This window comes from Flavobacterium sp. Arc2 (assembly GCF_041431385.1).
Lineage (GTDB): Bacteria > Bacteroidota > Bacteroidia > Flavobacteriales > Flavobacteriaceae > Flavobacterium.
Genome location: NZ_JASMRH010000016.1, coordinates 1 through 57,671, shown reverse-complemented (window position 1 = coordinate 57,671; position 57,671 = coordinate 1). Strand labels below are relative to the sequence as shown.

Below are 57,671 nucleotides of genomic sequence, written 5' to 3'. Positions count from 1 at the left end.
TTTACATACTTTACTATAGATTGTGGATACCGATAGATTTAAAAGTTTTGATGCCTCTTGAATGTTTAGAAGTTCTTCCTTATTTTCTTCTACATTAGAAATTCTTACAATAAGTTTTTCTAAATACTCCAATTTATCATGAATCTTGTTCATCATTACAGGTATTTGGTCAAAAGTAAATGGCTTCATGGCGATCTGTTATTTAAATCTTCATGTAAAAGTATTTAATACGAACACTGGAGATAATACATGTCCTTTAAAGGGGGAGTTTGGCTTTTAATTTCTAACTATTACTGATTGTAAGGCAATAGAAAATAATTATTCATTTTGGAAAATGTTGTTTAGCCCCATCCAATTTAGTAGCGCTGCTGTACGAATAAATGTAGATTTTTTTTGTAGAGGATTTGAGCGTTTACCCTGTAAATATTTAGGATTAAATATCTATATTATTTATGCTGCAATTTTCAGTGATATTGATCACCCAATTCTGATTTAAAGAGATGATTTAGTTTTATTTAATATTGTAATTCAGATATTTATAAAATTTTATGGATTCCATTCCTTATTTTATCACAGCTGTTTTTTATCAATACACCTACCTTTTTTTACGGAAATAGCACCTACCTGATCCTATTTTTTGCTCTTAATTTGTAGTTGTAAATAAATTGCTAATTGTAGAATAAATAATAATGTTAAATCAAAAAAAAAGTCTTTATAAAATTTTAAATGTTATGTATAAAGAAAAACCATCTCTTGTGATTTTGCCGCGGGTATGGGATTAGCTTCGGGGGCTTGAAACAAGTAGATGCGTTTACACCAGAAGGCGATACCACTATTGATTTTTCAATGTATGATGCACTTCAAGATGGCTTTGGAAAATTTGTATTTATAATACGTAGAAGTTTTGAAAAAGAATTTAAGGAAATTTTCAATAAAAAACTTTAAGGGAAGGCAGAGTAGGGTTCGAACCTAATCGGCTGAACCCTTACTTATGCTGCATTTCTATAAATTTATAACCTAATGTGCCACAATGTTGCCATAAGAACTGAATCAATTCTTTTAATGGGCTAATCATCTTGTTATAAGATGATTGCCTTGATTTTGATGAACGAAAATAATTCATGTTTAGTTAAAGTCAAATATAGCTAAATTTAGAATAAAATTGTAGTAGTTTAATGAAATTATTTTTGATTCTTACCAAGAATATTATTCAATCTTGTGAGGGTATACTTTAACGCAGTAGTAAAGATAATCTTTAAATATTTAAGCACTTTTAGAAATCTAAAGGGGCTATTCAATTACGCAAATGTTATTTAAAAAGAAGGTAGCAAATTTATACTCGATTGCAGTTTATAATATCAAGATGATCTTGATATACTTAACTTGATTCCATTACGGTCTCGCGATCACTTGCTAATGCAAGAAATAGGGTTGTTGAATTATTATAAAAAAGGATTATTCTTCAATTATCCCATCCAGTGGAGTGGATGGGAGCACAGTCGAACACCTTGTTCCTATTTTAACTTTTCTAGATAGATCTAAAATAAACTTATAAGCATTGATTTTTAAATTTTCTAATTTTTTAAAATTAATAAAACAGTACTGTTTTGATCGCTATTTACTTAAGAATACGTGGAAAGTTTTTATGGTAAAAGAATGCTTAGACAAAATAAAATTAAAGAGAAATAAGTAATCCTTAACCCAATAGTCTACACCATTTTTAAATAAAAACAGTTGTAATTATTATTAAAAGTTAAGATAGTGGATACAGGTAAATTTGTTGTCGCTTTACATGGATCTCCACTATGATTTTTATGTGTAACAGAAACAGAGTTCACAGTGATATATGTAAATTGCTTATTATAACTTTCAAATTACGATTAAAAACTAAATCATATTTTTTAACATTTCCATTTAAATCAGAAGCTGTTAGTAACTAAATTGTGATGCGGAATTAATAACTTAATTCAACTATAATGCAACGTTAAAGAATTTGTTAAAAGAGATGCCTGCCATTGTCTCTTATAAAATTCTCTTTATTTTTATAAGACAATGATTTTATAATCTAAGTTTTAAATTGGTCATTGAAGTATTTTGACTTTACGCTATTTCACTATTTAATTTAAAACCTATAATTATTAATTTTAAAATAAAACAATATGAATAGACCCACACCCAAACATAAAGCACCAAAACTTAGTTTTCCTTTATTAGATGGAAGTACTTGGAATTTAGAAGAGCAACAACCAGAAAATTTTACGCTTTTGGTTTTTTACAGAGGCCTACATTGCCCATTATGTAAAAAATATTTAGTAGAATTAGAAGATTTATTAGAAGATTTTAATAAAAAAGGCGTAAAAGTAGTTGCTGTAAGTATGGATGATGAAAAGCGCGCACGTTTATCAAGAAAAGACTGGGGACTAAAAGACCTGCGTGTTGGTTACAATCTTGATTTAGAAACAGCAAAAAACTGGGGATTATACATCAGTAAAGGGATTAAAGAAGGAGAGCCAGATGTTTTTAGCGAACCAGGATTGTTCTTAATCGATAAAAATGCGGAGATTTATTATGCCGCAATCAATAGTAATCCTTGGGGAAGGCCTTATTTACCGTCATTTGTAAAAGCGGTAGATTTCATTACAGAATCAGGATATCCAGCAAGAGGAGAAATGTTGTAAATAACTTTCAATCTTGAAAATATAGATAGTTTTTGTGTATCGCTATTTCAAGATGGGACATTCATATAAAAAAATGCCCATATTAATAATTAAGAAGGGTATTAATTAAGCGGTTTTAATACTATCTATAAATATCTCTACCACTATTTGTTTTCCAATTTTTCTCTAAATAATCAGCATCTTCATCTGTTCTAGGATGTACTCCTAAAACTACGTGACCTTCATTTATTCCAGATTCGTATATTTTTGTACGCTCTTCAGGAATTCCTGAACCTACAAGTGCGCCAATCAAAACACCTGTTATTCCACCAGCTCCAGCACCAGCTAATCCTGCGGTAATAGGCCCTGCAATTATTAATCCTAATCCTGGAATAACAACACTTGTTCCTATTGCTGCGATTACCCCAACAATGGCACCGATAGTTCCACCAATGGCTGATCCAGTTGCAGCAGTTTTAGCTGCTTTTGTTCCTAATTCGGAGTGGTCATCTGAATCTGAATAATGTTTCTTACGCGTTTCATCTGACATTAGTAAATTGATTTCTTCACGTGTATAGCCGCGATCGTGTAGCGCATTATAGGCATTTTCAGTGCTTCTTCTATCTGCAAACATTCCTGTCATCATAGGACGTTTGTCTAAATTGTGATTGTCTCTACTTTCCATAATTTTTGTTTTAATTGTTTGTTTATTCGTAGATGTAAAATTGCTAAATCATCACAATAATCAGACTATGAAATTTTTGAAAAATATTATATAATTTTAATATTACTGCTTAGTTTCCAAATTGTTATGGCAGTTATATTTTTCGAATAAAAATAAAAAATCATTAAAGAGTAGTGTAATTATGAGTGACTTTTAGGATTAACAATCTCTCAATTATTCTAATTTTCAGAATGAATTTTTGGATACAACTTTTCTATTTTGCCAAATTAGTTACAGCATAGGTAGGTAGTTTAGCAGCGGCTAGTATTCACCTCTGAATTTGAAAATAAAATCAGCGTTGATAATATGCTAACCTTTATTTAAAATGTAAATCAGATTAAACTGCTACTATTGTGTTTGCTTAGGAAACAATTTATAAACAAGCTAAGTTTTACAACTACAAACTCATGTACAATACATTTTTAATACCACTACTTAAAAAGCTAGAGAGGCCTGGCTATTCTGTTTTTCTAGTATTCGTCTTTATCAATTCGCATCAAATAGTAGCACAGCATGCAAACACAAAAGTCAATATCCAAATAGCTTTCTTAGCAGATATTCATTTGCAAGATATTTACGGTTCACTTTCTGATTCTAATTTTAAGGGTGTTCTAAATCCTAAAAATAAGAAGAATGTCCTGATCCGCACGATGGAATCTCAGTTGCAATCGACACGTATTTACAATGAAAATTATTTTGCATTCATAGCTGCTTTAGATGATATTGCTTCAAGAAACATCAAATTGGTGGCTTTACCTGGTGATTATACTGATGATGGACAGCCACTACATATAAGAGGATTAGCAAAAATTCTAAAACAATACCAAGACGAGCACGGAATATCATTTTTTATAACCACTGGGAACCATGATCCCTCAGGTCCCTTTGCACAAGAGTCTGGTAAAAGTGACTTTATGGGACATAATGGAAAAAGCCAAGCAATCTATAGCCAACCGGATTTACACAAATTAAATCAAGAAAAGGAAGACCCACTTGTTATTTCATCAGATGTAATGAAATTGGGTTATGAGGGTATTATCAATGAATTAAAGGCCTTTGGTTTTTATCCTAACAAAAAAGACAAATTTTGGGCGACATCATTTTCGAATTATAATACTGAAAATTATGATTTTTCGAACGCAGAAATTGCGGCGTCGTTAAACAATCGGCAATACGAAATAACAAAAGGCTACACAGTACCTGATGTAAGTTATTTAGTTGAACCTGTAGAGGGTTTGTGGTTATTGGCAATTGATGGTAATGTGTATATTCCGAAGTCTGATGATGGTAAAAATACAACTTCATCTGCAAGTTATGGAGAAGCGAGCACGGGCTATAATAATGTTTTGTCTCACAAAGCACATTTACTAAATTGGATCAAATCAGTATCGGCACAAGCAAAAAAACAAGGGAAGACACTAATTGCGTTTAGTCATTTTCCGATGATTGATTTTAATGATGATGCTACAAATGATCTAAAGGAATTATTAGGTAAAAATAAATGGCAACTCAATCGCGTACCTGATGAGGCGGTTGCAGAACAGTTTGCCGATGCAGGTTTGAAAATACATTTTGGAGGACACATGCATATCAATGATACCGGAGTGAGGGTCAGTGCCAACGGAAATCAATTGGTAAATGTACAAACGCCTTCGCTTGCAGCTTACATCCCTGCTTACAAACTGTTGACTATTTCGTCTGATAGTATTGCTACTGTGGAAACGGTGACAATAGATGAAGTGCCTCGCTTTAACGAGCTTTTTGATTTATATGAAAAAGAATACCAATTTCTAAAAAGTACAGGATCAAAAACAGTGTGGAATCACGATATATTAAAAACAAAAAATTACCATGAATTTACCGATTTCCATTTAAAAGAATTGGTTCGGTTACGCTTTATGGCAGACTGGCCCAAACCGTTTGCCGATTTTCTTTCGAATACAAATGGAGCTGATTTAGTTATGCTTTCGCAAATAAAATCCAGTAAGGATTTACAAGAAATTATTGCAAATAAAAAATCAGAAACTGCACAGTGGCAGAAGACAGAAGAGAAAATTGCAGCCCTTTTACAATCTCAAAATTTAAATATTGAAGATTTTAAAAAGTGGAACGGTACTGACTTATTTATAGATTTTTACCGACTACGCAATGCCGATAAATTAGCGATAGGTGATATTGGTTTAGAAAAAGTGAAACAATATAACCTAATAATAGATTTGTTTTTAACTTCTAAAAACGAAAACAGTACTAATGAGCAGCGCCGTCAACTGTATTTGTTTTTCAAGATTTTTAATAAATTTATGAATGGAGCGCCAGCAGATCATTTTTCAGTTAATTTAAAATCGGGTGCTATCGATGATTTGAATAAGTAGGAATACAAATAAAAAAGAGAGACAATTATCTGTTGATAGCTTGTCTCTCTTTTTTATAAATTTTTACTTCCCGTTGACTGGATTTTTACGAACATAAGTACCATCGTCAAAATTTACCTTGTAAGTAGAATCAAAAAGTAGACTTGGCATATAGTAATCTGTCGTAATTATTTGCGCTCCAGATTTCTTAGCTTCTTCAAATCGACTGTAATCATTAGTGCGTGCTTCTTTTGTATCTGCATCAGCGCGGGTTCGTATCAAGTATCCTTTTTCGACCAAATCTTTTATAGTCGCATCTTTAGGATCGTTTCTAAATAAGGTAGCTGCTTCTGGCGTTCCTGGTTCCGCATTGATAAAGAGTACAGCACTTTTAAGAGAGGGATGGTGTTCTGCGTACATTGTTTTTTTGGCTCCGTTGTTATCCATGATAAACAAGAATTTTCCTTGTGCATTTTTTAATGATGGCCAATTGTGGTGTAAAACAGCTTCTTCTAATGTTTGGTACGAACCACGTACATTATCAGGCGTGATGACTTTATCAGGACCTAAAGTATTTATAATTACGTGATCTAATTGATCAAATAAAGCGGTGGTAAATTCTTCAGGCATGTTGTTAAAAAAATTAGGACCACCATCTTTTGGTTCTAAAGTGATAAAAACAGGAGTGTGATTTGGATTGTCATTGGACCATTTTTTTAATTCTTGTAAACACAGTTCTAATGTTAAACAAGAGGTTCTAAAATCGATGTCAGGCATGTGCAATACTTTGAATCCTGGTTTATTCATGACTCCTAGAGGATCATAAGCTATTTTAGAATTTACTATTTCTAAACCTTTGGGATGCGCATATTTTCCTCCTATGGTATCTGAATAGACATCAATTTCTAAATTTCGTAAACCCTTATTTAATTGGTCTGTTATAGCGATGTGTTCGTATTGCAAACCTTGATAGGAGTTAGTCGTATCTCTTTTACCAACCAAATTATAAAGGTCACTTTCGAGAGCTTGCCTATAACTGTTGTGCGATCCTATTACTTGTAATTGGTTGATTTTTAAATTGCTCTTTTGAGCGTGTAGTGTGGCACCAAGTGAACAAGTGCTTAATAAAATTAGCGCTGCTTTTTTCATAATAAAAATGAATTTTAGTAGTGGTACGGCGGACAGTAATAAGTGGATGCCGAAGATACCTATTATGAGAATGAACTGTGTTAAATCAAGAAAAAGAAAAGGACAAGAGATTATTACCAACTATGAAAGTTACAATAGAGGTATAGAAACCATTTCTTAATTTATTGTTAACACTCAGGCAAAAGTGGTTGACCAAACATTTCATTCATTTGTATAAACAAAAACAGCCATTTATTTTTATGAATAATCCTGAAAATTTTGAGAAAACCTATTTGTTATACTGGGAAAAACTTACTGCTTTTTCTTTTAATATGACTCAGGACATGGATGTCGCTCAAAACATAGTTCAAGACGTTTTTATTGATTTATGGGAGAGGCGAAACAAACTCGAAATTACTGCAATAGAATCGTACTTATATAGAGCGGCTAAAAATCAAGTCTTTAAATATTATCAAAATAACCGATTTGATAAAACCATTATTGAAGACAAATTTGAAGATTACATCGTTGATAATTGCAGTACAATTGATCCAGAGGTGATGGAGAAAATTTACGCCATGATTGAAAATCTTCCAGAAAAAAGAAAAGAAATTTTGCTCATGCACAAAATGCAAGACATGACCATTGATCAAATTGCAATAGAGTTGTGTTTGTCTAAACAAACAGTGAAAAACCAAATTTCTTCTGCTTTAAAACAACTTCGTTTTGAATTAAAAGATGTGTCTTGGATGGCGTCATTGCTAGTAGTATCGTATAAATTTTTAAGATAACCTTCCCTTAATGGTTTGATAATATTCTTGGATAGTACGATTTTAAGTTTTCAGTACTTATAGGTAACACTACCTATTATGATGAGAAAATTGAAACACAGTTTAGAATATTTTACAAATAAGAGTCTGAATAAAAAGACCACTCCGGCTGAGGAAGATGTTTTAGATTCTTTTGCTAAAGCAGAATATAAAGCAGCATTTTGGAATGAAGATAAAATGGGTAGCAGTAAAATAGTAAGACAAACTATTTATGAAAACATTTTACATAAAACGGAACGTAAAAGTAGTTGGAAATCGTACGCAATGTATGCGGCCGCAGCAAGTATTGTGGTACTCTTAGGAATAGGTTTATATAAAAGTACAACCACAATTTCTGAAGAACAAAAACTGTTTACGACATCAAACAGCTCTAAATCAATTCAACTTAGCGACGGATCAATTATTCATTTATCTGCGCATTCGACTTTGCAATATCCTGAAAATTTTACAGCCTCAGAACGAAACGTAGCTTTAATAAAAGGAAATGCCTTTTTTGAAGTAGCAAAAGATAGTGGGCATCCATTTATTATCTCCTCGGGAGCAATCAAAACAAAAGTCATTGGGACTTCTTTTCATATTCAATTAGCCAAAACAAAATGTATTGTAATGGTAAGAACAGGTAAGGTAGAGGTGAGTACAAAAAATCAATCCGTTCAATTAACTCCAAATGAAGAAGCAATATTTTCTAAAAATGCTTTAAGCAAAAAGACAATGGATGCGATTTTTGCTACTAATTGGTACGCTGAAGATTTAACTATAAACCAAATGAGTTTGCGTAAGGTTATTGAATTAATCGAATACAAATACGGAGTTACTTTTCAGTATATGAAGGGAGTTAACGGCGACGCTCCTTTGACCGTTTTTATTGCTAAAGATGCAAGCCTAGATAGCGTATTACGACAAATCAATTATATAACAAATTTAAAATTCAGTGTTTATGGCGAAACAGTAAAAGTGGAATAAAAAAAGCAGTTGCTACGAACAACTGCGATTAATAATTAAGTATCGAAATCAACCAATAACTTAAATCATGTATTTTAAAACTAACTATTTAAAAATAAAAAGTATCGTCTTTTTATTTCTGGCCTTACTGTCGTTTGAAAACGGAGTAGCAAAAGCATATTCTAAAGATCCAAATGTAAAAAATAAAGTAGAAAAAGCAACATTAGTCGCCATATTTTCAAAATTAAGTAAAAACACTGCTTATAAATTTAGCTACGGAGCCGAAGTGATTGCTGATGATAATATGTATGTAGTTGAAAACCCTGAGAAGCCGGTTCTTACTGTTCTAAAAGAACTTTCTCAAAAAGCAAATTTTAATTATTCGATAAATGGAAAATTAATTCTCGTACAAAAAGAAAAAACGACGATGGTACAAAATGCAGATAAAATAACTGCTAAAGGTAAAGTCGTAGATGAAAATGGCATGCCCGTTCCCGGCGCAACGGTGTTAGAAACAAATACTTCAAATACTGCAATAACAGATTTTGACGGAAATTTTCAAATAACAGTTAGTGAGGGTAAAACGCTTCAGATATCTTATCTTGGCTATCAAACAAAAACCGTAACTGCCTCAAAAACTTTTATCTCTATTCGCTTAGAACCAGATACATCTGAGTTAAATGAGGTCTTAGTTGTAGGATATGGTAAACAATCAAAAAAAGATGTTACTGGTGCTGTTACGCAGCTCGATGCTTCTAGTTTTAGAGAAGGGGTTGCTATATCTGCTGATAACTTAATTCAAGGTAAAGTTGCAGGAGTACGCGTAGTAAATACTAGCGGTGAGCCGGGTGCGGGAGTAAATGTTACAATAAGAGGGGTAGGATCAATACGAAGCGGTAGTACACCATTATTTGTAGTCGACGGAATTCCTTTGTCAAATGACGATGTGAGTCCATCGGGAAGCAATGTAGGTTTTGGCGCTTCAGCAGCTAAAAATCCTTTAAACTTCTTGAATACAAGTGATATAGAATCAATCACTGTCTTGAAAGATGCGTCTGCAGCCGCGATCTATGGAGCTAGAGGTTCTAATGGAGTAGTGCTGGTTACTACAAAAAAGGGAATGAAAGGACAAGGAACATTAAATTTTGATTCGTATTTAGCCGTTTCAACCGTAGCAAAAAAACTGGATATCTTGAATGCAGAAGAATACAGAAATGCCATTAGTGACCCAGCTTTTGATCATGGAGGCAACACAGATTGGCAAGATGTAATATATAGAACTGCCATTACTAAGAATAATGCTTTGTCATTTGCAAAACAAACTGATTCAGGAAATTACTATGCATCGCTGGCGCAAATGGATCAAGAAGGGATTGTTAATAATAGTAATTTCAAGCGTCTTTCGGCGAGAATAAATGCTTCCGAGTCTTTTTTAGATAATAAACGACTAAAAGTAAAAATGAACCTTACGGCTAGTGAGACTAAAGATGATGGCGTACCTACAAGCGATGACGGTGGATCAAATGGACAATTGATTATCCATACTTTAATGGCAAACCCCACAAGGTCTGTGTATGATGAGAATGGAGATTTCACCAATTTTAATATGAATGCACATTATAATCCAGCGTATTTATTGAGTATTTATGATGATGAAACGCGCAATTTAAGAGTGCTGGGAAATTTAGAAACTTCTTTCCGAATAGTAAATGGGTTAGAGTATAAACTGAATTTGGGTATTGACCGTTCTCGCGCAAAAAGGAGTACTACTATTTATCCTAATTTAACCGACTTAAATCCCAACGGAAAGTATGTTCAAAATAATCTAGATTCAAAAAACTCTTTGATTGAGCATTACTTAACTTATAATTTGGCATTAACCAATCAGAAATTTGAAGTTTTAGGTGGATTCTCGTATCAAAAATTTGAACGTTCAGGAACTAGTTTCAGTATTGATGGGTTCGCTCCTCAAGGTACAGGAGTTAAACCCGAGATCAACCCTGGATTCTCAGGAGTACAATCAGGAGTATCAGGTTATGCTCAAGAAAATGAGTTACAATCTTATTTTGGACGTGTGAATTACACCTTAAATGAAAAATACCTTTTGACAGCGTCAATGCGTGCTGATGGTTCTACTCGTTTTGGTACAAATAATAAGTACGGTTACTTTCCTTCATTTGCACTAGGATGGAATATCGCAAAAGAAAAATTCCTGATAGATGTTCCTGCAGTCGATAATTTAAAATTAAGAAGCAGTTGGGGACAAACAGGAAATCAAGAAGTTGAGAATAAAATTACTCAAGCCAGTTATTCATTATCTGGTGCAGATGGATATTATTTGTATAATGACTTAAACTTAGTAAACGGAATCACGGTAAACAGAACACCTAATCCAGATTTAAAATGGGAGGTTGTTACTCAATACAATGTTGGTCTTGATTTTAATTTATTGAAAGATAAGATTTATGGTACTGTTGATTATTTCAATAAAACCACGACAGATGCCATATTGAATATCCCTTCTCAAACTTTGAGTCCAACTACAACGATATGGACAAACATTGATGGGAAAATTATTAATAAAGGACTGGAAGTTTCTTTAGGATCGAAAGTAATTGCAACGGATAACTTTTCTTGGAACATTGATGCAAATGGAGCCACCTTAAAAAATAAAATTGAAGATCTGCCAGTCTCTGAGATCTTAACAGGATCTGTATCTGGACCGGGACAATCAGGAGTGGTTGCAAATATCTATAAGAGTGGCTATGCAGCTGGTTCTTTTTATTTATTAGACCACATTGGCTTTGATGATAAAGGCGCTAATGTTTTTAGAGATACAAATGGAGATGGTAAGATTGACAACTCGGACAGAGTTATTATAGAAGGAGCGCTTCCTACATTCTACTATGGATTCAATAGTGATTTAAAATATAAAAATTTCAGTTTGTCATTATCGATTATTGGACAAAGCGGTGGTTACCTTTTGAATAATACAGGGTTGAATGCTTTGAATATCAATAATTTAGCTTCAGATAGGAACGTAGCGACCGATTATTATGAGTCGGGGGCAAATGCATCGAATTCTCCTATATTATCAACTCTCTTCTTAGAGAAATCAGATTTTATTCGCTTAAACACAGCAAGAATAGGATACACATTCAATTTAAAAAATTTAAGTTGGTTGAACGGTTTGACTTTATATGCAACTGGTCAAAACTTAATCACAATTACAAATTATTCAGGATACGATCCATTAGTTAATAGTCCGAAATCAAGCGGTGGAAATCAATCTATAGGTATTGATTACACCAGTTACCCTACTTCGAGAACGTACAGTTTTGGAGCAATTTTAAAATTATAAACGATGAATACACATAGAAAAATTTACAGAAATATTTTTACACTTTGTGCTGTGGCATTACTATTTAGCAATTGTACAAATTTAGATGAACAAGTATTAGATGAGGTTCTTGGAGAAAGCACTTCTAATCCTGCTGGAGCACTTGCAGCGGCATACGATCGATTAGGAGATGGAACTTTCGTAGACCATTCAGGTGTTTTTGCGATGCAAGAATATACCACAGATGTTGCTTTGCTGCCCACAAGAGGAAGTGATTGGGGAGATGGTGGAAAGTGGCGTGCTATGCACGAGTTTACATGGGCTTCTGATAATGCGGTAATATCAGGAAACTGGAACATGCTAACCAATGGTATCACTCGTTCATTGACAGCTATTCAATCTATCGAGGAAAGCAATATCGCTGAAAAGAAATTATTTTTGGCGGAAGCCAAAGGCTTGTTGGCCTTTTATACCTATACAACTCTTGATTTGTTCGGACAAGCGCCATCAAGAGACCCTCTAAATCCGAAGGCCGATTTAGTAGTATTGAAAGCAGACTCAGCGATAGATGATCTAATTTTAGATGTAGAGGCTATACTACCTGATTTAGCCGATTTTGGAACGCAGTCTACACATCACGGTAGATTTACCAAGCAAGCGGCTTATGGTTTATTGACTACCATGTATTTAAATCGAGCTACGTTTAAAGACCGTTACAATGCAAGTTCTAACTTCAATTTTAGTGAAGCGGCTGTAAGTGGTACTGGTACTGATATGGATCGTGTTATATATTATTCATCATTAATAATCGATTCAGGAAAATTTAGTTTAGAAAGTAATTATTTTAAAAACTTTTCTATTGACAATACAAATGGAAGCGAATTAATATTTGCTATAAGTCAAAAGATTGATTACATCAGAAATGGTTCAAATAGTTTTGCCTATGTATGTATGGAGCGTAATCAAAGAACTTCGCCCGCAAACAGAGGAACAAACGCATCATGTACAACGCCTGAGTTTTATGCAAGTTGGGACGGAAACCACGAAGACCCAAGGTTTCAACGTACATGTCAATATGCTGATGGCACTTGGTTTAAAAATGATGGTACTACAGTAAGCGTTCCAGCTACTGATATTGTTGCAAATAGTAGTGGTTTACCGTGGTTTCATTTTAATGCAGGAATTAATGTAGGACCGCAATATGGTCCAAAGTTAATTTCCTCTGGTAAGTTTGAAATGACTGCAGATAATCGAATTAAAGTTTCGCCTTTATATATGGAGAAGAGCACTACAACTCGTATGGATTTTACTCCAGAGCTTAATTTTGATAATCCCACACAGGCTGTGTTTGCACAAAACCAAATCAATAGAGGAGTGCGTATTTTTAAGTTTGAGTTTGATCCTGAAGAAGGAAATGGATCGAGCAATGTGGATATTCCGTTATTTCGTTTAGGAGGAATTTATACGATGCGTGCCGAAGCGTACTTCAGAAAAGGAATGAATGCACAAGCACTAGCTGATGTGAATATGCTACGCACTAGCCGAAAGAGAGAATCATTATTTGGAAATCAGCCAGGTACTGCTATTACTACAATTGACAAAGAAATATTGTATAAAGAATTAGGTTTCGAAATGTATTGGGAGATGTACCGCCGTCCTCAAATGATCCGTTTTGGAAAATTTGATTTGGCTTACACCGCAAAACCACTATCACAACCTTTCAGAAGATTTTTCCCAATTCCTCAATCTACGATTGATGTAACCAAAGAGTTTACACAGAATATGGGATACAATTAGTTTTTGTTTATTTTTTTTTTTAAGCCTGCTCCATTTATGGGGCAGGTTTTTTTATAAGTTCTAAGAGATGAACAGCGAATTCTTTGTTCCTATCTAGATTATATGATTACTTTGTAAAACTAGATTAATAGATTTCGTTTACACCTTAATCATGAAGGAATACTGACGGTAGCAGCCGAACGAAGCAAAGAGAATGACTGGAGTGAGACTGATTATTTAAACTATCACTAATAAATAAAAGCCTTTTCCATCATTTCCAACTCTGTTCTAGAAATTCCTATTTCTGTGGCTATAGTTTTCCAGTTGCTTGTAACTTGTATGACATCTTGAATAATGTTTTCCATTTGTAAAGTATTCAATCTAAAATACTCCCCAACACTTTTAGCCAATTCAAAATCCAATGCATTATTATTCATATCAATATTAAGAGCCAAACCATCCTTGTCTATGGATGGGTTAAGGTCGTAAGCAGGGGAGAGTATCCAACCTTCTTTGGTTAAAATAAATCCATGGTTACGCAAATGGTCATCGGTGTTAGAAATGGCTATATTAAAAATGATTCTGCGCCATAGTTAGTGTAGATTTTCCTCTACGTTTGCACCTTGATTACTAATGAATTCGGCAATATCTAAATAACTTGCGGGATTGTCTCTTATAGTATCTTCATTGTTTCCAGTCATTGTCATAGCCGAGGCAAAATGAATTCTTTCACCATTCTCTCTGTCAAAGCGTTTAGTAAAGAAAGTATTGTGCTTGCCCATGATTTTTTCAATTCGACAAGGCGCCATTTTAATGCCCGCATTGGTAGCCAACTGATAGGCCAGAAACTCCCAAGCTGCTTTGTCTACAGTATCTGTTTTGGAGGGGAATTTAGCAATCCAAAGACTTTTGTCGTTGTCTAAAATATTGGCTTTGGGTCTAGCGCCACCCAATGAAGATCCAGGTGCTATAAGAACCGATAACCATTTATTGACCTCTTCATTATCTTTGTCATTTTCGAAATTAGCTGCTGCATTTTGGAGTTCTCGAATAGAGGACCAGGGCGGGGTAGAAGTGTTTTTATTGTTATCTAATAAATCTCCTTTGGCATCAATTTTAAATCGTAGTGCTCCCATACGACTTTCATCATATACACCTAATAGAAAATCAATATCATAGACTGTTTTTGGTTTTTCATTCCTTTCTCTAGCAAGTTGTGCTTCTCGACGTTTCATTAAGGTTCGTCCCCAAGTATCAGGCATGCTGTCTAAAAAAATACCGAAGTTTTCTTTTTGGTTTGGGTATTGTGGACCACCATATAATTGGATGTCTGGATCCAAAAGGAATTTTTGTTCTGTTTTGAGCCAGTTTCTATCGTATTCAAAACTAAATGCTTTTTTACCTTTGGCTTGTTGTGCGGATAAGACACCTATTAATTTAGGTTCCTGCATTTCTTGCCAATGGGCATAAACGTAGATGTCGGTTTTACTTTGTGACATGTTTTGTGTTTTGAGTAAGAGATCAGTTTAATTTATTTCTAGCAAGGGATTACTTTAATAGGTCAAGGTCTTGAAGTTTTCTTCCTAGTTCGTCGTCAGCAGCTATTTTTAAAAAATCGTCTTGCAAACCTAGTACTCTCAGTACATTAAAATAGGCACCTATTGCCACACTAGAGTTTCCTTTTTCTATTTGGTATAAAGTGGTTCTAGCGATATCGGCTCTTTCAGCAATTTGTATTGCAGTGAGTTTTCTTCTTTTTCGAGCCAATTTAATATTCTCCCCCATTTTCTCTAAAAGGAGTTGGTGTTTAGGGAATAAGACTTGCTTTTTTGCACTCATTTTAATAAATGTTCATTAATATGAACAAAAGTAGCAAATATGTACATAATAACAAACATTGAAAAAGTATTTCTTCTATTTAGAGTCATTTATTTCACCCCTCTTGCACCAAATGTTGCAAATCAGGATCATTTTTAATTCGTTCCAATTCACTTTCTATGATAAGAACAATATCTCGTTTTATTTGTTTATAATTTGCTTCAATTTCAATTTTCATTTGATCTTTGCCATGTTCATCAACGAAAGGTAAAATAACGGGAATCTTTTTATAAGCCTTCGTTTCTGTCGCTACTTTTTCATTGTCTACTACAATTTCAGAATGGAAAATTTTCTGTTCTATGCGTTCGTCAAAATTATCTGAAACTGCTCCCACAAACACACCTTGCGTAAGCGTGGAGATTTTTGATGCTGGTATCAAGCTGTCTAGTTGTGTAGATATTGAGGTTGATTTGTCATTTCGATTGATCGTTAAACTCTGGCGTTTCTGTAATACTTTGCCAAACCTTTCTGATAAGCTTTTGGCCGTTTCTCCCACAACCTGACCACTAAAGATGTTGCCCACCTTATTTTGGATAACCTTACTTCCCGATACAATATCTAATTTTTCTTTATTTATAAGGAGTTAGAAGGGTAGAGGTGTACAAAAGAAGTACCTTTTTTATTAAATTGACAGTAGTTATTGTTATTATAAACAGCCATAGTTATTTTTATAACTGTCATTTGAATTACCATAAACCTGTTTTACGCACTATGTAAAAAGGCTTCTGCTGGAATACCAAAATAGTTTTTAAGCTTTTTAGCCATCTTTAGGGTAATTTCACGCTTGCCAGATAGTATTGCTGATACGTGTCCTTTACTCCCAATAATAGGTTCTAAATCTTTGTTTTTCATTCCCATTTCTTGCATTTTTATTTTGATAACCTCTAGGGCATCAAGTTCAGCTATAATGTAATGCCTGTCATCATAATCTTTGATTAGTACAGTTAACATTTCCAATTCCTCAAATTCAGATGAATTAGGTTCTACATGGAAAATCTCCATAAGTCTTATTGATGCCTTATTGTACTCTTCTTCCGTTTTTAATACTTTCCAGTTCATAATTATTTTTTTATAAAGTTTAGTATATTAGTGTCATAAGCAATCGTTTCAACATTAATTTTGTCATATTCTACGTGCGTTCCGAACCAAATCAAATAACAAGTTTGTTGCTGAAAGTTGATTGAAACTACTAATCTAAAATCATTTCCTTTAATTAAAAACAACTCTATTGTTGCTGACAATACTTGCATTGCCATAAACTTTTTTTAGTTCATTGAAATTTTCAAAAGCCATTTCTGAAAACTCATTATGCCAAATATATAGTTACTTTTCTACAATTGGAAATTTGTCAATATAATAGTGTAATATTTTCTTAACAAGTACTTTCATTTGTCAAAGGTATTAAGTGGTTTTCAATTTGCAAACTCTCTTTGTAGTCCGTTAAAGAATCTTTTATTCACGGAGTTTACAATCCGTTCAATATATTTGGTTTATTTTACCGCTTTTGCAGTAAATTTAAAAATGATTACTTGTGAATATGTCTTCTGTCATACTTTTTTTACTTTTTTACTGTTATAACAGTAAAAATAAGATTTTTTATATTTTTTATCCGAATGATATCATTAAATTGTATATTTTTACCGTTAAAACAGTATATAATGGTTGATTTCGATTTAGGCGCTTTAATTAAAGACCATAGAAAAAAAGCAGGACTTACACAACTTGAACTAGCCGACTTAGCCGGAGTAGGTAAGACCACTGTTTTTGATATTGAAAAAAATAAAGAAACAGTTCGTTTGAACAATCTTTTTGCAGTACTCAGAGTGCTAAATATTAAAGTAGAATTCAAAAGTCCTTTAAATAAATAATTATGAGAAGAGCAATTGTATTTGCACACGGAAAAAGAGCTGGAATTTTAACAGAAATTGCTGCTAACGACTATCATTTTAAGTATGATGAAAATTATGATGGCGAAGCGGTTTCATTGACCATGCCTATAACTCAAAAAAAATATAGCTATACATCCTTTCCTCCTTTTTTTGAAGGGCTATTACCTGAGGGTGTAATGCTAGAGGGATTACTACGTATTGTGAAAATTGATAAAAAAGATTATTTCTCTCAACTGATAGCAACGGGAAATGATTTAGTAGGAGCAGTAACGGTTAAATTGATGGAAGATGAATAGATGTCCTATTACGTATGAATTGTGTGGTACGGATAAGTACAGTGAAAAAGGATTACGCATGATAGCTCCTAAACTGACTTATTTAAATAATTTACCCTATACAGCTGTTGAGCTTCGTCAGGAAGCCGCAAATAGAGCTAAAAAGCTATCCATTCAGGGTGTACAACCTAAGCTTAGTGCAGCTATTTCAATAGTGGATCAAGAATTTAAAATTGTTGACCAATTTGGAACCTACATTATAAAGCCACAAAATGATCTATTTCCACAATTACCAGAAAATGAAGATGTAACTATGCGGATGGCTAAAGTGTTTGGTTTAGAAGTACCATTTCACGGGATGCTATATGGCAAAGATGGTAGTTTGTCTTATTTCATTAAACGTTTTGACCGTTACGGTAAAGGAAGTAAGTTCGCAACAGAAGATTTTGCTCAATTAACAGGGAATACAAGAGATACTAAATACCGTTTTACAATGGAAAAATTGATTCCTGTACTTGACGAGTACTGTTCCTTTCCTGCTATTGAAAAAGCCGATTTTTTCAAAAGAATTCTTTTTTGTTATGTTACCGGAAATGAGGATATGCATTTGAAAAATTTTTCTTTAATTACTAAAAACGGCAAAATAACGCTCACTCCTGTATATGATTTCTTAAATTCGACCATATTCATTAAAAACCCTGAAGAAGAGATTGCGCTTACTTTGAGAGGCAAAAAGAGTAATTTAAAAGCAGCTGATTTTGTGGATTATTATGCTAAAGAAAGGCTCCAACTCAATGAAAAAACAATAGCTGCCATTTTACTGCAAATGAAAAAAGCAACTCCTAAATGGAAGGAGCTGCTTGAAATTTCTTTTCTTACTGATGAAATGAAAGAGAAGTATTTGGAGTTATTGGAAAGTAGGGTAGGGATGTTTAAGTAGTTTAGTAAAACCGTAATGTTTTACAAATAAAACTGATATAAATTATTTTGGTTAAAAGTTTAAGTATTTAACTGAGTATTGTTTTACTTTCCTTACTTTAATGGAGTTTTAAACTTTAGCGGTACAATTATGGTACAATTTAAAGCAAACTATCTCAAAACAAAACAAAGTATCCTTGTCAAGATAACATAACTCATGGGTTTTGTTTGTACAAAAAAAGTTGTAAATTTTGATTATATCACTAATATAAAAAAGCTAAGTCTTGTATGATGAGAATACTTAGAGATTAGGGGAAAAAGAAAAGAGGTCAAAAATCTAGTATTAACTTTAGATTTTTGACTTCTTTTCAATATCATTTTGGATTTCGAAATAAGTTTTTACTCGACCAGACTTAATCCATTTCATTAACTCATACCTGTAAAAATAAATGCATTTACCTTGTTTATTAACTGGGATTTCCCTTTTACATACTTTACTATAGATTGTTGATACCGATAGATTTAAAAGTTTTGATGCTTCTTGAATGTTTAGAAGTTCTTCCTTATTTTCTTCTACATTAGAGATTCTTACAATAAGTTTTTCTAAATACTCCAATTTATCATGAATCTTGTTCATCATTACAGGTATTTGGTCAAAAGTAAATGGCTTCATGGCGATCTGTTATTTAAATCTTCATATAAAAGTATTTAATACGAACACTGGAGATAAAACATGTCCTTCAAAGGGGGAGTTTGGCTTTTAATTTCTAACTATTACTGATTGTAAGGCAATAGAGAATAATTATTTATTTCGGAAAATGTGGGTTCGCCCCATCCAGTTTAGTAGCGATGTACGAACAAATGTCGATTTTTTTTGTAGAGGATTTGGAACGTTTACCCTGTAAATATTTAGGATTAAATATCGTTAGTATTTATGCTGCAAATTCTAGTGATATTGATTACCCAATTCCGATTTAAAATGATGATTTAATTTTATTTAATATTGTAATTCAGATACTAATAAAACTTTAGAGATTCCATCCCTAATTTTATCACTGTTGCTTTTTATCAACACACCTACCTCAACATATTTTTTGCTCTCTATTTATAGTTTTAAATAAATTGCTAATTGTAAAATAAATAATAAAGTTAAATCAAAAAAAAAGTCTTTAAAAAATTTTAAATGTTATGTATAAAGAAAAACCATCTCTTGTGATTTTGCTGCGGATATGGGAGTTGCTATGGAGGCTTGAAACAAGTAGATGCGTTTACGCCAGAACGGGATACCATTATTTATTTTTCAATGTATGATGCACTTCAGGCTGGCTTTGGAAATTTTCAATAAAAAACTTGGCAAGAATATTATTCAATCTTGTGAGGGTATACTTTAACGTAGTAGTAAAGATAAACTTCAAATATTTATGCACTTTTAGAAATCTAAAGGGGCTATTCAATTACGCAAATATTATTTAAAAAGAAGGTAGCAAATTTATACTCGGTTGCAATTTATAATATCAAGATGATCTTGATATACTTACCTTGATTCCATTAAGGTCTCGCGATCACTTGCTAATGCAAGAAATAGGGTTGTTGAATTATTATAAAAAATGATAATTCTTCAATCATCCCATACAGTGGAGTGGATGGGAGTACAATCGAACACCTTTTTCCTATTTTAACTTTTTTAGATAGTCTAAAACTATGATTTTAAATATTAAGTGTATCACTTAAAGAAATGATTTGTTTAAGCTTTTTTCTCTTACGGAGAAAGAGGGATTTGTATTCCTCTTTTTGTGCTAGCGTTTACGATGCCTCGCAAACTATTTTAAAACAAGGGTCTCGATTTTACTCCTACAATTTATAGGCAAAAAATCTTGTAATCTTATCACTGTAAATGTACTGATAATTAAAGGTTTATCAAAGTAAAAAAGGCCTTTCATTGTTTAAAATTTGAACTAGTTGAGTACTATTATTGAACTGGAATCGGTTCGAAATTTAGTTGCCTAAAACATGAAATCTATCCAATTATTAAAGGTTCAACCTGTTCAATTTTAAGGCTCGTAAACTGGCAAAATTCTTCAATGGACACAAACTCATCCTCTAGTTTATTTAACTTAATCCTCATTTTTTGAAGTAGTCTAATGCTTTGACGATAACTCTTTCCAGTTATGCGTTGTATGTCCTTAGGGTAGATACATAATCTATTGTTTTTGGCTCTCATACTCTATCTATGACTTTGACTGGGCTTTGCCTAATCTGGAACCTCTATGGTTCAAGTTCTGGCACTCCATAAAAATAGTAAATAATTCCTTTGGTTCAGAAGCGGAAATCTAATCCTGTCAATGTTGGTTGTAAATGGATATTTAGATCATTTTCTGCCATTTGTGTCACAAAGTGACATATGGAATAGAGGAGTCTTTTTTATGCGATTTAATTGGCTAAAATTTGTTTCATAATCAATCGAAAAGTGTTGCAACAGGATGATGATTGAGGGAATTTGAAATATTTATTAATTTAAAATTTTAGGAATTATGGCAAGACAGAAAGGCATAATTAAATTGAAAGGTACGATCGGGGATATTACCTTCTACAAAACCAAAGACGGGCATTTAGCTCGTGAAAAGGGCGGTGTTGATGCCAGCCGAATCAAAAGTGATCCTGCATTCCAGAGAACGCGAGAGAATGGAGCTGAATTTGGTAGAGCGGGGAAAGCGGGGAAAACACTAAGAACAGCTTTGAGAACTTTGCTTATTAATTCTGCTGATAGTAGAATGGTGAGTCGACTAACCCAGTCTATGGTCAAAGTGATTCAAGCGGATTTAGTGAACGACAGAGGGTTGCGTAATGTAATTGATGGCGAAGCGGAACTGCTTGTAGGTTTTGATTTCAATATCACTGGAAAATTAGGGACTACTTTGTTTGTTCCTTTTGTGGGAACAATTGATAGAGCGGCAGGTGAAATTTCGGTGGCTGTGGATCCTTTCGTTCCTGCAAATATGATTGCTGCTCCAGGTGGGACTACTCACTATAAAATTATTTCTGCGGGAGCCGAAATTAATTTTGAGGCGGAAACTTTTGTGGTTTCTAGTTCTGAAACAGCCATCCAGCCATGGGATTCGACGCCTGTAGTAGCCGTTAGTCAATTGAATGCAGTGACTCCAAACAGTGTAAGTCCGTTGTTTTTGGCTTTAGGTCTGGAGTTTTATCAGGAGGTAAATGGAAAAATGTATCCTTTGAAAAATGGTGCATTTAATCCATTGGCATTAGTACTAGTAAGCGGTCTTTAAGATGGTTTTAGTGTTAAATAGGACCTATTTTCCCGAGGGAACACAAGGAGTTTTAGAATGGAACGGCACAGTAGTTTGTTATACCATCGAGTTGCCCTGGTTGCAAAACCAAAGGCGCATTTCTTGTATTCCCGAAGGAGAATATGTTTTGCAGAAGCGGTTTAGTCCTAAATTCAAATGGCATATCCATTTACAAAATGTTCCAGGACGCGATTTTATATTAATACATCCTGCTAATGATGCTAAAAAGGAACTATTGGGCTGTATCGCTCCCGTAACGATACAAACCGGAATAGGGAAGGGAAGTGGCTCTCGAATAGCTTTAGAAAAGCTGACAACTCTCGTATATGCTGCCTTGGGACACAACGAAGAAGTGAAAATAAAGATCCAATCTAATCCTTCGACTCCGCTCACGAGACAAGGCTGAAATAAAAGAGATAAATTATGAATATAGTAGAAAGAACAAAAGCGCCCACTCCGAAGTTTTTCAGGATGTTGCGAAGTATTGGTTTGGCCTTACTGGCCTTAAGTGGAAGTGTGATTGCAGCACCAGTGATTTTGCCAGCTGTTGTCGTTAGCGTTGCGGGCTATCTAGCAGTTGCTGGAGGTGTACTTTCGGCAGTGAGTCAGATGACGGTTGATGATGATGCGAAATCAGAAGAGGATCTTCTAAATCGAATGCGGAAAGACAATGAAAATTTACCTCGAGATGGAATCAAATAACAGCTTACAAATCGGAACCGCATCTGGAACTTTGTTGAGTGTAGTCCCCAACATTGTTTCTGAAGACATTGTAAAAACAGTTATCTTAGCAATTGTAGGAGCGATTATTAGTTTTATTGTTTCGCTAGTTTTAAAAGAATTGACAAAATCAAAAAAGAAATAGTTTGGGTTTGGATTGGTAACCTTTTCCCGAATTTATATGAGAGCCTGATCGAGAGATCAGGCTCTTTTTGTTATTTACAATACCTCAACAATATCACTCTTCTCATTTCACTAATAAGGGCAATATTCTTGTTTAATTGATCCTCTTTTTGTTCCAATAACCTCAACGCCTGGATTTGTTTTTTATGGAGTTCGTGTTCTTGTAGCATTTTGTTAACTTTTGACATAAAATCTTTTTTAAAATCAGCAATTCTTAAAAACGGTATTACGGACCCCAATAAGGATTGATGCCAGAATTTGGCTTTCCAAAGACTATAGGCCAACCAATAAACCGTTTCGGCATCTTCTTCATTTTGGAATAGGATTACATAGCTATTGGTAAATGGTACTTTTTGTGGTTTACCGGAATTCATTCCTTTGTTGAGGATGTAGATTTGGTTTCCTTTATAAACAGCATTTTTTTGGTGTGTTTTGATGATGAAATTTGGCATAGCGCTTTGGTGTTAAAGATTCGACCTTAATTTTTTTCGCTGATTATATTTTCTTTTGATGCGAAGAATTATCATTTCGGAAAAGAAAAAAGAAAAAAAAAGAAAGCCGTTATAATAGCAGCAATGACGAACGAAAATGGAGGAAAGAATGACCGACTGGAAGTGAGGAATGGATGCTAAATTTGCTGTGTTTTTTTCTCTTTCTTTTCTGAAAAATGCACTGTCGTACTTGTTGTAGTTTCTCAGGGGAGTTCCGGTGGAAACGGCAATTAACACCCCCAAGCACCGCAAGGAGCAAAAAAAGTGGTGCCCCTTTTGAGGGCAAGGAACTTTTTTTTGCGGATGAGGAGCGCCGCGGCGGGGTTGCGGCAATCGAGCAGCCACCATAGACGCGAGAGTTGAGCGGAGGTACAAAGCGAAACGTAGCGGCTATGAGCGTGAAACGGCGGGTAAAAAATAGAAGGCAACCGCCTTTTTGGCGGTGTACCTTGATTGAGGGCAAAGCGACCGAACCAATCGATAATTGATAGGGTAATTGATAATTGAAAATGGATGCTTCTAAGATAAGGTAAGTGAGGTAAGCGGAGCCAAGCCCGATGGCTGTGCGAAGGAGCAACCGCTGAAAAAACGGAGGGCTGCAGACACAATATGGCTGGAATGCAGTGAAACGTAGCTTGCGGAGTGTAACGAAATGAAGCGGTATTGTGGATGCATAAGCCCGACCGAACGCAGGAAGTGAACGTGTGAAGATGAGGAACGAAACAGTGCAAAACAAACAGCTGCTTATTTTAAAGCTGCTGTTTTTTTAGTGCTGTGAAGTGACTGTGGAACGGAGGAAAACCTAATTATTAAATCCAAGGGATAAATTGCTTATTTACCAAAATTGCTATTATGAAAATATAAGGTTGACCGACTGGAACAGCCGAACGGAACAAAGGGAACGACCGTAGAGAGACCGCTTGATTGCCTACCGTTGTTTATTTGCAGCTTGTTTCTTTTGAAAACGGATTTCAATCGTTGCGTTACGAATCCCTTCGTGTGGTAGTTGTCATTTGATTTTGAGTATTTAAATATAAATTTTATATCATTAGTTGGCAACACAATAAGGGAAGGATCAATAGCTCCTGAACTAGTGCAAATAATACAAGGTTTAGACGTTTTCTTTAAAACTGAAATGATACAAAATTGTATTGATTTCGATACTGTTTTTAACTACTATTATATCCCAATGATTAGAATGTATAATGCAGTTATTAATTTAGACCACTAAAAAAACCAATTCCCAACAGTTGGGAGATAGACACCAAAACAGAAAACGCCTTCGAAATTTGTTTTATGGTTTACAATTCTAAATTTTTAAAAAATTACTTGAGAGGTTCTGTAATTCCTTTTTTGAGTTTATGCGAATACAAAAAAATAATAAATCCCATTTTTGCAAACCCAGTACAATTTGAAGAAACGACACTAAAAAAACTTAAGACTTTGCAGCTGTTCGATGTCGCTATAAAAAAGCAAGAAGACACCCGCAAGTACTACAACGAACTAAAAACCGCGATAGCAAACGAACTTTTAAAAACATTTTACCATGACAAGCAAAATGCATATTCTTAAAGAAAAGCTTTTATTTTCTACTAAGCAGGGAAACGCTTGGAGACTTCGCAGAGCAACAGAAACCGACTTTCTAAGAAGGGTAATCTTAAATGCTATAATTTGTATTATTGATGATGGTAAAATCGTTTTAAGGCAACAATTAGATAAAATGAAAAACACCCACAATTAGGGTGTTTTTTTTGCTCAAAAAAAACCGCCCTAGCGGGCGGAGGAGTACTTAAAAGTTTCTTTTTGTTGAAAACTACCGTTTTTTTATTTTTTCGACGTGCCAATTACCAGTATTTTTATAGTGCCCAACGATAATTCCACTAAATCACACACGAGCTCAAGATGGCTGTTAACAGTTGCCTATTTCATATTTCTATGATGTTCAATTTAAATTCTTTATCATCAACTTTAGAATCATAAAGTATTATTTTAAGTGCTTTTTCTTTTACAATTGAAATAATTTCATTGCGGCTAACTATTACTTGTTTTTACTTTCCCAAAAGTCTCTAGTTCCATAAATTTAGAATTAAATAAACTTGATGGCATTTTCTTTTTCAATAGATTATGAAAATTTTCGTCATGTGTTGAAAGTATGATTTGCTTTTTATGATTGACAGCGATACTTCTTAATAAATCAATAGTCGAAAGAATGTTTATACTATCCATTGATTGTATTGGGTCATCAATGAATATGCATTCAAGTGGATTTCCTTTGGAATCTTTTGCGTTTAGAGCTTTTGCCAAAAAGATACTTAAACTCAATATGTTTAACTGTGCTGTACTGAAGTACAGATGAGGAATTATTAATTCATCTTGCTTTTTTAGATAAACACAAACATTAAGTTTTGGCTTAGTGTCTGAGAAATCACATTTAAAGGTAACAGTTTTATAATCAGGATGTGGGTCTATCTTCCTGTATAAATCATTTATCAACCCTTCATAAAAGAAAGTATCTATTTGTTGAGTTAAATAATCAGCAACACTTTTTAATTCCGTATCTAATTCCTTAGCAATTTTATTTTTTAAAAAATCAATTCTCGTTTTTGTGTCTTTTTCTATAATTTTTGCCTCCTCATACTTCAAATAAGGTGTGACATTTTCTTTAAGTTTTGCTAAAAGATTATAGTCTTTTATCCTAAACTCCAGCTTATTGATTTCTTCATTAATCTTCTTTTTTCTATCCTCTAGAAACTTTGTAAACTGTTCAAGGTTGTATTGTTTCAATTCAATACCAAGTTTCGATTTAACTTCTTGCTCAAAACCAGTTATTATCTTAATGTATAATTCTTTCGTTTTTTCTATTAGTGTATTTTGCTTTTGAACATCTTCACTTTTAAAAGAGTTTAGAGTAGTGTTAAGGTCTTCAATTTCCTTTTTTAAATTTATTTCTCTGTCAGCATTAGATTTTATGCTACTTGAGGTCTTTGTTAATTCATCGGTCAATACGTTTTCGTTGATTTCTATTTCAGGATAATTTACTTTAAAGAACTCAATAACCCTTAGATATACCGATTCTTTATTAAGTCTATCAAGTTCAGCTAATATCTTAAAAGATTTTTCTTTTGCATTGTCTGATTTCAATGATTCTGATACAATTGAGCTTTTAAGTTCTTCATTCTTTTTGATGAATGATTCAAATTCTGATTTTAATTTGCTTAAAGAGCTTTGTATTTCTTTTTCAAATGCTTCAATCGTTTTTCCGTTTAGTTTTAAAACAGTTTCATTAAGAATTTTAGTATTCAATTCTATCTCTTTTTTGAATATCAATTTTAATTGAGAATATTTTTTCAAATCACCTAAAATTGTTGCAAATCTTTTTTCAATCTCTTCTAATTTCTTAGTGATTTCAGCTATTAGTTTTCCTCTATTTAATTTTAATGATTCATTTAGTTGAGTAATGCTATTGTTTTTAACTTCACTTTCAGTTAGTAAAATTAAAAGGACATTTGATAAAAGTCTATTGTTAGATATTTTTGAAGTCAAAACACTAAACGATTCATATTGCTGTTCGCATAATGGGCAAGAACTTGCTTTACTTTTATTGACAATATCTAAACCTTTTGATATAAACTGTTCCACTTCTTTTTGAAAGTTTTCACTTGCCTCTATCTTAGATTTAATTTCATTAAGATCTTTATTTTCAGTCGTTAATGATTTTTCAATTTGTCTAAGTTCGCCAATGATTTTTGCATTATTGGTATACGCTTCATCGGAATCAGAAGGATAATCACCCGTGTTGATTTCTTGAATCGAAGTTTTGAGGTTATTTATTGGTATTTCAAATAAACTTTTTTCCTTTTCTAAGTTCTTAATCTTCGCTTCTACCTCAACAAGTTTTGCATTTGATTCTTGCTGCTTGACATTGGTGTTGTCAAGGCTTTCTTTAATTTTTGGTGTTTCAGAAATTATTTTTTCTAAATCAGAAATTTGTTTCTGTACAGAACTTTGTTTTTGGGCATTTTCAATTTCATTTTGTTTTAGAACATTCAGACTCATTATTATTACTGACAACTCGTTTTTCAGTTCTTCGTTTTCTTTCCTCTTTGTAGAAATTTCTTTAATTATTTTTTCATATTCTTTAAAGTCATTTTTTAACGGTTCAAAGTTTTGTTTTTTTGTACTTAGTTCATCATTTAGCTTTTTAAGCGAATCAATCTCATTTGTACACTTTTGTTTTTTCTCAAATTTCTCAAGAATAGAGTTGTTTTCTTTGTGTTGTTTTTCAAGTTTCTCTATTTGATTTTTTGATTCAAAATATTTAGTCATTCCTTCAATTTCATCATTACCTGTGAAGAAAATATCTAAATACTTATTGTGTTCAGTAGCTTTTTTAATTTCAAAATTTAAATCACTTGTCCTTTCAGATACAGTATTTGAAAGATTAAGAGCCTCAGTTTCCGAAAAAGATTCATCAATCTTCTTTAAATGTTCTCCTACTTTGTTTAATGATATGATTTTTTCATTTACTTTTTTAAGAATATCCTTATCACCTTCAAATTTCAATTCTAATTGAATACCGCTTAGTTCTTTTTTAAGGGTCTCAATCTTCTTGTTGTTGAATGCTACTAGGCTAATTAGTTTTTTATAATATTCATCTATTTTTTTATCGCCAAAATATTCGATGAATGTTTCATATCTTCCTTCTGGTTTGTCTTCCTTTAAAAAAGCATCAATCCATTCTTGTGATAGAATAACTGCTTTGAATTCTTTGTTAATCGTTTCATTAGGGTCAAATTTATAATCATACCCTGCCTTTGTTTTTGGCTTTTCGATTTTGGTTTCAATTGGACTTTCTTCACCAACTTTATATAGTTTGATGTAAGATGGAAGATCCTCAGCAGAGTTATTATTTCGTAGAAAATATTGGTTTTTATTTGATCTAATACTTCTCTCTGATTTAACTGAATTAAAAGTATCCTTTCCATTGTTTTTTCTTAGAAAACGGTCAATATTATTGGTAATACCGTATTCAATAGCATCATAAAATGAGGTCTTTCCAAACCCATTAGGTGCATACAAAGAAATAAAGTCAGCACTTTTACCATCTTCTTTACGGATAAAATCGAATGTTCCATCTTCGACTTTGTCATAAGCACGAAATGCTTGTATTTCAACTTTTTTAAATTTCATTTTTGTATATTTTTTCTATTGAATCCAATGCATCTTGTAAATCATTATCACTCTTTTTATTTAAGCTAAGCTTATCTAATATCTTGGAAAGTGAAGTATTCTTTTTAAATTTTAATGATTGTTTGTTCTCTACACCGATTTGAATATTATCATTTGTAATATGTTCTGATATAAAGAGATTAATTTCTTTTTCGGTAAAAGATTTGACGTTCTCAATTACAATTTTTCTGCTGCTAAACTTATTGTTTTCGATTTCGTATTTCAATTGCTTTTCAATAGTTTCCTTTGATAAAAAGAAAATATAAAAATTCCATCTGGAATATTCCTCCTTAAAATTAATTACAAAATCTGTGGTAATTTGACCATTAAAATCTTTCCAATTTTTATTCAAATCATTGGGTGTTTCAAAACTTACAAATACTATCGGAATAACTCCACCAAATAACAACTCCCCAAACACTAATTCTTTGATAGGGAAGTCTTTCTTCAGTTTATTAAAAAGCTCTTCAAATTTTAATTCTTTATAGGATTCCATGGGTATTTTCTTTTATTGTTTCTCTTGAATTCAAGACAGTCATTTCTCGATATTCAAGAATATTTTTTATAATCGAATCTTGAAATTTAAATATATTAACCAATTTTAAATCCTCGAAGGGATTACTTACAGTATTGCTGATGTTTTTAGGGTCTATTGGGCTACTAATATCTGGTATTAATAATTTTAATTCATCTTTTGAATATTCAACACGTGGAGGATTATTCTCGTTAGTTGCACAGACAACGATAGAGCCTCCAATCTCAATATCTGATAAGTTAGAACTGTAGATTTCATTTATCTTCTTCGTCCAACTATTTGTGTCGATAATGAATAACTTTCTTTTTTTGTGCAGTTCTTTTAAATCTTCAAGTTTCAATTTCTTTTCAGAATGTAGCTGATTGTAAGTTAATAATTCTAGAAAAGATGACCATAGTTTCTTATGAAAACTCATAGTTTTATCAGTACCATACGCAAGAAATTCATCCTTAAATATTTCCAAAATAGAGTTTGGGGTAAAGTCACCACAAAGATCTTTTGAGATTTTCTTTAACTCTTTTTGGATTAGTTCTTTTTTATATTCAAGATTAGGTAAAGGAAAAATATCATTAAGTAATCTTTCAAAAGAACCAATGTATGGTGGAAATAACTTGCATAGTTCGTCTTCATTTTCAGCTATAATCTCATCATAAAATGATAACGGCATAAATATTAATCGACCTAAGGTTTCTTTTCCATCTTCTGCAGCCATTTTAGATTGAATACCGGCAATCAAAATACAGGAATCTTCTACTTTCAGAATACCACCTCCTGATTGACCAATTACTTCTGTGTAGATAATAGGCTGTTTATTTTTTGATTCCCTATAATTGTGTTCCTTAGGTTGTAGTATTGTAATTTCATCAAGTCTAAAGCTGTCATTTTGATTTCTCCTTGAATTAGGATGCCCACATAAAAAATACCCATCTTTATTTTCAAGTAATAAATCATCTCGAAGTAATTCTTCTATTGTGTCTATTCTTTGAACTTTTATAATTGCCGCATCTTTGTTTTCATCAGAATGTCTGAAAGGCTCTCCAATAATTTCTAATGTTTCGTTTTTTACATTTCCATTTTCATCTAAGTTTTGTCGAATTATTGATGGTGCATTATTGCCTGATATAACATGATTTGCTGTTAGAACATAACTATATTCATCATTTATTGGTTGAAACAAGCAACCACTTCCACCTTCAACTTTTACAGTAAATTCAGGTAATAAATTTATTCTTGTCATTATTTAAAAATTGAATTCGTTACCTTCTTTGCTAATAGGTTTAAAATTTGGAAAATCAGAATAGTCTTTAGGTTTAAAGATTTGCTCGATTTGTTCAGGATAATTAAAATACACCTCACAATTTTCATTTATAGATGCTAGTCTTGCAAGAAACTGTTTATTAGGATGAGCATGTTTGTTACCATTAGTGCTTATTATATATTTGTTAGTTTTGATTAATTCTAACATCTCTATACTATTATTTGCTTTACTACCGTGATGCGAAATTTTTACCAACGCTGCTTTTAATGGTTTGTCTTTAGAGTACCCAAATGCTTTCAATGAATTTACGACTACTGTTGGGTGTGCATCTGCTAAGAAAACAAAGTTCTTTTTATTAAGTGTCATTATCAAAGCAATAGAACTGCCGTTATGAATGGCAGGGTCTTCTTTGAATTTATCTTTCGCAATATGTTCTTTAAGTGTGAGTTCATAGTCATTTTTATCGACTGAAGTGTATAATGATTCTGGTTTTTCTTTTTCCCATTTGCCAAGCAATAGTTGTAGTTTATCAGGACTTGGAGACAAAATTTTAAAGTTAATGCTCAAATATTTAAAAGAATCTAACGAAACAAAGGTCCTTCTGTTCCAAATTCCCTTTTCTTCAATGTAATCCTCAAACTTCACACCTTGTCCAATACTTGTAAGAGTACCGTCATCAGGAATCTCTAATAAATTCGTAGCTATTTCTTGTTCATTATAGTGTTCTGAAATAAGTCTTCCCGAATTAAACCAAACTTGTCCGATTATTTTATGTGCTTCTTTATCTTTTTCAAACCATTTCAACACGCCTCCAATATGGTCATCGTCAACATGGGTAAGTACAAGAAGATCAATTTTTTCGTTACTCTCTCTGATCTTGTCAACGGTTTCTTTTAGTTCTCCGTATTTAAGTTTACCTTTTTTGTCTTTATGAACGTATGTCGCAGGCATTCCACCGTCAATTAAAATGTTTCTTGTGTCTCCCTTCTCTTTAAACGAAATCAGGATTGCGTCTCCGTTGAATGCTTTTAAAAATTTAATTCTCATAGTTGTACTTATTGAGAAGTATTGGCGTTTTGTCTGTCATTTTTCTAATTATTTCTTATCAGTGGTGGTAGTTTTAAGATTGATTGATAGCGTTTTGCCACTTTGAGATGGCTGTAAGCTCGTAACCAATCAATTTTCGGCTTAACGAAAACGTCATTAAAAACGGTAGAATTTGAAGTGTGTTTTATAAAATTTTATTTATTTGGTGTTGATTTTGAAGGTTTTAACGAAGGTGTATTTCCTGGAGTTCCTTTATTGTCACGTTGACGTTGGTCTGGTTTTCCTGTTGAATCTGCAATTCTTTTTGGTCCTGGTTTAAGTGCCATTGTTTTTTTTTATGATTAGTTAATAATTTAATTTACTTTAGAATTCTATTTATAGGAGGCATAAGACAGCTAAAATATCCATATCATCTAAATTTATTTTAATTGTAAATGTAGGATTTATTAAACAGTTCTTACTTTTTATTTCTCCTAAAATCGGAGGGGTAAATAGGGTATGGGTCTAGCCATAAACCTCTTTTGTTTTTACGTGCCTCTTGTTCCAAATTGGCTAATAATTTTGAAGTTGAATACTTTTTGTATTGCCAACCAAAACCGTTTTTAATGATTTCTGCAGATAGATATTTGTTGTTGTCATAATAAATTTTTGCGATGCTACGCCCATAACGATCAATATCTGTAACCTTGTATTTTATTTCTTTTAAGTAAACTTGGGCGGAGGTAAATTGTTTGGCCTTTGTTCCAAAGGCTTGCTTTTTTTCCGGGCAATCTACTTATGCCAATCTTAAAGTAGTTTGGTTGTTAACGGCATCAATAACCACAACGGTATCGCCATCTTTAATCGCAATTACTTTTCCAGTTAAAGTTTGTGCATAGACCTGGACACAAAGAAAAAAAATAAGTAGAACTTTTAATTTCATAGGTTGTTATTTGTGGTAAAGTAGGATTGTTTAACGAAAGCTTGATGTCAAAAGTTTATATGTCGCTACGATAATTCCACTAAATTCCAGCTAACTCAAAGCATTGATGTAAAAGCATAACTTTGAAAGTAGTAAAACGAAGATTATATAATTACAACAGACCTTTTCTATTTCAAAGATATTCATTGGTTTAGATATTCACAAAAATTATGTTTAACCAGTTTTTTTCTTAGCAAGCCTTTGTTTTAGTTTATTTCATTTTTCTAATTATTATTTTTAAATTTAGCATGTCCTCTATTTTTATGATTTGACAATTGTTCCTCGCAGTAATGAATAATATTTTCTTGACTATTTTTCACTTCTTCCAAGTAATAGTCTTTTTCGGGACTTATGGTTTGCTTTTTATAAGCTAAATCTCCATTTGCTGATTTATCATAACCGTCATAAAACTTTTCCAACATTTTCTTTTTCGAGTTTAAATTTGGATTTACCTTTTTACCCGAAATTGTATCGAAAATATCTGGTAGAATGTCGTCTAATTCCAAATGAATTAATTTTTTCTTTGAATTGCAATTTGGACACGAGTCAATCATATAAGCAAATTTGATGTTGCAATTTTGACAACTTATTATATCTTCATTCATAATTAATTCTATTTTTTAATCATTTGTCCTTTTTCTAAGATATCATACAACATTTCGCCACTTTGAGATGGCTGGAAGTTCGTAACCGTTCAATTTCAACTTAACAAAAAATTGATATAAAACGGTAGTTCTACTAAATCATACGCCTTATCAGAACCACCGTCGTGCGTTCGGCTTTGTGTTTTATGCTTAAATAATGAATACAATTCTAATTAAATATTATTTTAGATGTTATTCTATTTAATACTTGCAAGCCATCTTGGTTTAAAACCTTTCTAATTATTTCAATACGTTCATTATAAATTTTAAAATCTAAATCAAAATGATATGTATCATTATCACCAATTCTATCATTTAAAGATTGTAATTCAAAACATAAAATCTTTAAAGTTTGCTTATTGTTACTATCAGAATCTTCTGCGCAAATAGACGAAGCAAATTTTTGCATAGCGCAAATGGAATCCATGATACAACTTAAAAAACTAGGTTTTATATCACCATTTGCTTTTTCACTAAGACTAATTCCAATCTGATAATTTAATTCAGATTCTAATAAAATCAACTTATTATAATACCTTATCCATTCGGATTTTTGATTATTATAATCCTCCTCTACTTTTCTTATACGGTAACTATAACGTTCGCTGACATTTATATAGGTAAAATAGCCAGAAACCGCTACAAGGATAGGGAAAAGAACGAGCATTAAATTTGTGTCGCGACTTTGTTGGGTAATGTAATAATCTTCTTTAAAAGTTTTATCAGAGTTAAAATCTATTGAGTTTTTGTTTAAAGAGTTTATTCTAGTTTCCAAAGCATTATTGTTGTGATATTCAACACTACAAAAAACAATCAAACCAAATAAAATTGAAGTGTAAATAAGATGAATGTTACTTTTCATTAAAATTTTGTTTATTATTATTATTATTATTATCGAGTAATGTGATTAACGTCTTTCTGGAGCTTGGCGTGGTTGGGGACTAAAGAGTCGATATCTTGCGGTTAAACACAAATTTTTAAAATACAAAGCCAGTTTTTCCTTAAGCCAAATGTCCAAATTGCTTGCAGCGTGTGTTAGGGGAGCTTTATTATTGCTATTTACTCATAGAATGCAGGTCCAAAACTCATATCATAATGAACCTTATTGATGTGTAATTTATTTATACTAGCTACTTTAATCTTTTCTTCTTCAATTGGCCGTCCAAAAATCGCGAGATTAGGAACGACCTGTGATTCACTAAATTCTCTTAAATTTTCAATTTTCCGGATAGACATTCCAAAAACAGTATCAAATGGAACTGTTCCTGTTCTTATATGACTAAAATATGACGGATACATTATTCCATCGAAACCATACTCTTTAGCTTTATGTGCAATTCTTCGGCAAATGTGATAAGAATGTTTACTTGCTAAAAATAAAAAATGAAGAGCTAAATCTAAACTTTCAAACTCATTCACATCGGGTTCGTCTATTACCGCACATAGATTTAAAATTTTTAAGGAAGTGGTAGGATACAATTTGCTTACAAAAATATTATCCTCTGCTTTTACTCTACATTCATGTATACATAGATCTAGGTCAGGTGAACAGTAAAGTATTGGGAAATCTTTTTCGTCGAAACGATTCTTGCCAAGAAAATTATTAGGTGGTGAATCATATTCTGAAAAACGATGTGGTGTCTTTAGGTTAATGCGCAGTCGATAAAAATAGTGTTCTGGATACAGAAGATGTTTAGGATATTTTGCTATGATCTCATCAATTACTTTATCTCTATGTTTTTTAACCTGTAACAATTTCAAAGGATGTATTTTTCCAAGCGTCCATAATCTTGGTCCATAATAAAATATTCCTAATTCGCCATATTGCTCAAGCAATTTTGCATCCTGTGCAAGACCGCCAGAGAAGTTAACCTCAGATTTTCCGAAAAAGTGTTCATTAAACTGAATGATCGGACTACCGCCATATTTTACTTTCTCGATTGTTCCTCGAACAAAAAATGTATAACATAACTTACGTATATCCACTTTATTTAATTTTGCTCCTTTGTTTGAATTGCATTGAATGCATTTCTTTTTTATTGCGTTTCCAATTGAAAAAGCATCCCTTCTTAGACCTTCATCAATAAAACATTCGGAACATAAAAGATATATTTTTGAATTTGAATTGTCTTCAATGAGATAGGGATTTAAACCTTGTTGGCTTAAAATGAATTGAACAGTTTGATTAAAATCTAACATTTTATAGTTTTTTGAAAAGGTTACTCCTAACGTTATGCCACTTAGCGAGGTTGTGGACTTTTGAAAACGAGTACTTTCGGTTGAACGTAAACTCGTTAAAAACGTTAATTCGACTAAATGCTCCATCCCGCTAAATGGCGGTTAGACAAAGTTATACTTGGTTATCATCGTTATTTGGATTCCTCATCTGTCTAATTATTTCTTGTGCGCTATTAAAATCATCTAATGGATTTCTCATCCTTTTTAGAATTTCGTGAGAATTAATAATTTCATCATTTGAATTCCTCATTTGTCTAAATATTTCTTGAGCGCTATTAAAATCATCTAATGGATTTCTCATCCTTTTTAGAATTTCGTTAGAATTTTGAATTTCATTATTTTGATTATTTATTCGTATCAACATATCTTGATTTCTATTGAATTGATCCAATGGATTACTCATTCTTTCTAAAAGTCCCTGACTTTCGTCATAATTTTTTTCCCGTTTTTTTAATCTATCAATATTCTTTTTTACATTATCAACTTCTTTTTGTTGGATGTTTTTCTGGATATTTTCAGTTTCTGCCTCTAACGTTTCTGTATTTGCAACTTTGTATGATTCAGAAATTAATTGTATAAATTTTTTCGTTGTGATAGAGTAAAATAAATTATTAGTATTATTAATAAATTCTTTTATTAATTCTTTTCTCGGTCCTAAATCGTGACCTTTGAATTTAATTGCCCAATCTTCTTTTCTGTCATCAGAAATAAATAATATTGGTCTGTCTGTTTTGACCGACAGAGCTTGTAATTCATTCCATATAATTAAATCACCAAATTTATCTATTGAATTTTTAGCGTTGTCTTTATAGCCTGGAGGTATTTCTTTTTCATATCTCTCTTTGCCGTCAATATATATGTTTTCCTTTTCTTCAGCAGTTAATTCGAAACTTACTTTTTCTTTAATGATTTCAACTAATTCCTCTAATATAGGATCTTTACCTTGTAAATAATTAAAATCTAAATCTTGCTTAAAATCTTGAATAGAAGAAGTTATTTTTTTCATTGATGTCTCTAATTCTGAAACAATACACTCTTTCAATGAATTCTCGTGTTTTAGAATGCTTAATGCAGAATTATATTTATCTGCTCCGGTATAATTATTAATTATATTTAATAATTTATTTTGATTTTCTTCGATTAACTCATTTATTGTATCTTTAAACGAAGAACGGTTTTCAATTATGATTAACCTATTTTTGTAAAATTCGTCGCAAATGTGGTGAGTTAGGAATAATCTTTCTTCTACTTTTCTAAGTATTTCAAAATATTTACTTCTATTTTCCTCGCTATATCTGTATAGATTTAATACTGAATTTGTATCTAAAACAATTATTGCCGTTTCATAGATTTGGTCAACAAATTCAATTATGTGATGTTCTTTAAATTTAGTTTTCATTTTTACGTGATGTAGTTTAATTTCGCATGACGTTTTGCTGCTTTGAGATGGCTGGAAGTTCGTAACCACTCAGTTTTCGGCTTAACGAAAACTTGATGCGAAACGATAATTCCACTAAATTCCAGCTATATCAAAGCATCAATGTAAAAGCATAACTTTGAGAGTACTAAAAACGAAGATTATGCAATTACAAGACGCCTTTTCTATTCCAAAGATATTCATTGGTTTAGATATTCACAAAAAAAGCTGGACAGTTTCTATCCAAACAGATTTATTTTTTCACAAGACCTATTCGATGCCTTCAATTGCTGAGGATTTGTATCAATATGTGGAGCGAACATTTCCAAATCACGCTGTCGATTTAGTTTATGAAGCGGGTTGTTGCGGATTCTCCGCGGCACGATACTTTTTAAACCTTGGTTGGAATGTTCTAGTTGTTAATCCCTCAGATGTAAAGAGAGGAGATAAAGAGCGCTATCAAAAAACAGATGCCTTAGATTCTAAAAACTTGTCCAATCAATTAAAATCAGGTGTTCTAAGAGGTGTTTTTATTCCCACAGAAGAGCACGAACAATTTACGACCTTGGCTCGCCATAGAACGCAAGTGACCAAGAAACTGCGACAAACCAAATCACATATTAAAAGTATGTTACTGTTTCATGGAATAAAAGTTCCAGACGAGTTTGATAATTCAAATTGGACTATAGCTTTTATTGCGTGGTTAGAAGAAATAAAATTCAGCACTTCTTGTGGCGATTTAGCATTGCAAGGAAAAATACGAATGTTCAAGTTTATCAAATCAGAATATTTAGAAATTGCCAATCAAATGCGTGCTTATTGTAGAAAAAACAATAAGAAAGATTACAATCTTTTGAAAAGTATTCCAGGAATAGGAGGATATTTAGCTAGTGTAATCTTGGCCGAATGTGGAGATTTACGTCGGTTCAATAACGAAGGGCAGTTTAGTTCCTATATCGGATTAGTTCCTGGAATGTACAACAGTGGAGAGTCAGAAAAGTGTTTAGGAATTACTCCAAGGAGTCGTTCACAATTACGCAGTTATTTAGTTGAAGCGGCTTGGATAGCCATTAGAAAAGATACCGAAATGCAAAATTATTACCGGAAACATCAAGGTAAAAACGTAAAAAGTGTCATTATAAAAGTAGCTCATAAAATGGCACGCAGAATTTTATCAGTTATTAAAACCGAAACCGCATATCAAATTAATAGAAATATAGTATTAGTAGAACAATAAAAATAACCTTCTTAACAAGCTCAACAATACAAGAAAAATAGACTACAAAACAGCCATGGTGGTTCCATAAAATGAAGCCACATCTCAAAGTCGGTAGCTATTTTATTATTCTTACAATCATACCGATGCTGGTGGCTGCCATAAGCAGACCACATATAGGAGTGTGAGCTTTAAGATTATAAAAAGAAATATTATGAAGTAAAAGAGGAATTAATTCTTGGCATCATTGGAAAAGTTAGAATAACTTTTTTAGTCCAATGCTTTCAGCGGACAAAAAGTTGTTTCCAACTTTCCCAACAAGCCGCTGAAACGGAATTCTATACTCGAAAAAAACCTTACATATAACCCTCTCGAAAGTTGTTAATAACTTAATGATGCTTTACATAGGAATGGCTGTTGGTGGCTGGCGTTTTATGTACGATTAATTTCCATTTTGAGCTTCTAATAACTTATCTTTTGCGTGACTGTCATATTGTAATTCTGTAAGTTGCGAAAATAAGAAGTCATCGTTTAATAATTTTAAAAATAATTTTTTAGATATACCAGTCCCTAAATTTATTTTTGTACCATCCGCATTAAAACTAATTTTACCAGTTAATTCAGGGTGGTTTCTAATAAAGTTCATTACGTTAATTGCAGGTACATTTAAAACCGGGGAATTACGAATTTTCATCAATTTTCTTGCATTTGGCATACTTTGAGCAATTTCTAATAATTGTTCAATATCTTCAAGTAATTCATTTGCTTCAACTAAACCAATAGTGTTTGATGCTTGATTTCTGATGACGTTTTCAAAACCAAAATATCGTTCAAGAATATTTAATTTCAAAACAATTAGATTATCGTCTACCATCATAAAATCAAAACTTTTGTCTAATGCTATTACATCGTTTTGAACTTCAACAAGTCTTTCTCCACTTGGAACTAATAAAAACCTATCTCTTCTCAATATGTTCATTGAGTGATGTTTTTTATATAAAGCTATTTTATTTCCTTCATTTCCTATAGTTATTAAATATCCTTTAATGTTAGAGAGTTGGTCTTGATTAAAGTTGAAATGTACTTGCTCTTCATTAGCAAGAATTTCATCGAGTATATTTAAGCTTTCTGGTCGTTCATCTATATCGTACTTGTAAACAACATTTTTACGATCGTCGGCTTCACTTATGTTCTGATAATGAAGGTCTTCGTTGTTTATGAATTTTTCTTCTATATATTCAAGAAAACGATTTTTTAGTTCTAATTTTGCTACATTTTCAATATCGGCGAATCTTATTACAGTTTCTCCTTCGTGTTCTAACACAAAATATAAAACAGCACCAATATTGTTATTAGGCGTTAAAAAAAAATTTAGTCTATTTATTAGCTCTTCTCTTGTCATAATTTTACGAAATATACGTTATCACTTAATGGAATGTGGTGAACATCATCACCTAATTTTAAATTTTGTTTTGATATGAATATTAGTCCAGTATTTTTTTCTGTATCCACTTTATAAAGTTTATAACCCAATAATGCTAAAGTTGGATTTTTATAGAATAAGTTTGTTTTGACAAAAATTGCACCGATTATTATCAAAAGGAGTATTGTTACAACTAAATCTTTACCTTCTAATTTGACTCTTAAAAAAGGAATTATATACGTTGTCAAAAAAGTTAAATGTTCATAGCTTTGGTCTTCGATTTTTATAATTTTTTTTGGCAGTTTTGTTGAGCCTTTTAAAAAATAGTTAAATCTTGCATAATAAAACAATCCTAAAAGAGAAAGACAAAAAGAAACTAGTGAAATTAAATTTACACTTAAAAAGTTCATTATGTTTTCGCAAGTAAATGAAAAAGTCCAAGAAATAAAAATGAATTCTTTTACAGCTACTAAAAAAAATAGTAACCAAAGTGAAATAATATAAAGTTGTATTTTTTTCATTACTTATTTTAGTTTTTTTTATGCTCTGTGGTACGCTTGCCACCAACTTGTATATAGGCGAGATAAAACTGCGCCAATCGACCCTTTTTTGGGTGTATATACGAAGTTTCGTTTTGTACAATATCATATATATAATTATTATCTTACCAATAATCAAATGGACTTTTTATTTGTCGTAGGCTTTTCGATACCATAATTATCAAATACAATATATCCTATTATGCTTACAAAAAAAGACAAATCAATTAACTAATACAATACCCACTTTTAGTGATATTTCATAAAATAACCGTTCATCTCTGAACGGTTATGTTTTTACATCATTAGCAATCTTTCAAGTGTTCCGAATGGGTAACTTTCTGCTAACTTTATTTTAGCCATAATCTTTTTATATCGTTTCGTTACTTTGATTTACAGCCTAAATTATTGGGGAGTGTTTTTATTCTATGTGTAACGTGTCCCCGATAGCTCGGATATAACACAATATTCTCGTAAACGATAGCGCGGATTTGCAATCCGTGCCCACAGAGTAAATCGACTACTTAAAACAAATCCAACAAAACAATCTCCAACTCATTTTCTAAACCTGCATAATTTCTCGCTGAACTAAAATAATAATCCTCTGGCAAAGTAACTACTTTATCTCTAACCGGATTATTGTATATATAATTTACTTTTTGTTTTATGAACCAATTGGTTTCTACTATTTCGGCATGATAGCCGTCTTGCAAAACTTTATAGTTTTGTATCCGTTTAAGATGTGCACAAGTTTTTTGAAAATAGGGCAATATCCACTCCCTTCTACTTTCTGGTTCATCAATTATCGTTTTAATAATTCCCTTTGACGTATGTTTTTTGAAATCACGCATAACATCCGATAAAACAAAGCCATTCGTGCCTTTGCACAACAAGTGAATATGAGAAGGCATAATACAATAAGCATATATTTCTAAGCCTTTGTTGTCCTGACAATATTTTAAAGAATTGATGATATTGTATTTTTGATTGAGCCGTGTAAATACATCTACCCAACCCACAGTTGTTATGGTTACAAAATAAGCTTCTTCAGTAGTTATTGCTTTATATTTGGTAGACATAAATCTTGTTTTTAAATAACAAAACTACAACTTTTTGATGGTTGTAGTCTTTGTTTTAGTTTGCCTTTGTTTGTGGGCACGGATTGCAAATCCGTGCTATCGTTCCGATGACATATCCGAGTCATCAGGTCGTCTAAATTACGATGAAGATTATGCTTTAAAGTTACATTTTCTAAAATTGAAATTCCTTCCAGATTTCTGTCATAAATCTTTTCAAGTAAATGATAATATTCTCCCTTAATGTAGTCGTTAAGTGTTTTGGTTTCATCTACTTTTTTTGCTAAAACATATCCTTTTAAAAAGCCAATTTCTGAACTAATATTTTGTAAACGAAATGTTGCAAATGCTCCTATTAAACCTGTAACAGTTGCCACAATAGTAGCAACCGTTGCAAATAGAAATTCTAAAATGTCAGCGTTTGGCATTCTTAAATATTTACTAATCCAATTCTTGTTTTGTTGAATTTATTTTCAATAATTTCTTGGGCTATAAAATGCCCTACATTTCCTGCTGAAATTTGTTTTGCTTCACTTTTTGGAAAATAATTTTCCTGTGAAAGATAGTTTCTATCTGCATCGCCTTCTACAACCATTGTTGGGCAAACAAAAAGATAATTGATGTCTAATGGTGCAATGTTCGTGTAGGCTTCCCAATGGTCGGCTCTTTGGTTTTTTAAAAATTCTGGCTGTTCTGCCAAATCTCTGCGTAGGGTATTTTTATTGAATAAAGTAAGTCCCGAACCGCCTACTATTATTAATCGTTGGTTATCAGCTACTACTTTTGTTAATAATTTACCAACTGGTGCAACCACCATTGTTGGGTCATCATAATTTCGGTTTCCAACTGCCGAAACGATTACATCAAAGCCTTTTATAGCTTCTGCAATTTTAGTTTCATCATCTAAATTTCCTGTGATGGTGTTTACATTTTCAGGATATTCAGTTTGACGTATGTAAACGCTTACTTCATTTCCTGCTTTGATATTTTCTTTTACGATTTGTTTTCCCATTAAGCCTGTTGCTCCGAAAACGATAACTTTTTTTGACATATTAATTGATTTTAGAATTGTTTATTTTAGAAATTAAAGTTTCAATAGAAATCCCCATTAGTCTTTCATAATTTAATTGAAAAAGCCAAATGGCTTGTTTGGCATCGATTTCATTTGTAATTTTAAATAGAACGCAACCTTCATACCTTCCGCCATAAGGAAATTTTTTGGCAAGATTATTTTCGAGTAATGGTATTCGTAATTCGTTTGTGGTCGCCAAATGCACCGAACCATCTAAATGAATGTGTCCTAATTCATTTTTGCCTACATAAAAATCGGCACCATCTACTTTGGTGTTGTCGTATAAATCCCAATGTGTTGCGGCAATTACATTTTTCCACTGTTGTATGGCAACACTTACCATTTGTGGGTATATCGTCATTATTGGTGGTGGTGCAATTTTTCCTTTTTCTTCGAGTGTCATAATTATAAAATTATATACTGCAAAGATGAGGACTTTGTAAAAGAAGGTGTTAGGACAATTCGTAAGATTGTGGGTACTTTAAGATTTTTTTCTAAAATCTTGAGGAGAAAGTCCAACTTGCTTTTTGAAAAATCTTGCAAAGTAACTGCTATCTTCAAAACCTAATTTATCTGTAATTTGTCTTACCGTTAGTTCTGAAAAATTGAGCAATTGTTGTGCTTCTAAAATTGTTCGTTCTTTAATTATTTCAGAAGTTGTTTTTCCGCTTGTGGCTTTTACAAAAGTGTTTAACTGATGTTTAGAGATGTTTAATTGAGAAGCGTAATCTGAAACAGAAAGATTTTTCTCGAAATCCAATTCAACCATTTTTTTAAATTGCTTGAAAACTACAATTTGTTGTTTGTTTTTATTTTGTTGGTCTTTTGTTGAAAGTAATTTTTGAATACGTCTTAATAAAACCAACAACAATGCTTGAATAGTTTCTACTGACTGCTCAACGCTACTAAATTCTTGGTAAAGTAAATCAACAATTGGCTGAATACTAATTGTATCTTCTTTGGTAAGTTGTAAAAAAGGATTTTCGTGCAAATTATCTAAATAGGAAAGTTCAAAAAGGATATTTTTATTTTGAAAGATTTCCAGAAAAAATGGTTCTGTAAATAGAATTATATAGCCTTCTATATCTTCCCATTCTTCAAATAAATGTAGTTGTCCTGGCGAAATAAAAAACAAAGTGTTTTCAGAAATTGTATAATTTTTAAAGTCAATATGCTGTTTGCTTTTGCCATCTGTAATCCACATTACACTATAAAAATTGTGCTTATGTGGAAACTCAATATATTCAGGCTCAACCATTTCTTCAAATTTGTCCACCAAAAAGTCAACATGTTTGTTAGGTTGGTTTATGAGGTCAGCAATTGATATGGTTTTGAACATTTTGTAAAGGTAATAAAGTTAGAATTTTTGTCAAATCGTTTGATTTAGTTGGGTCGTCTCGTAGTATTACAGCTAACGTCATTCTGTGAAAAAACTAAATAAACCTCTTGAGAATCTCCTATTTGAGATTTTTCTTTGGAGCCCTCCGAATACTTTCTAAATTTGAAGCATTTTTTTCCACAGCCTAACGTTCAAGTATATAAAAAGTAGCGAATTTTACACACTACTTTTCGGATTATGACTGACCTTTATTTTATGTTTATACTTTCGTGTTAGCACTTAATCTGCTATGTTTTATATACAATGTTAGCCGCTAGCTTTATTAGTTAAGCAAATCCGCCATTTGCTCCGATGTTTTGTCCTGTTATCCATTTTGAATCATCATCTACAAGAAATAAGATGATTTTTGCAATGTCTTCAGGTTCGCCAATTCGATTAAAAGCAGACATTGAAGCCAAACGGTTTATCACCTCCTCATTTTTTCCTTGTTTGAAAAGTTCCGTATTAACTGGACCTGGTGAAATAGAGTTTACTGTGATTCCCTTATTTCCTACTTCTTTTGCAAAAACTCTAGTCAGCTGTTCAACTGCAGATTTAGTGGCGGAATATGTTCCATAAGTCGGCAACATAAGTCGTGTTACAGAACTCGAAAAATTTATTATCCTTCCATTATCTGCTAAAAGTGTAGACGCCTCTCTCATTGTGTTGAACACTCCTTTTACATTTATATCAAAAATTCTATCGAAATCTTCATCCGTTGTGTCTTTGATCAATTTATAAATTGCAATTCCAGCATTGTTTATCAACACATCAATTTTTTCAAACTTCTCTATGGTTTTTTGAAATAATCTTTTTACGTCTTCCGACTTGCTAACGTCAGCTTTGATAGCAATTGCTTGTCCACCACTTTGTAAAATTTCAGTTACTACACTTTTGGCAGTTTCTTCACTGCCTGAATAATTAATCACCACATTTGCACCATTTTTAGCAAGAGTTTTGGCAATGGTCAATCCAATACCTCTTGAAGAACCTGTTATGATTATTACTTTTCCTTTTAATTTGTTCATTTTTTTTAGTAGTTTATGTCAGCTTGCAGCCAACGTTTATGCGACTTTGAGATGGCTGTAAGTTCGTAACCTTTCAATTTTGCGCTTAACGAAAACTTGATGCGAAACGTTATCTCCACTAAACTCCAGCTAGCTCAAATGGCGGTTAGTGGCTGTTTTTTTGTAATTTCTTTAATGAATCATTTTCAATTTTTAATTTCTGATTTGCTTTGGTAGTGCCATAATATTTATTCTTTAATAGTGATTTTTCATTTTTTACTTTATCAATTTGTCGTTCGCAATCTAGCTTACCTTTGTAATTTCCTGCATTAAATATAACTCCTGCGACGACAAATGAACCGCCTATAATTTGTACCATATTCAAATCTGAGAGAATATTTTTTTTAAGAGGATTTTTATACAAGCCATGAGATTTTATATATTCAATAGAATTGTCAATTAAATCTTTGAAGTTATTTTTTTTCGTATCATCGTAAATGTTTTCGATTTTTGCTCCGCCCATATAACTTTTGCCAGCAGGAGCTTTTTTCGTAAAAAATAAATTATCAAGTCGACTAATTAAAGTAGAATCTTTTCCTAAATAAACAGTTAGTGATGCTTTTAAAGATGCTTTCCAAGTGTTTCCTTGTAATACATTTTGAATATTGTCAAGTTTTATTTTTTCCTCGTTAAGACGTTGGATGGCTTTTTTTGATTTATTAAATATCATATTTTTAATGTTACGTTTTTTTTAAGTAGCCACCGACATCATTTTGCAGCTACCCTAAGGACGGGGCTATTACCACAAAACTTGATTTGAAAAACTAATGTTTGACTAACTACAAAACTGTCTTTAGAACACAAAACCTCGCCTTTTGGGTAGGTGCTGTTATGAGCTGGACTTTTTTGTATTGTATGTATCGTCATTCTATCAAACTAAGTAAGCGATTATTTGACAACAAAATCCTATAACAACTAATACAACACCAATCCAAGAAAACAATGATGCTCTTTTCTTGTCTCTATTCATATGAACGTTTGTTCCGGTAACTTAAGCAATTGGTCCTCTATTTGGATGTAAGTAAGATAAAATAAACAATTCGTGAGCGTCAATAGCAAGTCGCATAGATCGGATGTATGCTCCCAAACTAAATGCTAAAATTATTGTGCACAAAATATTTGCACAAAGTCTAATAATGTTTAATTCTGTCATTGTCATTTTATTCTGTATTTAAAATTTATTTAAAAGGTGGGGAGTGGGGGACTCGAACCCCCAGCTCTCTACCCTGAATTCAGATTACTCAACTACTGGTTCCAATGTCTTATAGATTGGAGTTTGGATACCGTTCTCCCCGCGAGAGCAACCCCAACTGCTACATTTTTGATTTTGTCTATCATAGTTGTAAAGTTTTGAATTAACATCATTGTCACCAATGAGGAGAACGTCACCACTCCAACTAAGGACATTGCAAATTCAATAGTCAATGTAACCCTTAAACTCAGGCTCTTTTGTCCCATTTGTTAGGACGATATTTTCAATGAACGATCTCGTTTTAGCCTTGCCCATAACGTTTTGCCCCTTCGAGATGGCTGCAAGTTCGTAACCCCTCAATTTTCGGCTTAACAAAAACATGATGCGAAACGTTAATTCCATTAAACTCCAGTTATATCAAAACAGCTGTCATAAACGTATATTTACCACAGATCTCGACATTTTTGCAAACCTCTTTTATGCGAAGCGATAATTTTCTATTTAAAAAGGTCATTCAAATTAATGTCAACCTTGACAGAAATAATATTTGCTAATCTTTTAAATATGCTTTCTCTAGGACTAAATTTAACAAGCATTCTTTTGTCTATTCCATTTTCGGTACATCCGAGACTAAATTCACCCTCAACAACTAAACCTTTCTCTATCAATGCGTCAACTACATGATTTAATTGTTTAATTTCTGTAAGCTCATTTTCTCCAAACGGATGACCATAACTAGGAATTTTATTCATTTGTATTAATAAATCTTTAGAATCAAATGAATTGTTATCTATTAAACCTAAAGCTAGAGAATCAATTGGTGGATAAAAGAATTGGTATATACCATGCTTTTTTAAAATCATTCTATTTACCTCAATATTTTTTATTTTAAAGAAGGATTCAGCTTCATCTATAGAAAATAAATATAATGGAATAGGGCATATGCCTAAATTATTGTCGTAAACAACGGGATTAAAAGTGATAATTTCTTCAAAATCCAATGAAAAATTACTGTTTTCTTCAATATTTTGTAAAAATTTCAGATGTGATAATTGATGAACAATTTCTTGGAATACCGAAACTAAATTAGGTTTTGTTTTTTGTATTATTTCAATTTGAGGGGAAACAGTATTAATAACTTTTTCCAATTTTTCTTTACCTATTTGCCCAATATTATTTTCATCATCTTTTTGAGAGAAATCTGCAAGATCTTCATTTGTAAATGCGTTGGTTCCAAGCAAAATTCCAACACTACCAAATGCTATTCCTAAGTTTATTGAAACTGGCCTAACCATTAAAACGTTATAATTTTTGATATTAGCTTGTACATCAGCTTGAACCATTGCTAATATTCTTGCGTCATGTTCATCTTGAACAATTACCAATCTTTTTTTACTTTCATCTACACCAGCACACAAAATTTTATGTTTTATTCCAGATGCACCTTGTAATTCTTCAACGTTTTTAACTTCAAAATCTAATGCATTAAAGAATCCTGTCCAAAAATCTGATTTCATATTTACGTCTTTTTTTTAATCGTTTCGCATAACGTTTCGCCACTTTGAGATGGCTGGAAGTTCGTAACCGCTCAATTTTCGGATTAACGAAAACTTGATGCGAAACGGTAATTCCACTAAACTCCAACTAGCTCAAATCAGCGGTTATGCCTTCGGTTTTTTATTTATTTCAATTTTCACTTCTCAATTTTCGATATCGTCGCCGTATTGTTTCCGTATCGTTTTTCAAGTTGCAAGAATGTTAGTTGTCAATAAAATATTTAATTATGAATCCAATTATAAAACTAATTACCGCTATGTACCATCTTAATCTAATATCCCAATTACCAAGCCTTAAATTATCCCGTGTTAAGTTGCGAATTTCGTCTTCTTTTTGGCGTAAAGTTTTAAAATATTCAGCACTTTCTTTTTGAAGCTGCAGATTTTCAATTTCAAGATTTGATTTAATATTATTTTTGCTATCGGATTCTATTGTATCTAGTTTTTCAATCCCTTCGGTAGTAATTTCCGCAATTATGTTTTCATTACTTTTAACTCTTACTTTTATGCGTTTATCTTTACTTAGAGTAGCTAATTTTTTTTTAAATAAATCTTTATCCGTATGAAAGTCTGAAACTTCAATTGCTTTTAAATTACGATTCTCGTATAAATATTTTAAAATTTCATATTCTAAAGTGTCTTTCATTTTTCGTTTTTTTAAACTGAGACATAACGTCTATTGTATGAAACGTAGCGTGTAAAAAGACGCTAATTTTTCGAATTAAACACTAGCCAAATTATAAAAACTTGGCGGACTTATCGCATAAGGACAATCTTTGGTAAAGCACTTAATAGCTGTGTTTTATACACATTGTTACCCATAGTATTTATTTCAATATATTGTTCAAATTGGTTTTTCGAAATTTCAGAAAAAGTAAATTGAAATTAGGAAAGTTCAATCTATTACAAAAAACTTTCTTTTATCTGATTTACTATTTTAGTTCCGTCTGGGTCAGCTTGTGTTTTTAATTCACAAAACTTTTCAGCCCATTTAGATGTGCGAACTCTTAAAGGTGGTTTTTCCATTTTAGCTACATTTAATATCACTTCAGCCACTTCAAGGGCTGTTTGATAGACTTGCTCTTTACCTTCTTTTGCTCTTTTTTGATTTCCAGCCATATAACGTTCAAAGATTGGCAAATACTCGCCTGTTGACAATTGTCCTTCGACTACTGTTTTTCCAATTGCAGAAGTCATAAATTCAGTTGCAATTCCACCAGGTTCGACACAAGTAATTTTTATATTGAATGCATCTGAAACATAGGTTGCAAGTCCTTCCATAAAGCCTTCCACACCAAATTTTGCTCCACAATATAATTCGTTAAACGGTTGACCAACTAAACCTCCAATAGAAGTTATGCTAATAATTTGACCTGTTTTTTGCTTACGCATAAAAGGTAAAGCTGCTTTAGTACAATAAACAGCACCAAGATAATTTACCTCTGTAACCCATTTTATTTCTTCTATTGATGATTGTTCGGTTGTTTTGGCAAATCCTGCACCTGCGTTGTTAACCAAAATATCAATTTTCCCATCTTGATTAATTATAGTATCTAAAGCTAAATTGATCGATTCTATATTTGTTACATCAAGCGAAAGTATTTCTATATCTAAATTATCAGTTTTAATTTTGCTTTTTAATGTATCTGCTTTTTTGAGATCTCTCATAGTCGCATATACTTTGAATCCATTATTAGCAAATAGAATAGCACTTTCAAAACCAACTCCTGTTGATGTTCCCGTGATTATTACATTTTTTTTCATTTTCCTTTTTTGTTATGTAGTTATGAGTTTTTTATATTGTGGGTAACGTTATGCCACTTTGAGATGGCTGGAAGTTCGTAAAGCCATTTTAAATCATACCATTTGTATGGAAATATTTCAAACTTCTCGTTGGAAGATACGAAAAATGGGTTTAATTTATAAACAGCTTTTTCAAAAGTCATAAATTCAATTTTACGATACATTTCATTGGGTTTATTTAATGAACCGTACGTCTTTTTTGTTCTTACAATTTAATTATATTATTTCATATTTCTTTCTGTTTTATTTTCGGTTTTGCTTTTCCTCCGATTTATATGATTTCAAAAAAGTGCGTTAATGAAGAAGCTTATATATTAAATCTACTTCAAAACTTTATGCATAATTTCGTGATATTTCTCTGTAGCAACTTCTGAAATCATTTTCTCTAACTCTTCCAATCTATTGGAAACGTTTTTGTTTATTTCTGTGTTCCCTTTTATTAATTCTTGCGTTTCTAATTGCCTTTTTAATATAGATTGAAGATATGTTGTATTAAAACATCCAAGTTCTATAATTCTTATTAAAGCAACACCGATGTCAACTTCGTGTTTTTGATTACCTGGATCATTTAAAATTTCGTCTGGAGTCATAATATTTTGGTTTTGTTATATTTCTGTTTGTTTTTCGGTTTTCTAAACTGTATCGTAACGTTATGCCACTTTGAGATGGCTGGAAATTAGTAGACGCTCCGTTTTCGGCTTTACAAATACTTGATGCGGAAAGGTAATTCCACTAAACTCCAGCTATATCAAAACAGCTGTTGTAGGCTGTGTTTTTTATTTATAAAGTTTTGGTTCAGATATTCCTTTCTTTGATAAAAGGTCTTTATTAAGATCAAAATACATTTTTGACATGTCATTATAATAATCTTTAAAAGATGGTAAACCATATTCAGCACGAAATTTTTCAATATTTAGACTGTCAATTAATCCGTTTTTAGGAATAGCTCGCCCATCATTTGAGTAAGTAACTTGTGTTCCAAATCTTTGTTTTTTATTAGAATTAATTGCTATTCTGTCTTCCAATAATGCATAACTATCTTTTCTGGCATTGTTCTTCTTAATTTCTTTTCTGAGTTCTTTCAACATATTCTTTTGAAATTCTACATCATTATCAGCATGTTGTATGGGAAGCCAAAATTTAGTTGTATTTTCTTTTCCAACTTTATCAAAACCTAAATAGCCATATTTATTATAAAGTTTTTTGATCCTGTTTTGATTTTCTAAATCAACACTATCTCTCTTTATTTTAAATAATTTCCATGCTTTATCTGAACCATGTTTTTCTATTAATTGTTCCGGCGGAACTCCAGCATATTTTTGATCAATATTACCAATATAATCTAATTCTGCAATTATGCTTTCTTTTTCAGAATTTGAAATTTTTTGGTAAGATTTACAGCCAATAAAAATTAGAAAAAATATAAATATAATTTTTTTCATTCGTGTGTTTTTTTAACATTGCCTACAACTTGTATATAGGCGAGATAAAACTGCGCCAATCGACCCTTTTTTGGGTGTATATACGAAGTTTCGTTTTGTACAATATCATATATATAATTATTATCTTACCAATAATCAAATGGACTTTTTATTTGTCGTAGGCTTTTCGATGCCATAATTATCAAATACAATATATCCTATTATGCTTACAAAAAAAGACAAATCAATTAACTAATACAATACCCACTTTTAGTGATATTTCATAAAAAAACCGTTCATCTCTGAACGGTTATGTTTTTACATCATTAGCAATCTTTCAAGTGTTCCGAATGGGTAACTTTCTGCTAACTTTATTTTAGCCATAATCTTTTTATATCGTTTCGTTACTTTGATTTACAGCCTAAATTATTGGGGAGTGTTTTTATTCTATGTGTAACGTGTCCCCGATAGCTCGGATATAACACAATATTCTCGTAAACGATAGCGCGGATTTGCAATCCGTGCCCACAGAGTAAATCGACTACCTAAAACAAATCCAACAAAACAATCTCCAACTCATTTTCTAAACCTGCATAATTTCTCGCTGAACTAAAATAATAATCCTCTGGCAAAGTAACTACTTTATCTCTAACCGGATTATTGTGAATATAATTTACTTTTTGTTTTATGAACCAATTGGTTTCTACTATTTCGGCATGATAGCCGTCTTGCCAAACTTTATAGTTTTGTATCCGTTTAAGATGTGCACAAGTTTTTTGAAAATAGGGCAATATCCACTCCCTTCTACTTTCTGGTTCATCAATTATCGTTTTAATAATTCCCTTTGACGTATGTTTTTTGAAATCACGCATAACATCCGATAAAACAAAGCCATTCGTGCCTTTGCACAACAAGTGAATATGAGAAGGCATAATACAATAAGCATATATTTCTAAGCCTTTGTTGTCCTGACAATATTTTAAAGAATTGATGATATTGTATTTTTGATTGAGCCGTGTAAATACATCTACCCAACCCACAGTTGTTATGGTTACAAAATAAGCTTCTTCAGTAGTTATTGCTTTATATTTGGTAGACATAAATCTTGTTTTTAAATAACAAAACTACAACTTTTTGATGGTTGTAGTCTTTGTTTTAGTTTGCCTTTGTTTGTGGGCACGGATTGCAAATCCGTGCTATCGTTCCGATGACATATCCGAGTCATCAGGTATTTGTATATGCATACTACTGCGTCAACTTTGATAGGTTTGTTGACCATACTATATCGTGTAATTTTTTTCTAGTTAATTCGATTGTTTACGTAGACCTATCTCTTTAAAAATCAGAATTAAAGATGCAATATGTTGATTAGAAAACAGCATAAGTTCCTTATCCGGGAGGAATTTTTTTTTACACCACCAATTGATGTACATACTTAGATGTAAATGACATGAATTATCATCCCTTCTCGTTTGGTTTAAAATGCACTTTGCCTGGATATTTTTCAGCGTAAGCAAGGATTAAATCCACACTGTATTGGTTAGTTTTGTAAGGAGTGACATGATCCTTTATCTCAGAAGGATCCGTAAAACCAATATCCGAGGCAATATATCCCATGCCATAAAAGTGACCGTTTTCAACCCAAATGCAACTGCGTTCTTCAGCAGTTCTACCTTTGTCTATGATGGCAAAGCTTGGCCTGTTTTTTACTAAAAAAGCAATGGCGTTTTCGACTTGCTCGTTGTGCTGTTCCACTACGGGTAAATTGTCCCGATCCGGCTCTGGGATGAATTCTCCGCGGTCGTCCATGCCGTAGTTACAGAATCGGTTATCAATGCCAAATTGTTCGGTCAAGCTGCGCAATACATTGATGCCTTTATACAAACTATTGAAAGATTCAATACCCGTCTGAAATTTTCCCAGTTTTCCAATTGCTAAATACCGATATCCATTACGAGCTTCATACTCATAAAGTCCATATTTAGGGTCAAAGCGTTTGAGTGCCCTGTTGTAGGTGGGCCAGAGCTTTTTGATTTCGCTACACTCCAGCAACAGCGACATTAATTCGGTAGCACATATTTCAAAGGAAATACCGTGTATCTCTCGTAGGAAATTTTGTCTTTGTGTCGTGATATTATGTCCACTGAAATGGGAGGCCACCCGTTTTTTTACGTTGATAGCCTTTCCTACGTAAATGACTTTCCTTGTCTGATCGTAAAAATAATACACACCTGCTTTTTCAGGTAACTGCTCAAAATCAGCAGGCGGTAGGTTAGGGGGTAAGCGCTGGTCTTGTGCCGTCTTTTTTATCATTTTTGCGATTACACCTTCGACGTCCCATTCCAGTAAACGGGAAAACAATATGGCTGTGGCATCGGCATCGCCACCGGCACGGTGTTGGTTTATCAAAGGGATATCTAACGAGTGGCAAAGTCTTCCCAAGCTATACGAACCCAATCCCGATTTAATCTTTCTTGCTGCGCGAACGGTACACAATTTTGGCGCAGTCCATTTGAATCCGCTTGCTTCGAGTTGGTGGCGAACAAACGAATAATCAAAGTTGACATTATGTGCAACGAAAATGCGTCCGGTAAGCATTTCTAAAACCTTTTCAGAAATAGCATCAAAAATAGGTGCAGTACGTACCATTTCATCGTTAATGCCCGTAAGCGAAAAAATGGCAAGCGGTATTTCCTTTTCTGGGTTGACGAGGGTTTCCCAGCGGTCGATTATGTTAGTTCCGTCATGGATTATAATGGCAATTTCTGTAATTCTACTGCCACTGGCATTCCCGCCTGTGGTTTCTATATCTACTATTGCGTATTCCTGTTTTTTCATTTGTTATGTAACGTGAACTGTATTGTTATTTTTGTGCAAAATTTTAAAAAAGCGCTGCCGCCTTTCCCTAAAACAGTCAAAATATCGGAGGACACAAAAAAAGTATCCAAATCCAGGTGTACAATTGCTCTTTCCATCTTCTTTTCTGTTTTATACGTTACAAAATTAGTACAGATGACAACAAATTTTGTTGTATTTGTTGTTACAAATTATAACAAAATAGTTATGTCTTTATTTTCAGACAACATTAGGAGCCTTAGGGTGCAACATGAAATTTCGCAGGAAAAGCTGTCGCAATCTTTCGGGATAACCAGAGGCAGGTGCACCAAATACGAAGACAGATGGATCCATTATTGTTGGGTGGCATGTTGAAAAGTTAAGAGACGTCAATGATAGCAAGACCTACATACTGATAACCAAAAATGAGGGCATGGTGTAAAAGCGATTGAATAAAAACAAAAAGAATGCGCTCGTTGTAGCATCTGGCAATAGTTCTTATCCTCCTTATGGAGTCAAAGTTTCCGCTATACCTGAGATATGGCAATATGTGTGTAACATTGGATTCACAGATGAAAAACAGCTGTTAAAGCAAACGGCAAGTGTAAAAGATCTGTTTTTGGAGGTAAAAAGAGATAGTAATGATTTAATAATTAATCTTAAGATAGGCTATTCTTAAAAAGGCATACCTAATACAGGAGACTTCGGAGAACGGGAGATATTTAGTGAACCGCGTTGCAAACGCTACGACTCGTTTTTATAAAGAAAGTAGGCACTCGTTACAAACGAGCGCCAGAGGGAAGAAATACCGTTAACAAGTCTATCTAAATTTCTTTTGTTAAAATATGACTATGTGCTGCCATTGATAGCGAACCAGAAGCAAAATAAATATATCAAAGAAGTATTTGAAGAGTTAGAATATACAAACAAGGTAGAGAAAACGACCACAAAAGGAAAAGAAAACATCAAGGTAGAAATGATTTTTAAAGACAGAATAAGCACACATACTGCAAGGAGAACATTTATTACCATGATGAAAAGACAAGGTAAAAGCGATAAGCTAATAGCCTCTATTACTGGTCATACAGACATGAAAACTCTAAATGCTTACTATCAAATAAATGATGATGAAACTAAAGAGGCAATGGACGAAGTTTTTAATATTGAAATTCCTTTGCGTAAACTAGCCGAAAAATAATAGTTGAAATGATTCCCTACGATAGCCCTATGACCTCGTTTTTTCTTTTGAGGATTATCAGCGCATAAAAATTAACTACCGATGAAAAACAGCGGTTTTTCGTTTTGACAAACAAGATTAGAGAAAGGAACCTTACAATAGCAATAGCGCGATACGTTTACTGCTATTTATTAAAACAAAAAAACTCCGGAGGGTAATCCCTGCGGAGAGTTAAGGTCTGAAATATCCTTTTTATTTATTTGCCTTTACTTATTTCAACCTCTTCTGTAAACACATCGTTTAAACCATAATTATTAAAATCTATGAGGTAATCAATTTGTTTTGGGAATTTCACGATCAATGTTTGTTCCTCTATTTTTAATTTAGATTTCACCAATTGCAAAAATTTTATTTCAGCAGTTTGAATTTTACTATCGGCTTCAATAATTTTTAATATCACTTCCATGAGCAATATTTCTTGATGCTCATTTAATTCAATACTGTTTAATTCTTGTAAATATTTATTGATAGCAAGTTTACCATTTATTTTTATATTGTCAATTCCATCTTTCAGTAGGTCCTTGAAATCAAGTCCCATAAAATAAATTTCATTCAAAACCATATTCTCAATTTCTGAAACTTCTTCATCTGCAATGTGCCCATCACATGCCATTGTAATAACTGCAGATCTAAAAAGAAATTTTTTAAATTCTTGATTTTTCATTTTTTTTCATTTTTTAAATACCAAATCCAATTCTTGTCGTAGCTTCTTTTTCTGAACCTTTAGGCATTAAATTTAGTAGTCCACTATTTATAACTGATAATCTTTCCCAGTTTTGACTTTCTATCGCAAAATTTCCCGCTTCAACTAAACTCTTCGCTTGAGTTCGGTCATTCATCCTTGTTTGATTATTTACACACCAACTAAAAATATCCGTTAAAAATTCCGGCGTTCTCCATCTAATACGGGATAAAACACTGTGTATTTCATCTGATTTTTCTTGTATTTTTATAGGACTATTGGTAGAAAAAAAGGCATCCTCTTGTAAAACAATATCATTAAATGTTTTTCTTTCATGGTCATTCCCATTTTGGTTTATTATTTCATTACACTCTTCTTTAACTGCAAAATAATTAGCTTTTACTTGTTGAATCCTTTTATTCTTGGTTGCTTCATCTATTTCTTTAGCAATTTTTCTTTTTTCATCTTCTAATTGAAATTTCTTATCGGTAACATCATCGTTTGTTAGACTGCCTGTTTCACTAGATACTGTTTCCATGCCTATTTTCAGTTTATTTAGAAGACCCGCAGTTTCGTAATCTTCTTTATCCTCTGCTTCTTCTATTTCTTTATTAAGTCTGGTTGATAAATCTTCAACTTGTTCTTTCAGAAAATTAATTTGAATATGTCTTTCTTTAGGATTAAAAGTTTGTTTGAATTCTTGATCTGCCATATTTAGATATACCGAAATGGTCAAGTCTCTTGATTCTGAAATTGTGACTGTAATTTCAATATCTGATCCTTTACTGATATCTCTTTTTAAATTTTTCCCAGTAATTGACATAAACCCAATTCCTTTATTTGCTTCAGGTATAGCTAAATGTGATCCTTCTAAAATATTCACGTTTATAACTTCGTCCTCAGCTCCCTTAATAATTGTTTTGTTTAAAGGAAAAGTAAGTGTTTTTTTTAATGGTAATATAGTGTTTTTTTGAAAGATTAATTGCATTCTTGTTTTTCCAGGGTAGTCATAATCATCAACTTCTAAACAGATATCTTCTGGTATTGGTTGACCGCTAATACCAAAACCGCTATTTATACCAATAGGCTCGATGTTAGTTTCAATAATGTTATTTAATTTATCATAAACAGTTAATGTAAAGAAATTATAAGCTCCGTCTACTAAAGGTAAATCTTCATTTATTCTGTCTAATAATTTTTTTAATCCCGAATCGAATCCTCCATCTTGTCTTAAAATCCGATAATTTAAATCTTGAATATCCCCAGTAATTCTAGCGGCGAACAGCTCTTCTTTTTCTTTAGAAGCCTTATTATAGGATGATTTGATTGAAATTAAGGTTTCTTTTTTCTTAATATTTTCAATTAAAATTTCTTTTGGTTTTGTGGCAGCATAATATGCTGCCCCAATTGCTACAGCTGTTGTTGGGTCTATTTCGCAATTTACAGGTATTTGTAAAACCTCCTCAACGCGATTACGTACAAAAGGAACATACGTCGAGCCACCTACCATTAACGTAAATTGAATGTCAATTGGTTTTAACGACTTCCTCGTAATAATTTCCTTAATCATCTCTATGGTGCCATCAATATTAGGTCTTATAAGGTCATTAAACTCCGAACGAGTGATTACAATTTCCATATCAACTTCATTACCATCTTCATCTTCGAAGCCGTCTACAATAATTTCAGATGAAGTCATGGACGATAGTGCAATTTTGGCTTCTTCAGCTCTTCGTAGTAAAACATAATATTTTGCGTTGTACTTACCTTTTGCGCTTTTCATTTCTGCCTCCAAATTCGAAAAATTATATTTTTCGCAAATTTTTGGAATTACTAATTTTTCAACAATCATATTGTCAAAATCTGCACCACCTAAAAAGTTATTTCCTTCATGATCTAAAACTTTCATTTCGCCATCTTTGATTTCGATAAGAGCAACATCAAAAGTTCCTCCACCCAAATCGTAGACTAGCCACTTTCCATTTTTCATTTCACGATCTTTTTTCATGTTAGCATATGCTAAACTTGCTGCTATTGGTTCTTGAAGCAATACCACTTGCTTAAAACCTGCTTGTATCCCTGCTTCCTTAGTTGCATTGGACTGAATTGTATCAAACGATGCAGGAATGGTTAAAACTACTGCGTCTAAATCATCACCAGTGTTTACAAATGTTTTCAGCTCTTTTAAAACTTGTGCGGAAAGCTCTATCGGAGTTTTTGATTCATTTATTGATTTGATTTTAAAACTTTCAGAAGTCCCCATTTTCCTTTTAAAAACACCTACAACATTATGAGGATCTTTTTCTAAAAATTCTTTAGCCTTATTACCAACAGTAATTCTATCTTTTCTATAAGCCACTGGAAAAACCGGTCAAATTGACCACCCAATTCCAGTGCAAATTGACCACCAGTTCCGGAGTAAACTGACCACCCTA

At 32.4% G+C, this 57,671-nt stretch carries 52 protein-coding genes and 5 pseudogenes (1 of these 57 running past the window's edge); 18 read left to right on the top strand and 39 right to left on the bottom strand.

Annotated features, from left to right (window positions below):
* Positions 1–189, bottom strand: the 5' portion of a protein-coding gene (locus QO182_RS12320; protein WP_371538475.1) for a helix-turn-helix domain-containing protein. It extends 135 nt beyond the left edge of the window; 189 of the gene's 324 nt are visible here — the first part of the coding sequence; the start codon lies at positions 187–189; the stop codon falls past the left edge of the window.
* A 603-nt stretch (positions 190–792) separates the two neighbouring features.
* Between QO182_RS12320 and QO182_RS12315 the strand changes: the two genes are divergently transcribed.
* Positions 793–945 (top strand): hypothetical protein, encoded by a 153-nt coding sequence (locus QO182_RS12315; protein ID WP_371538477.1) that lies wholly within the window; start codon positions 793–795, stop codon positions 943–945.
* Positions 946–2,159: 1,214 nt separating this feature from the next.
* Positions 2,160–2,678, top strand: a complete 519-nt coding sequence (locus QO182_RS12310) for a peroxiredoxin-like family protein (protein WP_371561903.1) — start codon at positions 2,160–2,162, stop codon at positions 2,676–2,678.
* Between the two features lie 121 nt (positions 2,679–2,799).
* On the opposite strand, the gene QO182_RS12305 is transcribed toward QO182_RS12310, so the two are convergent.
* On the bottom strand, positions 2,800–3,342 hold the full coding sequence (locus QO182_RS12305) for a hypothetical protein (protein ID WP_371538479.1): 543 nt from the start codon (positions 3,340–3,342) through the stop codon (positions 2,800–2,802).
* Positions 3,343–3,788: 446 nt separating this feature from the next.
* Between QO182_RS12305 and QO182_RS12300 the strand changes: the two genes are divergently transcribed.
* The gene (locus QO182_RS12300) at positions 3,789–5,753 is read left to right on the top strand and encodes a metallophosphoesterase (protein ID WP_371538481.1); all 1,965 of its coding nucleotides are present in this window, start codon (positions 3,789–3,791) and stop codon (positions 5,751–5,753) included.
* 63 nt (positions 5,754–5,816) lie between these two features.
* Here QO182_RS12300 and QO182_RS12295 read toward each other — a convergent pair whose 3' ends face one another.
* Complete coding sequence (locus tag QO182_RS12295; RefSeq protein WP_371538482.1) at positions 5,817–6,881, bottom strand: phosphatidylinositol-specific phospholipase C1-like protein; 1,065 nt, start codon at positions 6,879–6,881, stop codon at positions 5,817–5,819.
* A gap of 239 nt (positions 6,882–7,120) precedes the next feature.
* Here QO182_RS12295 and QO182_RS12290 point away from each other — a divergent pair, with 239 nt between their 5' ends.
* The 4 genes from QO182_RS12290 (at position 7,121) to QO182_RS12275 (ending at position 13,769) form a co-directional block, all read left to right on the top strand.
* On the top strand, positions 7,121–7,651 hold the full coding sequence (locus tag QO182_RS12290) for a sigma-70 family RNA polymerase sigma factor (protein ID WP_371538484.1): 531 nt from the start codon (positions 7,121–7,123) through the stop codon (positions 7,649–7,651).
* Positions 7,652–7,729: 78 nt separating this feature from the next.
* On the top strand, positions 7,730–8,653 hold the full coding sequence (locus QO182_RS12285) for a FecR family protein (protein WP_371538486.1): 924 nt from the start codon (positions 7,730–7,732) through the stop codon (positions 8,651–8,653).
* A gap of 67 nt (positions 8,654–8,720) precedes the next feature.
* A complete protein-coding gene (locus tag QO182_RS12280; protein WP_371538487.1) occupies positions 8,721–11,993 on the top strand; it encodes a SusC/RagA family TonB-linked outer membrane protein in 3,273 nt (1,090 codons plus the stop codon).
* A 3-nt stretch (positions 11,994–11,996) separates the two neighbouring features.
* Entirely contained in the window at positions 11,997–13,769 is a 1,773-nt protein-coding gene (locus tag QO182_RS12275) for a RagB/SusD family nutrient uptake outer membrane protein (protein ID WP_371538488.1), read from the top strand.
* 227 nt (positions 13,770–13,996) lie between these two features.
* Here QO182_RS12275 and QO182_RS12270 read toward each other — a convergent pair.
* From QO182_RS12270 to QO182_RS12250, 5 genes and pseudogenes are all read right to left on the bottom strand, one after another.
* Positions 13,997–15,199, bottom strand: a pseudogene (locus tag QO182_RS12270) (type II toxin-antitoxin system HipA family toxin).
* Between the two features lie 97 nt (positions 15,200–15,296).
* On the bottom strand, positions 15,297–15,587 hold the full coding sequence (locus QO182_RS12265; protein WP_371561901.1) for a helix-turn-helix domain-containing protein: 291 nt from the start codon (positions 15,585–15,587) through the stop codon (positions 15,297–15,299).
* A gap of 94 nt (positions 15,588–15,681) precedes the next feature.
* Positions 15,682–16,170: pseudogene (locus QO182_RS12260) on the bottom strand (conjugal transfer protein TraG); the annotation flags it as partial.
* 158 nt (positions 16,171–16,328) lie between these two features.
* Complete coding sequence (locus QO182_RS12255; protein ID WP_371538491.1) at positions 16,329–16,685, bottom strand: type II toxin-antitoxin system HigA family antitoxin; 357 nt, start codon at positions 16,683–16,685, stop codon at positions 16,329–16,331.
* Between the two features lie 2 nt (positions 16,686–16,687).
* Positions 16,688–16,919 (bottom strand): annotated as a pseudogene (locus QO182_RS12250) (type II toxin-antitoxin system HigB family toxin).
* A 365-nt stretch (positions 16,920–17,284) separates the two neighbouring features.
* Between QO182_RS12250 and QO182_RS12245 the strand changes: the two are divergent.
* From QO182_RS12245 to QO182_RS12235, 3 genes are read left to right on the top strand one after another with little or no spacing between them, the layout of a single operon-like run.
* Positions 17,285–17,494, top strand: coding sequence for a helix-turn-helix transcriptional regulator (locus tag QO182_RS12245; RefSeq protein WP_371538492.1), 210 nt, complete (start codon positions 17,285–17,287; stop codon positions 17,492–17,494).
* A gap of 2 nt (positions 17,495–17,496) precedes the next feature.
* Complete coding sequence (locus QO182_RS12240; protein WP_371538493.1) at positions 17,497–17,811, top strand: HipA N-terminal domain-containing protein; 315 nt, start codon at positions 17,497–17,499, stop codon at positions 17,809–17,811.
* A complete protein-coding gene (locus QO182_RS12235; RefSeq protein ID WP_371561899.1) occupies positions 17,804–18,730 on the top strand; it encodes a HipA domain-containing protein in 927 nt (308 codons plus the stop codon). The genes QO182_RS12240 and QO182_RS12235 overlap by 8 nt, the downstream gene beginning before the upstream one ends.
* 327 nt (positions 18,731–19,057) lie before the next feature.
* On the opposite strand, the gene QO182_RS12230 is transcribed toward QO182_RS12235, so the two are convergent.
* A complete protein-coding gene (locus QO182_RS12230; RefSeq protein ID WP_371538495.1) occupies positions 19,058–19,381 on the bottom strand; it encodes a helix-turn-helix domain-containing protein in 324 nt (107 codons plus the stop codon).
* A gap of 1,858 nt (positions 19,382–21,239) precedes the next feature.
* On the opposite strand from QO182_RS12230, the gene QO182_RS12225 reads away from it, so the two are divergent.
* Genes QO182_RS12225 through QO182_RS12210 form a run of 4 tightly spaced genes read left to right on the top strand, consistent with a single transcriptional unit; the run spans position 21,240 to position 22,881 of the window.
* Positions 21,240–21,995, top strand: a complete 756-nt coding sequence (locus QO182_RS12225; protein WP_371561897.1) for a hypothetical protein — start codon at positions 21,240–21,242, stop codon at positions 21,993–21,995.
* 1 nt (position 21,996) lies between these two features.
* A complete protein-coding gene (locus QO182_RS12220; RefSeq protein ID WP_371561895.1) occupies positions 21,997–22,422 on the top strand; it encodes a DUF5675 family protein in 426 nt (141 codons plus the stop codon).
* A 17-nt stretch (positions 22,423–22,439) separates the two neighbouring features.
* Complete coding sequence (locus QO182_RS12215; protein ID WP_371561893.1) at positions 22,440–22,718, top strand: hypothetical protein; 279 nt, start codon at positions 22,440–22,442, stop codon at positions 22,716–22,718.
* Positions 22,705–22,881: a hypothetical protein gene (locus QO182_RS12210; protein ID WP_371561891.1), complete on the top strand. Its 177-nt coding sequence runs from the start codon at positions 22,705–22,707 to the stop codon at positions 22,879–22,881. Before QO182_RS12215 ends, QO182_RS12210 begins: the two co-directional genes overlap by 14 nt.
* A 70-nt stretch (positions 22,882–22,951) precedes the next feature.
* On the opposite strand, the gene QO182_RS12205 is transcribed toward QO182_RS12210, so the two are convergent.
* The gene (locus QO182_RS12205; RefSeq protein ID WP_371561889.1) at positions 22,952–23,371 is read right to left on the bottom strand and encodes a hypothetical protein; all 420 of its coding nucleotides are present in this window, start codon (positions 23,369–23,371) and stop codon (positions 22,952–22,954) included.
* A gap of 1,272 nt (positions 23,372–24,643) precedes the next feature.
* Between QO182_RS12205 and QO182_RS12200 the strand changes: the two are divergent.
* Positions 24,644–24,982, top strand: a pseudogene (locus QO182_RS12200) (hypothetical protein); the annotation flags it as partial.
* A complete protein-coding gene (locus tag QO182_RS12195; protein ID WP_371561887.1) occupies positions 24,957–25,151 on the top strand; it encodes a hypothetical protein in 195 nt (64 codons plus the stop codon). The pseudogene QO182_RS12200 and the gene QO182_RS12195, both read left to right, overlap by 26 nt.
* A 290-nt stretch (positions 25,152–25,441) precedes the next feature.
* Here the strand turns inward: QO182_RS12195 and QO182_RS12190 are convergent, their stop codons facing one another.
* The 11 genes and pseudogenes from QO182_RS12190 to QO182_RS12140 form a co-directional block, all read right to left on the bottom strand.
* On the bottom strand, positions 25,442–28,600 hold the full coding sequence (locus tag QO182_RS12190) for an AAA family ATPase (protein ID WP_371561885.1): 3,159 nt from the start codon (positions 28,598–28,600) through the stop codon (positions 25,442–25,444).
* Entirely contained in the window at positions 28,590–29,135 is a 546-nt protein-coding gene (locus QO182_RS12185; protein ID WP_371561883.1) for an ABC-three component system middle component 1, read from the bottom strand. The genes QO182_RS12190 and QO182_RS12185 overlap by 11 nt, the downstream gene beginning before the upstream one ends.
* Positions 29,122–30,411, bottom strand: a complete 1,290-nt coding sequence (locus tag QO182_RS12180; RefSeq protein WP_371561881.1) for an ABC-three component system protein — start codon at positions 30,409–30,411, stop codon at positions 29,122–29,124. Before QO182_RS12180 ends, QO182_RS12185 begins: the two co-directional genes overlap by 14 nt.
* 3 nt (positions 30,412–30,414) lie before the next feature.
* Positions 30,415–31,479 (bottom strand): ComEC/Rec2 family competence protein, encoded by a 1,065-nt coding sequence (locus QO182_RS12175; RefSeq protein WP_371561879.1) that lies wholly within the window; start codon positions 31,477–31,479, stop codon positions 30,415–30,417.
* A gap of 194 nt (positions 31,480–31,673) precedes the next feature.
* The gene (locus QO182_RS12170) at positions 31,674–31,805 is read right to left on the bottom strand and encodes a hypothetical protein (RefSeq protein WP_371561877.1); all 132 of its coding nucleotides are present in this window, start codon (positions 31,803–31,805) and stop codon (positions 31,674–31,676) included.
* A 131-nt stretch (positions 31,806–31,936) separates the two neighbouring features.
* Positions 31,937–32,242: pseudogene (locus QO182_RS12165) on the bottom strand (thermonuclease family protein); the annotation flags it as partial.
* 12 nt (positions 32,243–32,254) lie between these two features.
* Positions 32,255–32,401: a hypothetical protein gene (locus QO182_RS12160; protein ID WP_371561875.1), complete on the bottom strand. Its 147-nt coding sequence runs from the start codon at positions 32,399–32,401 to the stop codon at positions 32,255–32,257.
* Between the two features lie 263 nt (positions 32,402–32,664).
* The gene (locus QO182_RS12155) at positions 32,665–33,045 is read right to left on the bottom strand and encodes a hypothetical protein (protein ID WP_371561873.1); all 381 of its coding nucleotides are present in this window, start codon (positions 33,043–33,045) and stop codon (positions 32,665–32,667) included.
* Between the two features lie 208 nt (positions 33,046–33,253).
* On the bottom strand, positions 33,254–33,946 hold the full coding sequence (locus tag QO182_RS12150) for a hypothetical protein (RefSeq protein WP_371561871.1): 693 nt from the start codon (positions 33,944–33,946) through the stop codon (positions 33,254–33,256).
* 197 nt (positions 33,947–34,143) lie between these two features.
* Positions 34,144–35,283, bottom strand: a complete 1,140-nt coding sequence (locus tag QO182_RS12145; protein WP_371561869.1) for an RES family NAD+ phosphorylase — start codon at positions 35,281–35,283, stop codon at positions 34,144–34,146.
* 151 nt (positions 35,284–35,434) lie between these two features.
* Positions 35,435–36,721 (bottom strand): PIN-like domain-containing protein, encoded by a 1,287-nt coding sequence (locus tag QO182_RS12140; RefSeq protein WP_371561867.1) that lies wholly within the window; start codon positions 36,719–36,721, stop codon positions 35,435–35,437.
* A 181-nt stretch (positions 36,722–36,902) separates the two neighbouring features.
* Here QO182_RS12140 and QO182_RS12135 point away from each other — a divergent pair, with 181 nt between their 5' ends.
* Positions 36,903–37,976 carry an IS110 family transposase gene (locus QO182_RS12135; protein ID WP_371561865.1) on the top strand — a complete coding sequence of 358 codons (1,074 nt, stop codon included), beginning with the start codon at positions 36,903–36,905 and terminating at the stop codon, positions 37,974–37,976.
* A 421-nt stretch (positions 37,977–38,397) separates the two neighbouring features.
* Here QO182_RS12135 and kwaB read toward each other — a convergent pair whose 3' ends face one another.
* The 16 genes from kwaB to QO182_RS12055 all read right to left on the bottom strand — a co-directional run bounded on the left by kwaB (position 38,398) and on the right by QO182_RS12055 (position 53,320).
* Positions 38,398–39,357 (bottom strand): anti-phage protein KwaB, encoded by a 960-nt coding sequence (gene kwaB / locus QO182_RS12130; protein WP_371561863.1) that lies wholly within the window; start codon positions 39,355–39,357, stop codon positions 38,398–38,400.
* The gene (kwaA, locus tag QO182_RS12125; protein WP_371561861.1) at positions 39,354–39,899 is read right to left on the bottom strand and encodes an anti-phage protein KwaA; all 546 of its coding nucleotides are present in this window, start codon (positions 39,897–39,899) and stop codon (positions 39,354–39,356) included. The genes kwaB and kwaA overlap by 4 nt, the downstream gene beginning before the upstream one ends.
* Positions 39,900–40,441: 542 nt before the next feature.
* Positions 40,442–40,996: a transposase gene (locus QO182_RS12120; protein ID WP_371561859.1), complete on the bottom strand. Its 555-nt coding sequence runs from the start codon at positions 40,994–40,996 to the stop codon at positions 40,442–40,444.
* 11 nt (positions 40,997–41,007) lie between these two features.
* A complete protein-coding gene (locus QO182_RS12115) occupies positions 41,008–41,421 on the bottom strand; it encodes a hypothetical protein (protein WP_371561857.1) in 414 nt (137 codons plus the stop codon).
* A 2-nt stretch (positions 41,422–41,423) separates the two neighbouring features.
* Positions 41,424–42,044, bottom strand: coding sequence for an NAD(P)-dependent oxidoreductase (locus QO182_RS12110; RefSeq protein WP_371561855.1), 621 nt, complete (start codon positions 42,042–42,044; stop codon positions 41,424–41,426).
* Between the two features lies 1 nt (position 42,045).
* Complete coding sequence (locus QO182_RS12105; RefSeq protein ID WP_371561853.1) at positions 42,046–42,468, bottom strand: luciferase family protein; 423 nt, start codon at positions 42,466–42,468, stop codon at positions 42,046–42,048.
* Positions 42,469–42,546: 78 nt separating this feature from the next.
* Positions 42,547–43,404 carry a helix-turn-helix domain-containing protein gene (locus tag QO182_RS12100; protein ID WP_371561851.1) on the bottom strand — a complete coding sequence of 286 codons (858 nt, stop codon included), beginning with the start codon at positions 43,402–43,404 and terminating at the stop codon, positions 42,547–42,549.
* Positions 43,405–43,730: 326 nt separating this feature from the next.
* On the bottom strand, positions 43,731–44,471 hold the full coding sequence (locus QO182_RS12095) for an SDR family oxidoreductase (protein ID WP_371561850.1): 741 nt from the start codon (positions 44,469–44,471) through the stop codon (positions 43,731–43,733).
* A gap of 145 nt (positions 44,472–44,616) precedes the next feature.
* Positions 44,617–45,180 carry a hypothetical protein gene (locus QO182_RS12090; RefSeq protein WP_371561848.1) on the bottom strand — a complete coding sequence of 188 codons (564 nt, stop codon included), beginning with the start codon at positions 45,178–45,180 and terminating at the stop codon, positions 44,617–44,619.
* A gap of 1,019 nt (positions 45,181–46,199) precedes the next feature.
* Positions 46,200–47,219: a hypothetical protein gene (locus QO182_RS12085; protein ID WP_371561846.1), complete on the bottom strand. Its 1,020-nt coding sequence runs from the start codon at positions 47,217–47,219 to the stop codon at positions 46,200–46,202.
* A 241-nt stretch (positions 47,220–47,460) separates the two neighbouring features.
* A complete protein-coding gene (locus tag QO182_RS12080; protein WP_371561844.1) occupies positions 47,461–47,904 on the bottom strand; it encodes a hypothetical protein in 444 nt (147 codons plus the stop codon).
* A gap of 257 nt (positions 47,905–48,161) precedes the next feature.
* The gene (locus QO182_RS12075) at positions 48,162–49,022 is read right to left on the bottom strand and encodes an SDR family oxidoreductase (protein WP_371561842.1); all 861 of its coding nucleotides are present in this window, start codon (positions 49,020–49,022) and stop codon (positions 48,162–48,164) included.
* 359 nt (positions 49,023–49,381) lie between these two features.
* Entirely contained in the window at positions 49,382–49,651 is a 270-nt protein-coding gene (locus QO182_RS12070; protein WP_371561841.1) for a hypothetical protein, read from the bottom strand.
* 186 nt (positions 49,652–49,837) lie between these two features.
* Complete coding sequence (locus QO182_RS12065; RefSeq protein WP_371561839.1) at positions 49,838–50,503, bottom strand: DUF6624 domain-containing protein; 666 nt, start codon at positions 50,501–50,503, stop codon at positions 49,838–49,840.
* A gap of 524 nt (positions 50,504–51,027) precedes the next feature.
* Positions 51,028–51,582, bottom strand: coding sequence for a transposase (locus tag QO182_RS12060; protein ID WP_371561837.1), 555 nt, complete (start codon positions 51,580–51,582; stop codon positions 51,028–51,030).
* Positions 51,583–51,940: 358 nt separating this feature from the next.
* Complete coding sequence (locus QO182_RS12055) at positions 51,941–53,320, bottom strand: exonuclease domain-containing protein (protein WP_371561835.1); 1,380 nt, start codon at positions 53,318–53,320, stop codon at positions 51,941–51,943.
* Positions 53,321–54,170: 850 nt separating this feature from the next.
* On the opposite strand from QO182_RS12055, the gene QO182_RS12050 reads away from it, so the two are divergent.
* Complete coding sequence (locus QO182_RS12050; protein WP_371561833.1) at positions 54,171–54,515, top strand: tyrosine-type recombinase/integrase; 345 nt, start codon at positions 54,171–54,173, stop codon at positions 54,513–54,515.
* A gap of 235 nt (positions 54,516–54,750) precedes the next feature.
* On the opposite strand, the gene QO182_RS12045 is transcribed toward QO182_RS12050, so the two are convergent.
* Positions 54,751–55,218: a hypothetical protein gene (locus QO182_RS12045; RefSeq protein ID WP_371561831.1), complete on the bottom strand. Its 468-nt coding sequence runs from the start codon at positions 55,216–55,218 to the stop codon at positions 54,751–54,753.
* Between the two features lie 13 nt (positions 55,219–55,231).
* Positions 55,232–57,595 carry an Hsp70 family protein gene (locus QO182_RS12040; RefSeq protein WP_371561829.1) on the bottom strand — a complete coding sequence of 788 codons (2,364 nt, stop codon included), beginning with the start codon at positions 57,593–57,595 and terminating at the stop codon, positions 55,232–55,234.
* Positions 57,596–57,671: the final 76 nt, after the last annotated feature.

Excerpts from the sequence above, each read along its gene's own strand:
- QO182_RS12265 (WP_371561901.1), bottom strand. The coding sequence starts at position 15,587 with ATGAGTGCAAAAAAGCAAGTCTTATTCCCTAAACACCAACTCCTTTTA.
- QO182_RS12220 (WP_371561895.1), top strand. The coding sequence starts at position 21,997 with ATGGTTTTAGTGTTAAATAGGACCTATTTTCCCGAGGGAACACAAGGA.
- QO182_RS12060 (WP_371561837.1), bottom strand. The coding sequence starts at position 51,582 with ATGTCTACCAAATATAAAGCAATAACTACTGAAGAAGCTTATTTTGTA.
- QO182_RS12285 (WP_371538486.1), top strand. The coding sequence starts at position 7,730 with ATGATGAGAAAATTGAAACACAGTTTAGAATATTTTACAAATAAGAGT.
- QO182_RS12075 (WP_371561842.1), bottom strand. The coding sequence starts at position 49,022 with ATGAAAAAAAATGTAATAATCACGGGAACATCAACAGGAGTTGGTTTT.
- kwaA (WP_371561861.1), bottom strand. The coding sequence starts at position 39,899 with ATGAAAAAAATACAACTTTATATTATTTCACTTTGGTTACTATTTTTT.
- QO182_RS12160 (WP_371561875.1), bottom strand. The coding sequence starts at position 32,401 with ATGAAATTAAAAGTTCTACTTATTTTTTTTCTTTGTGTCCAGGTCTAT.
- QO182_RS12215 (WP_371561893.1), top strand. The coding sequence starts at position 22,440 with ATGAATATAGTAGAAAGAACAAAAGCGCCCACTCCGAAGTTTTTCAGG.
- QO182_RS12085 (WP_371561846.1), bottom strand. The coding sequence starts at position 47,219 with ATGAAATCAGATTTTTGGACAGGATTCTTTAATGCATTAGATTTTGAA.
- QO182_RS12275 (WP_371538488.1), top strand. The coding sequence starts at position 11,997 with ATGAATACACATAGAAAAATTTACAGAAATATTTTTACACTTTGTGCT.
- QO182_RS12300 (WP_371538481.1), top strand. The coding sequence starts at position 3,789 with ATGTACAATACATTTTTAATACCACTACTTAAAAAGCTAGAGAGGCCT.
- QO182_RS12120 (WP_371561859.1), bottom strand. The coding sequence starts at position 40,996 with ATGTCTACCAAATATAAAGCAATAACTACTGAAGAAGCTTATTTTGTA.
- QO182_RS12115 (WP_371561857.1), bottom strand. The coding sequence starts at position 41,421 with ATGCCAAACGCTGACATTTTAGAATTTCTATTTGCAACGGTTGCTACT.
- QO182_RS12065 (WP_371561839.1), bottom strand. The coding sequence starts at position 50,503 with ATGAAAAAAATTATATTTATATTTTTTCTAATTTTTATTGGCTGTAAA.
- QO182_RS12180 (WP_371561881.1), bottom strand. The coding sequence starts at position 30,411 with ATGACAAGAATAAATTTATTACCTGAATTTACTGTAAAAGTTGAAGGT.
- QO182_RS12150 (WP_371561871.1), bottom strand. The coding sequence starts at position 33,946 with ATGAAAAGTAACATTCATCTTATTTACACTTCAATTTTATTTGGTTTG.
- QO182_RS12230 (WP_371538495.1), bottom strand. The coding sequence starts at position 19,381 with ATGAAGCCATTTACTTTTGACCAAATACCTGTAATGATGAACAAGATT.
- QO182_RS12135 (WP_371561865.1), top strand. The coding sequence starts at position 36,903 with ATGCAATTACAAGACGCCTTTTCTATTCCAAAGATATTCATTGGTTTA.
- QO182_RS12245 (WP_371538492.1), top strand. The coding sequence starts at position 17,285 with ATGGTTGATTTCGATTTAGGCGCTTTAATTAAAGACCATAGAAAAAAA.
- QO182_RS12070 (WP_371561841.1), bottom strand. The coding sequence starts at position 49,651 with ATGACTCCAGACGAAATTTTAAATGATCCAGGTAATCAAAAACACGAA.
- QO182_RS12090 (WP_371561848.1), bottom strand. The coding sequence starts at position 45,180 with ATGATATTTAATAAATCAAAAAAAGCCATCCAACGTCTTAACGAGGAA.
- QO182_RS12055 (WP_371561835.1), bottom strand. The coding sequence starts at position 53,320 with ATGAAAAAACAGGAATACGCAATAGTAGATATAGAAACCACAGGCGGG.
- QO182_RS12100 (WP_371561851.1), bottom strand. The coding sequence starts at position 43,404 with ATGTTCAAAACCATATCAATTGCTGACCTCATAAACCAACCTAACAAA.
- QO182_RS12155 (WP_371561873.1), bottom strand. The coding sequence starts at position 33,045 with ATGAATGAAGATATAATAAGTTGTCAAAATTGCAACATCAAATTTGCT.
- QO182_RS12170 (WP_371561877.1), bottom strand. The coding sequence starts at position 31,805 with ATGGCACTTAAACCAGGACCAAAAAGAATTGCAGATTCAACAGGAAAA.
- QO182_RS12140 (WP_371561867.1), bottom strand. The coding sequence starts at position 36,721 with ATGAAAACTAAATTTAAAGAACATCACATAATTGAATTTGTTGACCAA.
- QO182_RS12080 (WP_371561844.1), bottom strand. The coding sequence starts at position 47,904 with ATGAAAGACACTTTAGAATATGAAATTTTAAAATATTTATACGAGAAT.
- QO182_RS12175 (WP_371561879.1), bottom strand. The coding sequence starts at position 31,479 with ATGAGAATTAAATTTTTAAAAGCATTCAACGGAGACGCAATCCTGATT.
- QO182_RS12255 (WP_371538491.1), bottom strand. The coding sequence starts at position 16,685 with ATGAACTGGAAAGTATTAAAAACGGAAGAAGAGTACAATAAGGCATCA.
- QO182_RS12045 (WP_371561831.1), bottom strand. The coding sequence starts at position 55,218 with ATGAAAAATCAAGAATTTAAAAAATTTCTTTTTAGATCTGCAGTTATT.
- QO182_RS12110 (WP_371561855.1), bottom strand. The coding sequence starts at position 42,044 with ATGTCAAAAAAAGTTATCGTTTTCGGAGCAACAGGCTTAATGGGAAAA.
- QO182_RS12185 (WP_371561883.1), bottom strand. The coding sequence starts at position 29,135 with ATGGAATCCTATAAAGAATTAAAATTTGAAGAGCTTTTTAATAAACTG.
- QO182_RS12190 (WP_371561885.1), bottom strand. The coding sequence starts at position 28,600 with ATGAAATTTAAAAAAGTTGAAATACAAGCATTTCGTGCTTATGACAAA.
- QO182_RS12235 (WP_371561899.1), top strand. The coding sequence starts at position 17,804 with ATGAATAGATGTCCTATTACGTATGAATTGTGTGGTACGGATAAGTAC.
- QO182_RS12290 (WP_371538484.1), top strand. The coding sequence starts at position 7,121 with ATGAATAATCCTGAAAATTTTGAGAAAACCTATTTGTTATACTGGGAA.
- QO182_RS12210 (WP_371561891.1), top strand. The coding sequence starts at position 22,705 with ATGGAATCAAATAACAGCTTACAAATCGGAACCGCATCTGGAACTTTG.
- QO182_RS12225 (WP_371561897.1), top strand. The coding sequence starts at position 21,240 with ATGGCAAGACAGAAAGGCATAATTAAATTGAAAGGTACGATCGGGGAT.
- QO182_RS12205 (WP_371561889.1), bottom strand. The coding sequence starts at position 23,371 with ATGCCAAATTTCATCATCAAAACACACCAAAAAAATGCTGTTTATAAA.
- kwaB (WP_371561863.1), bottom strand. The coding sequence starts at position 39,357 with ATGACAAGAGAAGAGCTAATAAATAGACTAAATTTTTTTTTAACGCCT.
- QO182_RS12105 (WP_371561853.1), bottom strand. The coding sequence starts at position 42,468 with ATGACACTCGAAGAAAAAGGAAAAATTGCACCACCACCAATAATGACG.
- QO182_RS12295 (WP_371538482.1), bottom strand. The coding sequence starts at position 6,881 with ATGAAAAAAGCAGCGCTAATTTTATTAAGCACTTGTTCACTTGGTGCC.
- QO182_RS12305 (WP_371538479.1), bottom strand. The coding sequence starts at position 3,342 with ATGGAAAGTAGAGACAATCACAATTTAGACAAACGTCCTATGATGACA.
- QO182_RS12310 (WP_371561903.1), top strand. The coding sequence starts at position 2,160 with ATGAATAGACCCACACCCAAACATAAAGCACCAAAACTTAGTTTTCCT.
- QO182_RS12240 (WP_371538493.1), top strand. The coding sequence starts at position 17,497 with ATGAGAAGAGCAATTGTATTTGCACACGGAAAAAGAGCTGGAATTTTA.
- QO182_RS12195 (WP_371561887.1), top strand. The coding sequence starts at position 24,957 with ATGACAAGCAAAATGCATATTCTTAAAGAAAAGCTTTTATTTTCTACT.
- QO182_RS12095 (WP_371561850.1), bottom strand. The coding sequence starts at position 44,471 with ATGAACAAATTAAAAGGAAAAGTAATAATCATAACAGGTTCTTCAAGA.
- QO182_RS12280 (WP_371538487.1), top strand. The coding sequence starts at position 8,721 with ATGTATTTTAAAACTAACTATTTAAAAATAAAAAGTATCGTCTTTTTA.
- QO182_RS12145 (WP_371561869.1), bottom strand. The coding sequence starts at position 35,283 with ATGTTAGATTTTAATCAAACTGTTCAATTCATTTTAAGCCAACAAGGT.